Origin of the sequence: Desertimonas flava (genome assembly GCF_003426815.1) — a bacterium.
In the GTDB taxonomy this organism is placed as follows: Bacteria; Actinomycetota; Acidimicrobiia; order Acidimicrobiales; family Ilumatobacteraceae; genus Desertimonas; species Desertimonas flava.
The window spans coordinates 1-57,671 of sequence record NZ_QKYK01000026.1; the positions used below are offsets into that span (position 1 = coordinate 1).

Here is a 57,671-nt window from a genome sequence, read left to right on the forward strand (position 1 = left end):
CGCCGCCAAGCTCAACCGCCGACCCCGCAAACGCCACGGCTGGAAGACCCCTACCATGATCCTCGACAACCACGTGTTGCAGTGACCACTGGAATCCAGGCAGGCACCATCTGTTACGTCCGACCCGATCGGCTCGAGCGGCGAAACGTACGGTGGGACGATGGGCAGCGTGACTGACAGCACCGTGATCCGAGGCGGAACGGTGGTCGACGGCACGGGTGCGTCCGCCCGGCGCGCCGACGTGGCGTTCGGCCCCGACGGCCGCATCATCGAGATCGGCGAGAACCTGCGCGGCGATCGTGAGATCGACGCCGGCGGCGCCGTCGTGGCGCCGGGGTTCATCGACATCCACACGCACTACGACGCTCAGGTGTTCTGGGATCCGGCGCTCACGCCGTCGTGCTTCCACGGCGTCACCACCGTCGTCGCCGGCAACTGCGGGTTCTCGATCGCCCCGATCAAGCCCGCCGACCGCGAGCGCCTGGTGGCGACGATGGAGAAGGTCGAGGACATGGACCCGGCCACGCTCACCGAGGGCGTCACGTGGGACTTCGAGACGTTCCCGGAGTACCTCGATGCCGTCGCCCGCTGCCGACCGTTGCTCAACGTCGGTGCCTACGTCGGTCACACGCCGGTGCGCATGCACGTGATGGGCGACGAGGCGTCGGAGCGCGAGGCCACCGCCGAGGAAGTGGAGGCGATGGCTGCGATCGTCGGCGACGCCATGGCCGCCGGTGCCGCCGGCTTCGCCACCAGCTTCGGGCTGCTGCACCGCGACGGCGAGGGCCGGCCGATCCCCAGCCGTTTCTCCACTCGCGACGAGGTGGCCCGTCTCGCCGGCGAGGTGCGCCGGGCGGGTGCCGGCGTGGTCGCCGTCAACGGCGGCGAGGGCCTGTCGTTCCGGGAGCTGTACGAGTTGCAGCCGGAGATCGGCGTGCCGATCACGTTCACCGCCCTGCTCACCACCGACACGGGTGCCCACTGGAAGGGGCTCGAGATCCACCGGGCCGGACGCCAGCAGGGCATCGGCGTCTACCCCCAGGTGTCGTGCCGGCCGCTGACGTTCTCCATGTCGATGCTCGACCCCTTCACGCTCAACACCAACCCGGTGTTCGCCGAGCTCTTCGGGCGTTCGGTCGATGAGCGTCGCGCCGCCTACGCGGACCCGGCCTGGCGGCAGCGGGCGCTCGACTACTGGCGCGCCGGCGGACCCAACACGCTGCCACCGCGCTGGGCGGCGATGAACGTGATGGAGTCGGCTTCACACCCCGAGCTGTGCGGTCGCGGGTTGATCGACATCGCCGCCGATCGGGGCGTCGATCCGTTCGACGCCCTGCTCGACATCACGATCGACGAGCCCGGCCTGGCGCTACGCGTGCGGGCCGTCGTGGCCAACGACGAGGCCGAGGGCATCACGACCCTGCTCAACGAGGAGGGATGCGTGCTCGGCCTGTCCGACGCCGGTGCCCACGTCGGCCAGCTGTGCGACGCGCCGCTGCCCACCGACCTGCTCGGCAACTGGGTGCGCGGCCGGAACGTGATGTCGCTCGAGCAGGCCGTGCACAAGCTCACCGGTGAGCCGGCCGGGCTGTTCGGGTTCGCCGATCGTGGCGTGCTGCGCCCCGGCGCCTGGGCCGACATCACGATCTTCGATCCGGCCACCGTCACCCCCGGTCCGCTGCGCCGCGTGCGCGACTTCCCGGCCAACGGCGAGCGCCTCACCGCCGATCAGCCCGATGGCGTCCGCGGCGTGTACGTGGCCGGCCAGCCCGTCGTCGAGGACAACACGATCACCGAGTCGGCCCGCTCGACCCCGCGCGGCCAGCTCGTCCGCCCCACCCCCTGAACAATCTGGGGCCAGATCGTGCCATCCGCCCTTCCGGGGCGGGATCGTGACGATTTGCGTCACGATCCGGCCCCAGACGGGCTGAAGAAAATCTCTTCCGGTTCGGCGTTCCCGTGACGCTCCGGGAGGGTGTGAAGCTGCACCTCGTCGAACCGTTCACCCGCCGTCACCACGGCCTGCTGACGATGCAGGCCGTGCTCGAGTCCGGGCAGTCGAAGCGCACGTGGTACCGCGCCAACGACTCGGGTCTGCTCGTCCCGGTGTATCCCGGCGTCTCCCGGGTGGTTTCGTCTCCAACGTCGCGTCTTCAGGCGATCCACGCGGCCGTCTTGGCGATGGGTGATGGAGCCGTCGCGTCGCACCGCACGGGCCTCGAGCTCTGGGGCGTCCCCGACCTGCAGTTCGATGGTGTCGACGTGATGTTGACCCGGCGCCGTCACCCGGTCGTGCCGGACGGGATCGTGGTCCACCGGCCGCGCGACCTGATCGACATCGCGCCGGTCTGGCGGCACGGCATCCCGGCGAGCAAGCTGCTGCGCGGTCTGACCGACCTCGGGGCGGTCGCGCCGGATCGTGTGCACGCCGCGGTCGGACACGTCCTCACCGAGCGGTTGGCGTCGGGCGCCGCACTGTACTGGGCGACGCGGGCACACTCTCGACAGGGGCGGCACGGCGTCGTCGCCCTGCGCGATGCATTGCACGAGTGGCTCGTCGACGGCAAGGTGCTCGACAGCGACCTCGAGCGGGAGATGAACAAGGCCCGGCGCCGCCACAAGCTCCCGCCGATGACGTTCCACGCCATCTGCGCCGGCTACGAGGTCGACTGGCTCGTCGACGGCACGATGGTCGTCGTCGAGTGCGACAGCCTCGAGTACCACGACAAGCGCCGGGAGGACTTCGAGCGCGACCGCAAGAAGAAGGCCGACCTCGCCGCCGCCGGCTACCGCGTCGTGCCGATCACGTGGCGCCAGCTGACGCGTCAGTCGAAGTGGATGGCGGCCGTCGTGCGCAGCGCGATCACCGCCGACACCGCGACCGCCGTCTGATCCGGGGCGTGATCGTGACGATTCTCGTCACGATCACGCCCCAGATCGGCGGATGGCACGATCTGGCCCCAGATTCTCTACGACAGCGAGACGGGCATGGCGGCGTCGCGGCGGACGACCTCGAAGAAGTCATTGCCCTTGTCGTCCACCACGATGAACGCCGGGAAGTCGACGACGTCGATCTTCCACACGGCCTCCATGCCGAGCTCGGGGTACTCGAGCACCTCGACCTTGGTGATGTTGTCGAGCGCCAGGCGGGCGGCTGGGCCGCCGATCGAACCGAGGTAGAAGCCGCCGTGGGCGGCGCACGACGTGGTGACCGCCTTCGAACGGTTGCCCTTGGCGAGCATGATCATCGACCCGCCGGCGGCCTGGAACTGCTCGACGTAGCTGTCCATGCGGCCGGCCGTCGTCGGCCCGAACGAACCGGACGCGTAGCCCTCGGGCGTCTTGGCCGGGCCGGCGTAGTACACGCAGTGGTCCTTGAGGTACTGCGGCATCGGCTCGCCGGCGTCGAGGCGCTCTTTGATCTTGGCGTGGGCGATGTCGCGGGCCACGACCATCGGTCCCGTCAGCATCACCCGCGTCTTCACGGGGTACTGATGCAGCTCGGTGAGGATCTCGCTCATCGGGCGGGTCAGGTCGATGCGCACCACGGCCTCGCCCTCGAGGTGTGACTCGTCGACGTCGGGCAGGAACCGCGCCGGATCACGCTCGAGCTGCTCGAGGAACACGCCGTCGGCCGTGATCTTGCCGAGGGCCTGGCGGTCGGCGGAGCACGACACCGCCATCGCCACCGGGCACGACGCGCCGTGGCGGGGGAGGCGGATGATGCGCACGTCGTGGCAGAAGTACTTGCCGCCGAACTGGGCGCCGATGCCCGTGGACTGGGCCAGCTCGAGCACCTTCTGCTCGAGTTCGAGGTCGCGGAACCCGTGGCCGGACGGCGACCCGCTGGTGGGCAGTGAGTCGAGGTAGCGCGTCGACGCCAGTTTGGCCGTCTCCACGGCGAACTCGGCCGACGTGCCGCCGATGACGACGGCGAGGTGGTACGGCGGGCAGGCCGCGGTGCCGAGCGACTGCAGCTTGTCGAACAGCCACGGGAGCAGCGTCGCCTCGTTGAGCAACGCCTTGGTCTCCTGGAACAGGTACGACTTGTTCGCCGAGCCGCCGCCCTTGGCCATGAACAAGAACTTGTAGGCGTCACCATCGACGGCGGAGACCTTGATCTCGGCCGGCAGGTTGGTGCCGGTGTTCTTCTCCTCGTACATCGTGAGCGGCGCCATCTGGCTGTAGCGCAGGTTCGACGTGAGGTAGGTCTCCTGCACGCCGGCGGCGATGGCCGCCTCGTCGCCGCCACCCGTGACCACGTACTGGCCCTTCTTGCCCTTGACGATGGCGGTGCCGGTGTCCTGGCACATCGGCAGCACACCACCGGCCGCGACGGCTGCGTTCTTCAGCAGATCGAGGGCGACGAAGCGGTCGTTGTCGGATGCCTCGGGGTCGTCGAGGATCTTGCGCAGCTGCGCCAGGTGGTCGGTGCGCAGGAAGTGGGCGATGTCGTGCATCGCCTCGGCGGTGAGCCGGGTGATCGCCGCCGGGTCGACCTTGAGGAACGTGCCCAGCTCGGTCTCCACCTGCTCGACGCCTTCGGTGGTGACGAGGCGGTACTGGGTGGTGTCGGGGCCGAGGGGGAGCAGCTCGGTGAATTCGTTCACCGGCCCAACGTACCGGCGCGCCCCTGGTCGTGCGAAGATCACTGCGTGACGGACAACACCACCCAGCCTGACGGCAGGCCAGACATCATCGTCGGACTCTCGTTCGACGACGCCTTCCGTGCCCAGGAGTTCCTCACTGCGACCTACCGGCTGGTGTCGAAGCACAGCATCGACCTGATCGACGCCGTCACGATCATCAAGACGCCCGAGGGCCGCACGCACGTCGGCGAGACCACCGACCCGTCGCCCGGCGCACGGGCGCTCACCGGTGGGATGTGGGCCGGGCTGTTCGGCCTCATCCTCGCCGGACCCGTCGGCTGGCTGGCCGGGACGGCCGTGGGCGCCGGGGCCGGGGCGGTGCGCGGCAAGCTCGTCGACATCGGGATCCCCGACGACTGGGTGGCCTGGTTCCGCGACGCCGTGCAACCGGGGACGTCGACCGTCGTGCTGATGCTCGGTCGCATCGACGACCAGGCCGTGTTCAACGAGCTGGAGCGCTTCGCCGGAGCCCGGCTGGTGTACGCCAACGTGCCGCAGGACATGGTGCAGCGGATCCGTGATGCGATCGGCGATCCGTCCACCGGCCCGCTCACGCAGGAGGCCGAGGCGGCGACGGGGTCGGGGACGTCCGGCGAGAGGGGCGGCGAACTTCCTCCGCCGACGGGCGCCCCGTCTACGGTTGACCCGACCACACCAGCGACGGGGGAACAAGGATGAAGATCACAGTCGACTTCGACGTCTGCGCCTCCACGGGCGGCTGCATGCAGATCGCACCCGAGGTCTTCGAGGTCCGCAGTGACGGCTACCTCTACGTGCTCCAGGAGGAGCCGCCCGAAGAGCTGCGCCAGAAGGTCGAAGAGGCCGCGGACATGTGCCCCACGGCGGCGATCACCGTCGAGGGCTGACCGTCAGCGGCGGCCGGGGCGCTCGTTGGCCGGGTCGACCGGCCAGCGGTGCTTGGGATAGCGGCCGGCGAGGTCCTTGCGCACGTCGGCCCATGACCCGGCCCAGAAGCCGGGCAGGTCGGCGGTGACCTGGATCGGCCGATCGGCGGGTGACAACAGGGCCATCGTCACGGGGACCCGTCCGCCGGCGATCGTCGGGTGCTCGGTCATGCCGAACACGTCCTGCACGCGTACCGACAGCGTCGGGCGATCGGCGCCGTAGTCGATCCTCGCCGACCGGCCCGTCGGGAGCGGCCACGCCGCCGGAGCCAGCTCGTCGAGCTGGGCACCCTGGGGCCATGGCAGCAGGTTGCGCAGGAGCACGGCGATGTCGACCCGCTCGAGGTCGGCGCGCCCCGTGGCGCCGATGAGATAGGGGCGGAGCCACTCGTCGAGTGACGTCGTCAGAGCGGCGTCGCTGACGTCGGGCCAGCCGCCCCGTTCCCCGGCCACGGAGGCCGCGTCGCCGATCGTCGCGCGCAGGAACCCGAGCCGCGCCTGCAACTGGCGGGCCGTGTCGGTCCAGCGCAGCACGCCGAGCTTGGTCGCCCGGACGCGGGCGACGAGCGCCTCCACCGTCTCCTCCCCGGGCTCGGCGGCCCGGACCTCCTCGCCGAGGCGGAGGGCGTCGAGGCGGCGTTCCACCCGCTCCACCAGGTCGTCGCGATCCCGGTCCCACTCCAGACGGCGATGCTCGACGACGTCGTCGAGCACGCCGGCGATCTCCCACGCCTCCACCGCGGCGGCGAGACGGATGCGAGATCCCGAGCGCTTGCCGTCCACGTCGGCGGCGACGACGAACGGCGCCGACGCCAGCGGATCCGACTCTCCGACCCACGCCCCCGAACCGGACCGCAGCTGGAACTGCCCGCCGCGCCGGCGCCCGGCGAGGCGGTCGGGGAACCCGGCGAGCAGGAGCAGCCCGGTGCGATCGGGATCGACGGTGTCGAGGTCGAAGCGGATCCCGGCGCGACGGGCGAGGTCGGCCGCCCGGTCGCGCGCCCGATGGACGGCGCCCCGATCGGCCCGGTCGTCGCGCGTGCGGCCGGTGACGAGGCCCACCCGCAGGGCGAGGTCGGCCGGGAGCTCCTCGATCCTGCCGCGCATGACGTCCCGGTCGTCGAGGAGGGCGGCGACGACGCATGCCGCCGCCGTCGGCGCTCCCGCCACGACGCGGGCCAGGCGCGGGTGGAGGGGCAGGTTCACCATCGCCCGACCGATCTCGGTCAGGCGGCCGTCGCCGTCGATGGCGCCGAGCACGGTCAGCGTGTCGATCGCCTGGCGCCACGTGCGCGCCGGCGGCGGGTCGGCGAACGCCAGCTGCTCGGGCGGGGTTCCCCAGGCCGCCAGCTCCAGCGCCAACCCGGCGAGGTCGACGGCGAGCATCTCAGCCGTCTGATGGGCCGGCCGGCTGCCGTGCTCGATCTTCGACCAGAGGCGGTAGCACACTCCGGGCTCGACGCGCCCCGCGCGCCCGGTGCGCTGCTCGGCCGAGTCCCGGCTGATCGACACCGTGGTCAGGCGCGTCATCCCGGTGCCGCTGTCGAATCGCGGCGAGCGCGCCAGGCCGCTGTCGACGACGATCCGCACGCCGTCCACGGTGAGGGACGTCTCGGCGATGTCGGTGGCGAGCACGACGCGCCGCCGCCCGGGTGGCGACGGCGCGAGCGCCAGATCCTGGTCCTCGAGCGTGAGCGCCCCGGCGAGCGGGCGCACGTCGACGTTCGCCGGGACCGACCCGACGAGGCGGTCGCGCGTGCGGAGGATCTCGCCGATGCCGGGCAGGAAGACGAGGGCATCGCCCGGCTCGTCCCGCAGAGCGGCGAGGACCGTCGACACGACGGTGGCGTCGATGGGGGACCGGTCGTGACGGGCCCGCGGCACCCAGCGGATGTCGACCGGGAACATGCGCCCGGCACTCTCGACGATCGGCGCCGGGCCCGCCTCGCCGGTGGCGAGCAGGCGCGAGAACGATGCCGTGTCCGCCGTCGCCGACATCGCCACGATGCGCAGGTCGGGGCGCAGCGTCGACGCCACGTCCAGGGTGAGGGCGAGCCCGAGGTCGGTCGTCAGGTTGCGCTCGTGAACCTCGTCGAAGAGCACCGCAACCACCCCGGGCAGCTCGGGGTCGGACTGCAACCGTCGCGTGAGCACGCCTTCGGTGAGGACCTCGATGCGGGTGCCCGGACCGATGCGGCGTTCGTCTCGCGTCTGGTAGCCGACGACGCCGCCGACCGGCTCGCCGAGCAGATCGGCCATGCGCCGGGCCGCGGCGCGAGTCGCCAGCCGCCGGGGCTCGAGCACGAGGATGCGACCGTCCCCACGCCACGTGGCACCGAGCAGCGCCAGCGGCACGACGGTCGTCTTGCCCGCGCCCGGCGGGGCCGAGACGACGGCCCGGCCGTGATGGGCGAGGGCAGCGAGGACACCGTCGATCGCATCACGGATCGGCAGGTCGGGCAGCGGGGCGGGCAGTGCGACGATGCCCGGCAGTCTGGCGGGTCGGACCGCCGGTGCGTCGTCAGCCGTCGAGGGTGACGGTGGTCTGCGTGCCGACCTCGGCGAAGCCGAGCGTCTCGGCGAGACGGCGTGACGCCCGGTTGTCGGTGCGGGCCCGCCACTGCGGGACGAGCCCGGCGGCGAAGGCGTCGTTGGCCGCCAGGGCGGCGATGAGCCCACCGAAGCCCTGCCGACGGTGCTCGGGCGCCGTGAGCACGGCGAGATGGGCGATGAGGCCGGCCCATTCCTCGTAGCCGGCCCCGGCGACCGGCTGATCGTCCACCACCAGCACGAACCGCTCGGCCACGTCGGAGATCGACGCCTCGGCCGTGTCGTCGGCGGGGCACGCTCGCTCCAGGGTCACGGCGAGGTCGACGTCGTCGGCCACCTGCGCGGTCTCGGCGTCGGGGTGGTCGATCGCCCCGTCGAGGTAGGCGAGGGTGGCCTCACCCAGGATCCGGGCCGACGGCACGTGGGCGGAGAGTTGGAGCAGCGTGCGAGCCGACCTCAGCTGCGCGTCGTCGAGCCGCCGCGCCGCGTCGTGGACCCACGGTGGGCCGACGAGGACGCGGGCGTCGAACAGCTGCACGAACATCACCACGTCGGCCTCACCGCCGCCGGGGTGGACGGGCGAGTGATGGATGCGGCGACCCCGCGCCCGGTCGAAGGCGTCGTCGGCGAGGCCGAGCAGGCGGGCCCAGCCGAGCTGGATGATCGCCCGCGTGTTGGGATCCATCACCCGAGGGCCGCGACGTCCTCAGGCGTCAGGATCCATGATGCGGCCTTGGCGTTGGCGGCGACCTGGGCCGGCGTCGTGGCCCCGGCGATCACCGACGTGACCGACGGCTGGGCGAGCAGCCAGGCGATGGCGAGCTCGCCGACGGTGTGGCCTCGCGCGTCGGCGAAGGCGGTGTACGCCTCGACCCGATCGAACGCCTCCTCGGTGGCCAGGCGGGCGAAGCGCTCGCTGCCCGCCAGGCGGGTGCCATCGGGGAAGGCCTCGCCCCGCCGGTACTTGCCGGTCAACAGGCCCGATGCCAGCGGGAAGTAGGGGACGACGCCGAGACCGAGGCGCTCGGCCGTCGGCACGATCTCGTCCTCGACCTCGCGCTCGAGCATGCTCCAGTGGATCTGCGCACCGCGGAACGGCGTCCAGCGGTTGGCGTCCGCGGCCGTCGCCGCTTCCTCCAGCTGCGCGGCCGAGTCGTTGGAGTTGGCGAGGTGCAACACCTTGCCCGCCGTGACGAGCTCGTGGAGCGTGGCCAGCGCCTCGTCCACGGGGCCGGGATCGGGGTAGTGCTGGTAGTAGACGTCGATACGGTCGGTGCCGAGGCGGCGCAGGCTGCCCTCGACCGCCTCGTGGATGCGAGAGGCGATCACGCCCGGGCGATACGGCTCGTCGTCGGGCCGCGGCGTGTACTTGGTGGCGATCTGGGCCTCGTCGCGCCGGCCGACGAGGGCCGCGCCGAGATACTCCTCGGAGAGCCCGTTGCCGTACATCTCGGCCGTGTCGAAGTGGGTGACGCCGGCGTCGAGCGCGGCGTGGACCACGAGCGCCGTCTGCTCGGCGTCCATCCTCGTGCCGAAGTTGTTGCATCCGACGCCGATCACCGAGAGGGCCGGACCTTCGGTGCCGAGCGGTCGGGTCTGCACGATTCTCGACTCAGCCGAGGGCCGGCGTGCCGTGGAAGGCGCCGGGGTCGGTGGGGGCGGGGATGTCGGGCACCCGCCACGCCGTGACCTCCGAGATCGCCTCGGCGACACCGCGCCAGGCGACCGGGTCCCAGCCCTCCGCCGCGGCCGGCACCGTGCAGTCGACGCGGATGAACACGAAGGCGGGGAGGGTCTCGAGGCCGAGGGCCTTGACGGCGAGCCGGTCGGGGTCGCTGAACACGAGGAACTCGTCGGCAAGGGGGCCGACGAACGCCCTGGTGTCGTCCTCGTCGGCCGTCACCAGGAAGTTCACCCTGGCGTCCGAGCCCCGGAGGGCGTCGAGGATGCGCCGGGCCGTGGGCAGCACCCACGACGACTCGTTGGTGTACGGGTCGAGGACCACCGTCGCCAGGTGGAAGGTGGTGAGCCACTCCGACAAGGGGCGCGCCTCGGCGCCGAGTCGGGTCAGTACGAGATCAGGCCGGGGGTCCGTCGCCACGAGGCGAGACGGTAGCAAGCCGGCGGCCCCCGTCCCCAGTTACCTGTCGATGAATCCCGGGTACCGTTGCCCGGGTGCACCCGATGGAGCGGCTCCGATACGTCGCTCGGGCCGGGAGTGGCGACACGGCGCTCATCGTCGGCGAGACGGTCGAGGCGATCGCCCGCCTGCGACCCGGGCCGGCCGAGCTGGTCACGCTGTGCCGGCAACTCGTGCAGCGCAACCCCACGTGTGGGCCGCTCTGGTGGCTCGGTTCCCGCCTGCTCAGCGGCGATGTGGAGGATCTCTGGGACCTCGTCGACGAGGTCGACGAGGATCCGACGGCCGACCATCTCGTCGATGCCGTGCCCGACGGGTCGCGCGTGCTGACGATCGGCTGCCCCGACATCGCCAGCCGGGCCCTGGCCCGGCGTGGCGACATCGAGGTCCTCGCCGTGGATGCCGGGGCCGGGGCCGCGGCGTTCATGCGAGCGCTCGATCGGGCCGACGTCCCCGTGAGATCGGTCGACGTCACCGCCCTCCCCTCGGCCGCGGCCCGCGCCGACCTGGTGGTCGTCGAGGTCGCGGCCTGTTCGACGGCGGTGGGCCTGGCCGCCGTCGGCAACGCCCTGCTCTCCGTCGTTGCCGCGGCGACCGCTGCGCCACGGGTCGTGGTGACCGGGGTGGGGACACGGCTACCCGACGCCTACGTGGACACGATCGTCGCCCGCTCGATCGACCCCGACGCCCCGTGGTCGGCGGACGTGGAACGCATCGACCTCACGGCATTCGACGCCGACCGCGACCTGGTGGTCGGGCCCGCCGGAGCCGGCCCGGTCGGCGCCGAGACGCTGCGGCCCGATTGCCCGTTCGTGCCCGAGCTGATCCCCCCGTCGCCCGCCTGACCCGGCGTCAGGTCGCGCGATCAGCGATGGGCGGGGCGACGGTGGGTGCTGTGTTGGCGGGCGGCGGCGGCGACCGCTTCGGCGACCTCGGCCAGGCGGGATCCGCCGTCGGGACCGTCGTGGGCGAGCAGTCCGACGGTGACGCGGAGGTGGTCGCCGTCGGGCCGCACGAGGAACGGATGACCCGGGGCCACGCCGATCCCGCGCGCGGCGAGGGCCACCGTGGCGACGCGCTCGTCGTCGACGGGGATCCAGGCGTTGATGCCGTCCTGGCCGGTCATCGGCACGTCGTGGCCGGCGAGCACAGCGGCGACCGCCCGCCGGCGGTCGGCGTAGGCCGACCGTGCGGCCGCCATCGTGTCGGCCGTCGACGGATCCTGGAGCAGCTCGACGAGCACGGCCTGGAGGATGCGGCTCGACCAGCCCGGGCCGAGACGTCGCCGGTTGGCGACGGAGTTGACGACCTCACCGGAGCCGCCCACGGCAGCGAGGCGCAGGTCGGGGCCGTGGCTCTTCGAATAGCTGCGGATGTGGACGGTCTGGGCGGGGAGCCAGCTGCCGACGCTCACCAGCGGCGCCGACGAGATGTCGTTGGCGTGATCGTCCTCGACCACGAGCGCCGTGGTGCCGCCGACGATGCCGGCGATCGCCGCCGCCCGCGACGCCGACATGGCGATGCCGGCGGGGTTCTGCGCGCGGGGTTGCAGGATCACCGCCGCCGGCGGTGCCGCACCGGGGCGCCCGCTCTCGGCCGTGGCGAAGGCCGCCGCGAGCTGGTCGAGCACGATGCCCTCGTCGTCGACGTCGACACCGACGATCTCGCAGCCGAGCTGATCGAGCAGGTCGAGGATCGGCGGGAACGCGGGGTGCTCGACGACGACTCGGTCGCCGAGCCGCAGGGCCACCTGGGCAACCCGGTCGAGCGCATCGAGGGCCCCGTCGACCACGGTGATCGCCTCGGCGGCGAACGGCCACGTGGCGTCGAGGAGCTCTTCGAGCGCCGGGAGCACGGGCCGGTCGAGATAGCTGGAGGTGAGGGACTGCCGGCTGACCCGAGCGATGACCGGTCCAAGGTCGGGAAGGAGGTCGGGGTCGGGGGTACCGGTGGAGAGGTCGATGTCGAAGTGGTCGGCGCCGTCGGCAGCCGCCCCGGTGACCATGCGGTAGCGCCGGGGCGCTTCCGCGCCCCTCGGATGGCGGACGTACGTGCCGTTGCGGCCCCGGGTCTCGATCACCCCGACGTCGGCCAGGCTGCGCCAGGCCACCGACACGGTCGTGGGGGAGACCCCGAGGCGGCGGGAGAGCTCGCGCACGGTCGGCAGCCGCTCACCCACGGCGAGATCGCCGGCGGTGATCATCCGCCCGATCGTCGCCGCGATGCGCCGAGCCGTCCGTGTGCCGTCGTCGCCGGGGTGGATCGTGTCGCCGTTGCGGAGCGCGCCGGCGCCGGCCTTGGGGCCGGTGCCGTCGAGGTCACGGTGACGGTCGGCGTCGATGGCGGCGGCGATCAGGGCCGGCAGCCGGGACGGCGACTGGTGTGCCGGGGAGCCGGCGGACGGCGTGCTCGAGGACCTCACCGCCGGCCGAATGTAGCAGCGTGACGACATCGTGAACTGATTGTCCGGTAACAATCGGCCTATTGTCCCGGACCTCGCGGTCACATTACGATTCGGCCTCTCACACGCGACTGCCACACCAAGTTCCGTACGGGGGTCCACCAACCATGGCGAACATCGTGAGAGCTGCCTTGCTCCAGACCGATTGGTCTGGCGACAAGGGCTCGATGATCGACAAGCACGAGGCGGCGGCGCGAGATGCCGCGGCCCAGGGCGCACAGGTGATGTGCTTCCAGGAGGTCTTCTACAGCCCTTACTTCTGCCAGGTCCAGGACACGAAGTACTACGACTACACCGAGCCGATCCCGGACGGACCGACCACCCAGCGCTTCCGCTCGGTCGCCAAGGAGCTCGGCATGGTGATGGTCCTGCCGATGTACGAGTTCGTGCAGGAGGGCGTGTACTACAACACCGCCGCGGTCATCGATGCCGACGGCACCTACCTCGGCAAGTACCGCAAGCAACACATCCCTCAGGTGAAGGGCTTCTGGGAGAAGTTCTACTTCAAGCCGGGCAACGGCGGATACCCGGTGTTCGACACCGCCGTCGGCAAGGTCGGCGTGTACATCTGCTACGACCGTCACTTCCCCGAGGGCTGGCGGGCGCTCGGCCTCAACGGCGCCCACATCGTGTTCAATCCCTCAGCCACCAGCCGCGGGCTGTCGGAGTACATCTGGCGGGTCGAACAGCCGGCGGCGGCAGTGGCCAACATGTACTACGTCGGGGCGATCAACCGCGTCGGCATCGAGGCCGAGATCGGCGACGACGACTTCTACGGCCAGAGCTACTTCGTCGATCCCGAGGGCAAGTTCGTCGGCGACGTCGGCGACGCCTACAAGCCCGACCTCATCGTCCGCGACCTCGACATGGACAAGATCAAAGAGGTGCGAGACCGCTGGGCGTTCTACCGCGACCGCCGTCCCGACGCCTACGACGAGTTGGTGGAGGCGTGAGCGCAGCGAGCGGGGGCGCAGCTCCCGGGAAAGAGGCCTGATCGTCATGGCGAAGCTCCTGATCCAGGGCGGCACCGTGGTGTCGGCCACCGGCCGCACCGTGGCCGACGTGCTCATCGACGGCGAGACGATCGCCGCCGTCCTCGCCCCCGGCCAGGCCGAGACCCTCGGCCTCGGCGCCGGCAGTGACGTGCGTGTCGTCGACGCCTCCGGCAAGTACGTCGTCCCCGGTGGCGTCGACGTGCACACGCACATGCAGATGCCCTTCGGCGGCACAGAGGCATCCGACACGTTCGAGACCGGCACCACGGCGGCGGCCTGGGGTGGCATCACCACGATCGTCGACTTCGCCGTGCAGAACACCGGCGGCAGCGTCCAAGACGCCCTCGCCGACTGGCACACCAAGGCCGACGGCAACTGCGCCATCGACTACGCCTTCCACCAGATCATCGGCGGCGTCGACGAGGACTCGCTGAAGGCGATGCGCTACCTCGTCGACAACGAGGGGGTCACCAGCTTCAAGCTGTTCATGGCCTACCCCGGCGTCCTCTACTCCGACGACGGCCAGATCCTGCGGGCGATGCAGACGGCGAACGAGATCGGCGCGATGGTGATGATGCACGCCGAGAACGGCATCGCCATCGACGTTCTCGTCGCCCAGGCGATCGCCCGTGGCGAGACCGATCCGAAGTACCACGCCTTCACCCGCCCCGCCGACCTCGAGGGCGAGGCCACGCACCGGGCCATCCGCCTCGCCAGGGTGGCCGGCAACGTGCCGTTGTACATCGTGCACATGTCGGCGTCCGAGGCGCTCGAAGAGGTCGCCGCCGCGCAACACGCCGGCCAGAACGTGTTCGCCGAGACGTGCCCGCAGTACCTCTACCTGTCGATCGAGGATCAGCTCGCCCAGCCCGGCTTCGAAGGGGCCAAGTGGGTGTGCTCGACGCCGCTGCGCTCCAAGCACGAGCACCACAGCCGTGACCTGTGGAAGGGCCTGCGCATGAACGAGCTCGCCGTCGTGTCCACCGACCACTGCCCGTTCTGCTTCAAGGAGCAAAAGGAGATGGGCATCGGCAACTTCGCCAAGATCCCCAACGGGATCGGCTCGGTCGAGCACCGCATGGAACTGCTGTACCAGGGCGTCGTCAACGGTGAGATCTCGCTCGAGCGCTGGGTCGAGACGTGTTCCACCACACCGGCGCGCATGTTCGGCCTGTCGCAGAAGGGCCAGCTGGCACCCGGGTTCGACGCCGACGTGCTCGTCTGGGATCCCAACGGTCACACCTCCATCGGCTTCGAGAAGAAGCACCACATGAACATGGACCACTCCGCGTGGGAGGGGTTCGAGGTCGACGGCAAGGTCGACACCGTCATCAGTCGGGGCACGGTGGTCGTCGAGAACGACGCCTACGTCGGCACCAAGGGCCACGGCCGCTTCGTCAAGCGGGGCCTGTCGGAGTACCTCCGGTGACCATCCCGGCACTGATCAATTTCGGCTCGGGCATGTATCACCGGCTCGAGTTCGCGCTCGTGAAAGGAGCAGAACGATGAATCGCATCTCCCATTGGATCGACGGGAAGGTTGTGGGAGGCACGTCGGGGCGGACCGGCGTCGTCTTCAACCCGGCGACCGGAGAGCAGGCCGCCAGCGTCGACTTCGCCAGTGTTGCCGAGGTCGACGCTGCGGTCGCCTCCGCCAAGGCGGCGTTCCGGGCCTGGCGGGCGACCAGCCTGTCGAGGCGCGCCGAGGTCCTGTTCCGGATGCGTGAGCTGGTCGACGCCAACCGCAAGGAGATCGCCTCGCTGCTCACCGCCGAGCACGGCAAGGTGCTGTCCGACGCGATGGGCGAGGTGGCCCGCGGTCTCGAGAACATCGAGTTCGCCTGCGGCATCCCGCACCTCTTGAAGGGCGGCTACTCCGAGCAGGCGGGCACTGGTGTCGACGTGTACTCCATCCGCCAGCCCTTGGGCGTGGTGGCGGGCATCACGCCGTTCAACTTCCCGGCGATGGTGCCGATGTGGATGTTCGCCAACGCCCTCGCCTGCGGCAACACGTTCGTGTTGAAGCCGAGTGAGAAGGATCCCTCGGCGTCGTTGTTCATCGCCGAGCTGCTGGCATCGGCCGGGCTGCCCCCGGGCTGCTTCAACGTCGTGCAGGGCGACAAGGAGGCCGTCGATCGCCTGCTGACCCATCCCGACATCGAGGCCGTGTCGTTCGTCGGGTCGACGCCGATCGCCAAGTACATCTACGAGACGGGGACGGCGAACGGCAAGCGGGTGCAGGCCCTCGGTGGCGCGAAGAACCACATGCTCGTGCTGCCCGACGCCGACTTGGACATGGCGGCCGACGCGGCGATCTCAGCCGGGTACGGCGCGGCGGGGGAGCGGTGCATGGCGATCAGCGTCGTGCTCGCCGCCGAATCGATCGCCGACGAGCTGGTCGCCAAGATCGCCGAGCGGATTCCCCAGGTGAAGGTCGGGCCGGGCAACGAGCCGGGCATCGAGATGGGGCCGCTGATCACCGGCGAGCACCGAGACAAGGTGAAGGGGTACGTCGACACCGCCGGTGATCATGGCGCAACGGTCGTGGTCGACGGCCGCGAGAACGTGCGCAGCGAGGGCTTCTTCTTGAACCCGACGCTGCTCGACAACGTCGCGCCGGGAACGCCGGCCTACGACGACGAGATCTTCGGGCCGGTGCTGTCGGTCACCCGTGTGCACGGCTACGAGGACGGCTTGCAGCTCATCAACGACAACCCGTTCGGCAACGGCACGGCGATCTTCACCCGCGACGGCGGGGCGGTCCGCCAGTTCCAGTTCGACGTCAACGTCGGCATGGTCGGCGTCAACGTGCCGATCCCCGTGCCGGTCAGCTACTACAGCTTCGGCGGGTGGAAGGCCAGCCTGTTCGGCGACACCCACATGTACGGGCCCGAGGGCATCAACTTCTACACCCGCGGGAAGGTCGTCACCAGCCGCTGGCCCGACCCGTCGACGAGCACGATCGACCTCGGCTTCCCGGAGACGCGGTAAAGGGCGCTGCGATGGGGTTCAGCGAGCGAAGCGAGCGTCCCGACGTTCGAGCGGGTAGGCGCCCGGAGCGCCAGCGGAGGGTGCCGGCGCGCCGGCCTGCGTGGCCGGGGAACGCATGGATAATGGGGTTCAGCGAGCGAAGCGAGCGTCCCGACGTTCGAGCGGGTAGGCGCCCGGAGCGCCAGCGGAGGGCGCCGGCGCGCCGGCCTGCGTGGCCGGGGAACGCATGGATATAGGCGTCGTGCTGCAGACGACGCCGCCGTCGGCGCGCGTCGTCGATCTGGCCCGGCGGGCCGAGACGTACGGGTTCAGTCACGTCTGGACGTTCGACAGCCACATCCTGTGGCAGGAGCCGTACGTCATCTACAGCCAGATCCTCGCCGCCACGCGCAACGTCGTCGTCGGGCCGATGGTCACCAACCCGGCCACCCGTGACTGGACGGTCACGGCGAGCCACTACGCCACGCTCAACGAGATGTTCGGGAACCGCACCGTGTGCGGCATCGGCCGCGGCGACTCGGCGGTGCGGGTCACCAACGGCAGGCCGACCACCATCCAGACGCTGCGGGAGTCGATCCACGTGATCCGCGAGCTGGCCAACGGCCGGTCGGTCGAGTACCGCGGGTCCACCATCACGTTCCCGTGGGCGTCGAAGAGCCGGCTGCCGGTGTGGGTGGCCGGCTACGGCCCCAAGGCCCTGGCCCTCGCCGGGGAGGTGGGCGACGGGTTCATCCTCCAGCTCGCCGACCCCGACATCACCTCCTGGACGATCGCCGCCGTGCGCAAGGCCGCCGAGGGCGCCGGCCGGAACCCCGACGACGTGACGATCTGCGTCGCCGCCCCGGCCTACGTCACGGCGCCGGGCAGCGCGGCCGAGCTCGACCACGCTCGGAACCAGTGCCGCTGGTTCGGCGGCATGGTCGGCAATCACGTGGCCGACATCGTGGCCCGCTACGGCCGTGCTGGTGATGATGGGGCGGGAGGCGCCGAGATCCCCCGGGCCCTCACCGACTACATCGCCGGGCGTGAGGGCTACGACTACAACCAGCACGGGCAGGCCGGCAACACGCACGCCGACTTCGTGCCCGACGAGATCGTCGACCGCTTCTGCCTCCTCGGCCCCGTGGAGGAGCAGGTCCGCCGGCTCGGCGAGCTGCGCGATCTCGGCGTCGACCAGTTCGCCGTCTACCTCCAGCACGACGCCAAAGAGCCCACGCTGCAGGCCTACGGCGAACACGTCCTGCCGGCCATCGCCGAGACGGCACTCGCCAAGCAGTGACCGTCACCACGACCGCGGGAAACGTCGCAGCCCAGCGATCCGTGGGAGAATCGGCCCTTGCGTAGTTCGAGATCGGCGGTCCGCAGGGCGGTGCTCTTCGTCGTCGCCCTCGCGCTCGTCGCCGCCGCGTGGGAGCTCTACAAGGCCGTCGGCCCGGAGGGCGGCGGCAAGGTGCTCGGCTGGACGATCCTGCCCCGTACGTCGCGCAACGCCATGCCGCACACCTGGGACATGGTCGGCCGCCTCTTCGATCCCGAGAGCCGATCGTCGGAGCGGCCGATCTGGAGGGTCGTGCTCGCCGGCGCCTGGTTCTCGTTCCGTCTCGCCGTGCTCGGCTTCGCCGTCGGCTCGCTCGTCGGCGTGGGCCTGGCCACGATCATGGCCCGCTTCAGCGTCGTCCGTCGGGGCCTCGTGCCCTACCTCGTGGCGTCGCAGACCGTCCCCCTGATCGCCCTCGCACCCATCGTCGTCAGCTGGAGCGGCCGGGTCCATCCGTTCGGGTGGGATCTTCCGCGATGGGTGCCCGTGGCGTTGCTCGGCGCGTTCCTCGCCTTCTTCCCGGTGTCGGTCGGCACGCTCCGCGGGCTGACATCCACGTCGGCCACGTCGATCGAACTGATGCGTAGCTACGCCGCGTCGTGGACCCAGACGCTGATCCGGGTGCGGTTCCCGGCCGCCGTCCCGCAGATGGTGCCGGCGTTCCGGCTGGGCGCGTCGGCGGCGGTCGTCGGCGTGGTCGTCGCCGAGATCTCGGTGGGTCTCCGCGGCGGGATCGGCCGCCTGATCATCGAATACGGTCGACAGGCCACGTCCGATCCGGAGAAGGTGTACACCGCAGTGTTCGGTGCGGCGTTGCTCGGCCTGCTGATGGCCGGCCTCGTCGGCAGCACCGATTCGCTCCTGATGCGTAACCGGGCTCGTCCCCAGGAGGCCACGTGACTCTCGACCGGCTCGACTCCACCGCCCGTGCGGCCGGCCCGACCGCCGGCGGCGCGCTCGGCGGCCAGGCCGTGCGCGTGGTCGGGGCGAGCAAGACCTTCAACCCGGGGACCAGGAACTCGGTCGACGCTCTCGTCGACATCACGCTCGACGTCGCCCCCGGCGAGTTCGTGTCCCTCATCGGGCCGTCGGGCTGCGGCAAGTCGACGTTGCTCCGCCTGATCGCCAACCTCATCGAGCCCACCAGGGGCGAGGTCTGGGTCAACGACAAGCCGGCCCGGCAGGCCCGCATCGACCAGGACTACGGCATGGCGTTCCAGCAGGCAGGCCTGTTCGACTGGCGCACCGTGGTGCGCAACGTCGAGCTCCCGCTCGAGCTCAAGCGCTGGGACAAGCGCAAGCGCCGCGAGCGGGCGATGGAGATGCTCGAGCTCGTCAAGCTCGCCGAGTTCGCGTCGCACCGACCGTGGCAGCTCTCCGGCGGTATGCAGCAACGGGTGGCGATCGCCCGCTCCCTGGCCGCCGCCCCGGCGCTGCTGCTCATGGACGAGCCGTTCGGCGCGCTCGACGAGATGACCCGCGAGCACATGCAGGTCGAGCTGCTGCGCATCTGCGCCGAGACGGGCACCAGCGTCGTGTTCGTCACCCACTCGATCCCCGAGGCCGTGTTCCTCTCCGACCGGGTCGTGGTGATGTCGCCCCGCCCCGGTCAGATCACCGAGGTGGTCGACATCGGCCTCGGCCACGAGCGCACGCTCGACACGCGCGAGCAGCCGGAGTTCTACGCCAGGATCACCGACGTGCGAGAGGCCCTGCGCGGCGTCGGCGGAGCGACCGACGACGAGCTGGCCATCGAGAAGGCCCGGCGCGCGGCGGAGGAGCGTTGACCCCGGCCGCGGCCCGCATCTGGAGGGCAGCCTGGCCTCCGATCGCGTTCGGTGTCGGGCTGCTGCTCCTCTGGGAGCTCGTCGTGCGTGGGTTCGACCTCAAGCCGTACTTCCTGCCGGCGCCGAGCAAGATCCTGTCGGCAGTGACCGACAACTTCGACCTGATCCGCCGCGCCGCGTGGGTCTCGGGCGCCAACGCCCTCGTCGGGCTGGTGGTCGGCACCTTGCTCGGCATCGCCATGGCGTTCCTGTTGATGCGGTTCCGGCTCCTCAACGATCTCGTCAGCCCGCTGGCCGTCGCCCTCAACGCGATCCCGATCTTCGTGCTGGTGTCGGTGTTCAACAACCAGTTCTCGAGCACGTCGGAGATCCCCCGGCGGCTGATGGTCACGCTCGTCGTCTACTTCGTGATCCTCGTCAACGTCGCCAAGGGACTGCGCCAGGTGGACGCCACCCATCTCGAGCTGCTGCGCTCCTACGCCGCGTCGCCGCTGGCGATCCTCCGCAAGGCGCGCATCCCCAACGCCATCCCGTACCTGTTCACCGCGCTCAAGATCGCCGCCCCCGGCGCCGTCATCACCGCCTTCGTCGCCGAGTACTTCGGCGGCAACCAGAACGGGCTCGGCGCCCGCATCACGTCGAACCTGTCGAGTTCCAAGAACGCCGTCGCCTGGGCGTACGTGTTCGGCGCGGTCGCGCTCGGGCTGGTGTTCTACCTGATCTCCATCGCATTGGAGAGTCTCACATCACCACACCGGGGCGGGTCCCCACAGGGAGAGAGCACATGAAGCATCGAATGAAGCTGTTGGGCGCCGGCGTGGTCGCGCTGCCGCTCGTCGCGGGAGCCGCTACGGCCTTCGCCGCGACCGAACCTCCGACGACCGAGTCGGCGGCGACGGAATCGGCGGGCTCGGCCGCGCCGGCCGAGTGCGAGTCGGTCGATTCCGTCACGCTGCAGTTGCAGTGGTTCTTCCAGGGCCAGTTCGCCGGCTACATGGCTGCGCGCGACAACGGCATCTACGAGCAGTACTGCCTCGACGTCGAGATCCTCGAGGGCGGCGTCGACATCGTCCCGCAGCAGGTGTTGGCCGACGGCGGCGCCGACTTCGCCATCGCCTGGGTCCCCAAGGCGCTGGCGACCCGCGAGGCGGGTGCCGACATCGTCAACATCGCCCAGATCTTCCAGCGCTCGGGCACGCTTCAGGTGTCGTTCGCCGACGCCGGCATCACCACGCCCGAGGACTTCGAGGGCAAGAACATCGGCAACTGGGGATTCGGCAACGAGTACGAGATCTTCGCCGCCCTGGCCCAGGCCGGGCTCGACCCGGCGTCGGACGTCAACCTCGTGCAGCAGCAGTTCGACATGGTCGGCCTGCTCGATCGCTCGATCGACGCCGCCGAGGCGATGACGTACAACGAGTACGCCCAGGCGCTCGAGGCGGTCAACCCGGACACGGGCGAGCTCTACCAGCCAGAGGACTTCAACGTCATCTCCTACGAGGAGGTCGGCGTCGGCATGTTGCAGGACGCGATCTGGGCCGACGGTGCCCGCCTCGCCGATGACGAGGCCTACGTCGACATCGCCACCCGCTTCGTCGCCGCCTCGATCGAGGGATGGGCCTGGGCTCGCGACAACGTCGAGGACGCCGCGGCCCTCGTCGTCGACGGCGGCTCCCAGCTCGGCGCCAGCCACCAGCTGTGGCAGGTGAACGAGGTCAACAAGCTGATCTGGCCGGCGGAGAACGGCATCGGCTACATCGACGAGGCGGCGTGGACGCGCACCGTCGACCTCGCCCTCAACACGCCGAACCTGGAGGGCACCACGGTTCTCACGGCCGAGCCCACCGACGGCGCCTACACCAACGACATCGTCACCGCGGCCCACGAGCTGCTGGGCGACAGCGTCGACATCAACGGGGCCGACTTCGCCCCGATCGAGGTCACCCTCAACGAGGGCGGCGAGTAGGGCGGAACCGTAACGACGGGGCCGTTACGGTTGGTGCCTGGCACCAACCGTAACGGCCACTCGTCGCCGCGGCCGGCGGCTTCCTAGACTGGCGGTTCGTGAGCGATCCGTTGACCGTGAGCCAGGCCTGGTGGGACGAGGTCTGGCGCGACGGCGACCTCGACGCCGTCGATCGGCTCTTCACCGACCCGCTCACGCGCCACACCGGCTCGGGTAGCGAGACGGTCGGCCGCTCCGCGTACAAGGCGCGGCTCGCCGAGGCCCAGCGGGTCCTCTCACGCGCCAACACGACCATCGACGACCGCGTCGTCGACGGCGACACCGTCTGGACGCGCGCCACGAGCTCGGGCATCAACCGGGAGACCGGCGAGCGCTCGGTGATGACGTGGCTGCTCGTGCAGCGCGTCGACGGGGGACGTATCGCCGAGCAGTGGGTGAGCACCTTCCCGGGCGTCGACTGGACGGCCTGACCGCCCGGCCGCCGAGGAGCGCCGTCACGCGATCTCGACCCCCACCAGCTCGCGGCGATGGGCGGCGCGGCGAACGGTGAACCCCGCCGTGACGAGGAGGACCACGACGCCCATCATCATCAGGGTGAGCTCGAGCGTCAGGGCGTCGGCGAGCAGACCGAGCGGCAGGGCGGCGAGGCCGAACCCGCTGAACCCGAGCACGACCATGCTCTGCATCCGGCCGTGATACTCGATGTCGGAGAGCACCAGCATGAGCGACTGGGTGGTCGTCTGGAACACCAGGCCGGCGGCGCCGACCGCCAGGAGTGCGAGCAGGGCGAGGGGGTAGTTGACGGCGCCGCCGAGGCCGATCAGCGACGCGCCGAGGGCCACCCCGGCGACGGCGACGGTGGCCCACGGGCGATGGACCGTCCACTTCCCCCGTGGCGCGAGGACCCCTGCGATCACGGCCCCCAGTCCGGCGCAGCCCGACATCAGGCCGTAGCCGCCGGCGCCGACGTCGTAGCGATCGTCGGCGAGGGTGGGCAGGAACGTCATGTAGGGGAAGGCGATCACCACGACGCCGATCGTCGTCAGCGCCACGAGACCGAGCGCCCGACGCGAGCGCACGTACCGGACGGCATCGGCCATCTCCTCGATCGGGCTGCGCGTCGCCGTGACCCGCGGCTCGCCTCGAGGCAGGCGGAACAACACCAACGCCGAGATCGTGCTCGTCCCCGCCGAGAGCAGGAACACGCCGCCCGCGCCGAACCAGGACAACCCGACGAGCACCCCGGCCAGCGCCGGGGCGACCACCCGCATCGCCTCCTGGGCCGTCTGGCTGAGCATCACCGCCGGGCCGATCTGATCCACCTCGACCACCTCGGCGATGAACGCGATGCGCGCTGGCAGGTAGGCGGCGAAGGCGGCGGCCTGGATCGCGCTGGCGACGAGCAGCATCCAGTACTCGATGACGCCGGCGACCACGACCAAACCGGTGAGCAACGACGACGTGATCAGCATCGCCACCGAGATCAAGAGCACGGTGCGCTTGGCGAAGCGGTCGGCGGCGACACCGCCCCACGGCGTGGCGAGGAGCATCGAGACGCCGAACGCCAACATCACGCCGCCGAGGCCGGCGTTGCTGCCGGTCAGGTCCTTGGCCAGCCAACCGCGTGCGACCGACTGGCCCATCACGCCGAAGATCACCGCCGCCGCGCTGACGAACAGCCGCCGGTAGTCCTCCGACTCCATCACCGAGGCGGAGCTGATCGATCGCTCACGTCGTCTCGGCATCGGACCAAGAGTACGGCCGCGCGCCCCGGACCACCCTGCCGGACCGTCACCCCGGCGTCGGCCGCAGCCATCGGGGGATCCAGGGCAGCGTTCACACGGACGAAACCGTTCGCCCTCCAGAATCGGACCATGAGCGAGCCGGCGAGCCGTCCCCTGGCCGGGTACACGATCGGGATCACCGGACATCGGCGCTGGGAGGAGCAGGCCGAGATGTTGTCGCGCCGGGGCGCCCGCGTGGTCCACGGTCCGACGATGGCCACGACGCTGCTCGGCGATCTCGACGAGACGGTGGCGGTCACCAGGCGTGTCCTCGAGGCCCCGGTCGATGTGGTCGTGCTCACCACCGGCATCGGCACCCGCTCCTGGTTCGCCGCCGCCGAGAGCGTCGGGCTGGACGACGAGCTGCGCGCCGCGCTCAACGCCTCCCGCGTCGTCGTCCGGGGACCGAAGGCGCTGCACGCCGCCCGCGCCGAGGGGCTGAACGTGACCTGGTCGGCGCCGAGCGAGACGAATCGTGAGGTGGTCGCCAACCTCGACGCGGCGGGGGTGAGCGGCCAGCGGATCGCCGTGCAGCGAGATGGCGGAGAGCCGGTGGTCGCCGCCGCGTTGCGCGATGTCGGGGCCCACGAGGTGATCGACGTGCCCGTCTATCGATGGAGCATGCCCCCCGATCCGGCTCCCGCGCTGCGGCTCCTGGACCTCGCCGTGCAGGGCCAGCTCGACGCCGTCACGTTCACCTCCGCCCACGCGGTGCACAACGCGTTCGAGCTGGCCCCCTCGCCCGGCGCGCTCGCCGAGGCCTTCAACCGCCACACGGTCGCCGTCGCCGTCGGCCCGGTGACCGCCCAGGCCCTCCACGACGCCGGCGTCGAGACGGTGCTCGAGCCCGAGCGGGCGCGCCTCGGGTCGATGGTGCTCGCCGTGGCCAAGGCGTTGACCGCCAAGGCGAGGAGGCTCGACTTCGGCGGTGTGAGCGTGCGGTGGCAGGGCCACGTGATCGTCGATCCCGACGGCGAGCTGACCGAGCTGACGCCGGGGGAGAGGCGGTTGCTCGAGATCCTCGTCGCCCGCGCGCCGTCGGTGGTGGCCAAGGCGTCGCTCGCCGAACCGGGCGCCGACGACCATGCCGTCGAGGCGGCGGTCGCCCGCCTGCGCGCCAAGCTCGGTGCGCTCGGCGCCGGCATCCGCACCGTTCGCCGTCGCGGGTACTCGTCCGAGCTCCACGCCACTCCGGCCTGACCCGAAACCTCACGGCGGCTCCTGTCGCCCGATGAGGCAAACGTCGCGACGAAGAAACCCGTGTGACACACACGATCGGCACGATCGTCGGCACCCCCATCGACAGGAGCTGCCATGACGCTGCCGACGACCGTCGTGCCCGACCCGACGTCATCTCCACCGCTCGCCGTGCCCGCGAGACGGTCGCGCTGGATCGACGACTGGCGCCCGGAGGATGCCGCCTTCTGGGACGCCGGCGGTGCCCGGGTCGCCCGGCGCAACCTCGTCTGGTCGATCTTCTCCGAGCACATCGGCTTCTGCGTGTGGAGCATGTGGTCGGTCTTCGTGCTGTTCCTCGGTCCCGAGTACGGCTTCGACGCCTCCCAGAAGTTCCTGCTCACGACCGTCCCGACGGCCGTCGGCGCCGCGATGCGGTTGCCCTACACGTTCGCCGTGGCCAAGTTCGGCGGACGCAACTGGACGATCGTCAGCGCCGCCGCCCTCGCCATTCCGCTCGTCGTCACGGCGGCTGTGTTGGAGCCGGGCACGTCGTTCGGGTCGCTGCTCCTCGCGGCCACGCTCGCCGGGATCGGCGGCGGCAACTTCTCCAGCTCGATGGCCAACATCGACGCCTTCTACCCGCAACGCCTGAAGGGATGGGCGCTCGGGCTCAACGCCGGCGGCGGCAACATCGGCGTCGCCGCGGTGCAGCTGGTCGGCCTGCTCGTCCTCGCCACCGCCGGCAAGGAGCACCCCCGGATCCTGCTCGGCGTCTACCTGCCGCTCGTCGTCGTCGCCGTGGCCGGCGCCGCCCTGTTCATGGACAACCTGAGTGGTGCGGTCAACGAGAAGCGGGCGATGCGCGACGTCGCCCGACATCGGCACACGTGGCTGATCTCGCTGTTGTACCTCGGCACGTTCGGCTCGTTCATCGGGTTCGGCTTCGCCTTCGGACAGGTGCTGCAGGTGCAGTTCGCCGACACGTTCGACACGCCGACGAAGGCGGCGTCACTGACGTTCCTCGGTCCGCTGCTCGGCTCGCTGAGCCGCCCGGTGGGAGGGCGCCTGGCCGACCGTCTGGGAGGGTCGAGGGTCACGGCGTGGACGTTCGCCGCGATGGCCGTCGGCGCCGCCGTCGTGCTGACCGCCTCACGGATGGAGTCGCTCGGCCTGTTCCTCGTCGGCTTCGTGCTGCTGTTCATCCTGTCGGGAATCGGCAACGGCTCGACCTACAAGATGATCCCGGCCGTCTTCCGGGCCGAAGCGGACGCCGCGGTGGCCGCCGGGGCCGACGCCGACGATGCCGCCAGGCGTGCCCGCCGTCTGTCGAGGGCGCTGATCGGCATCGCCGGGTCGGTCGGTGCCCTGGGCGGTGTCGGCGTGAACCTCGCCCTGCGCCAGTCGTTCCTCGAGCGGGGCAACGGCGACGGGGCCTACCTGTCGTTCGGGGTGTTCTACCTCGTCTGCCTCGCCGTGACGATCGCCGTCTACCGACGGCGTGCACGTCTGGTGGGGGTGTGACGATGTCCTCGCGTCGATCGGCGGCCGTGCCGGGCCGCGTCGAATGGGCCGACGTGGTCGTCATCGGCAACGGCATGGTCGGGCATCGCTTCGTCGAGGCCTACACCGAGCGCAACCCGTCGGCGACCCGACGGGTGGTGGTGATCGGCGAGGAGCGACACCGCGCCTACGACCGGGTCCACCTCTCGTCGCTGTTCGACGGCGTCGATCCCGCCGAGCTGACGCTCGGCGACGACGAGCTCTACGAGCGCAACGACGTCGACGCCATCCTCGGCGACCGGGTCGTCGACCTCGACACCGACGGTCACATGGTGACGACGGAACAGGGCCGGCGGATCGGGTACGGCTCCTGTGTCGTCGCCACCGGGTCGTCCGCGTTCGTCCCGCCGATCCCAGGGACCGACGCCGCCGGTGTCTTCGTGTACCGCACGATCGACGACCTCCACGCCATCCGCGAGTGGTCGTCGGATGCGACGAACGGCGTCGTGATCGGCGGAGGGCTCCTGGGCCTCGAGGCGGCGAACGCCCTGCGGCTCCTCGGCCTCGACACGACCGTGGTCGAGTTCGCGCCGCACCTGATGGCGATGCAGCTCGACGCCGGGGCGGGCCGGGTGCTCGCCGGTCACATCGAGCGGCTGGGCCTCGCCGTCCGCACGGCGGCCGCGGCCCAGGCGCTGCGTGTGGACACCGGCGGCAGGGTGCTGGCCGTCGAGACGGTGCCGGCCGGAGGCCAACCCGGCGACGGGCCGGCCGAGCCGTCGGCGATCGCCGCGGACATCGTCGTCATCGCCGCCGGGGTGCGGCCCCGCGACGAGCTCGGCCGGCGCGCCGGCCTGGCCATCGGGGACCGTGGCGGCGTCGTCGTGAACGACCACTGCCAGACGTCGGCCGCCGATGTGTACGCGATCGGCGAGGTGGCGTGCCACCGCGGCCGCGTCTACGGGCTCGTGGGCCCCGGCAACGCGATGGCCGACGTCGTCGCCGACCGGTTGAGCGGGGGAGCGTCCACGTTCATCGGCGCCGACACATCCACCAAGCTCAAGCTGCTCGGTGTGGACGTGGCCAGCGCCGGCGATCCGCACGCCGACGGCGACGAGGTGGTGGTGGCCGACCTCGGTGCCGGGACGTGGCAGCGGGCCGTGGTCGGTCCCGACGGCCGGGTGCTCGGCGCCAGCCTCGTGGGCGACACGACGGCGTTCCCGATGCTCGTGCAGGCCGTGCGGGGCGTCACCCGACCGGCCGACGTGCTCCAACTGCTGCGGCCGATGGGCGCCCCGTCGGGCAACGGCGTCGTCGACCTCCCCGACGAGGCGACGGTGTGCTCGTGCCACAACGTGACGTGCGGGAGCGTGCGTGGCGCCGTCGTCGAGGGCTTCGAGAGCATCGCCGGCGTGAAGTCGTGCACGCGGGCGGGAACCGGCTGCGGGTCGTGCGTCGCCTCGCTCCAAGAACTCATCGACGACCAGCTCGTGCAGCTGGGGCGCACGGTCGTCAAGCGCCTGTGCCCGCACTTCGCGATGACGCGTCCCGAGCTCTTCGAGCTGGTCCGGGCCACCGGTCTCCGCAGCTTCGCCACGCTGGTCGAACGCCACGGGTCGGGACGCGGGTGCGAGGTCTGCAAGCCGGCGGTGGCGTCGATGTTCGCCTCGCTCGGCTCGGGCTACATCCTCGACGGCGAGCAGGCCAGCTTGCAGGACTCCAACGACCACTTCCTCGCCAACATCCAACGCGACGGCACGTACTCGGTCGTCCCACGAGTTCCCGGCGGCGAGATCACGCCGGCACAGCTCATCGCCATCGGCCAGGTGGCCGCCGACTTCGGTCTCTACACGAAGATCACCGGCGGTCAGCGCATCGACCTCTTCGGTGCCCGGGTCGACGAGCTCCCGGCGATCTGGGCCCGCCTCCGCGAGGCCGGGCTCGAGTCGGGCCACGCCTACGGCAAGGCGATGCGCACCGTGAAGTCGTGCGTGGGATCCACGTGGTGCCGGTACGGCGTCCAGGACTCCGTGCAGATGGCGATCGATCTCGAGCTGCGCTACCGGGGCCTTCGCGCTCCCCACAAGATCAAGCTGGCCGTGTCGGGATGCGCACGCGAGTGTGCCGAGGCCCAGAGCAAGGACGTCGGCGTCATCGCCACCGACAAGGGCTGGAACCTCTACGTCGGCGGCAACGGAGGCATGCGTCCGGCCCACGCCGAACTGCTCGCCGAGGATCTCGACGACGAGACGCTCGTGCGCAGCATCGATCGCTACCTCATGTGGTACGTCCGCACCGCTGACCGCCTGGAACGGACGGCGACGTGGCAACGCAAGCTGCCCGGCGGGATCGACTTCGTGCGCAGGGTGGTGCTGCACGACGAGCTCGGGATCGCCGCCGACCTCGAGGCCGAGATGGCGCGCCACGTCGAGTCCTACCAGTGCGAGTGGGCCGCGACGCTCGACGACCCCGAACGGCTCGCCCGGTTCGTCACGTTCGTCAACAGCCCCGAGCCCGATGCCGCCGTGACGCGCGTCGAGGTCCGCGGCCAGCTGGTCCCGGCGGCCGTGTCATGACGGTGCTCGACGATCGCGATGTGGCCAGCGGCGCCGACTGGGTGGGGGTGTGCGAGGTGAGCGCACTGATTCCCGACCGTGGCGTCGCCGCCCTCGTCGACGGACATCCCGTCGCCGTGTTCCTCCTCTCCGACGGTTCGGTGCACGCGATCGACAACGACGACCCCTGCTCGGGAGCCGGTGTGCTCTCCCGGGGCATCGTCGGTGACGTCGACGGCGTGGCGACGGTCGCCTCACCGCTCTACAAGCAACGGTTCGAGCTGTCGACGGGCCGGTGCCTGGACGCCGAGGCGGCCGTCACCGTTCACCGCGCACGCATCGTCGACGCCGTCGTCGAGGTCCGGGTGGGGGACCGGTGACCGCCACGCCCGTCGCCCTGTCGCCCAAGCCCTTTCGACCGTCGCGGTCGCGAGCCGTGCCCGAACGGCCCGAGCTGCTCGCCCTCGACGCCGGTGAGCAGTACCGCTTCGGGTTCTCGATGGATGCGTGCATCGGCTGTCACTCGTGCGAGGTGGCGTGCGGCGAGCAGAACGGCCTGCCTCCCGAGGTGACCTGGCGCCGCGTCGGGGAGATCGAAGGGCTGGATGACCATGCGACGACGCGCCGCTTCCAGATATCGATGTCGTGCAATCACTGCATCGAGCCGGCGTGCCTCGAGGGGTGTCCGACCAACGCCTACGTGAAGCTGCCCAACGGTGTCGTGGCCCACCACGCCGACGACTGCATCGGTTGCCAGTACTGCACGTGGAACTGCCCGTACTCGGTCCCGGTGTTCCAGCCCGACCGGCGGATCGTCACGAAGTGCGACATGTGCCAGCCCCGCTTGGCCGAGGGACTCGCACCGGCGTGTGTGGATGCCTGCCCGACGCACGCCATCACGATCGAGAAGGTGAACGTCGCAGCGTGGCGGGACGACCACACCGGCGCCAACGCCCCGCATCTGCCCGACGCCGGGATCACCCTGTCGACCACTCGGATCGAGCTGCCGCGCGGCGTCCCGGCCGAGACCCTGGCGGCCAGCGACTGGAACCTGCGGCCCGAACATGCGCACTGGCCACTCGTGTGGCTGACGTTGGTGAGCCAGCTCGCCGTCGGCCTGAGCATCGTCGCGGCCGGCGGCTCGGGCACGGGCCTGCGGGTCGCCGCCGCGGCGACCGCGCTCGCCGGGCTCGTCGGCGCCGTCGGGCACCTCGGCCGCCCGGTCGCGGCATGGAAGGCGTTGCGGAACCTGCGGCGGTCGTGGCTCAGCCGGGAGGTGGCGGCGTTGTCGGCGCACGCCGCGGTGGCGGCGCTCGCCGTGCTGGTGCCCGGTGCGGCGGTGCCGGCGGCGGTCGCCGGCCTGGTGGGTGTGTACTTCTCGGCCCGGCTCTACGTCGTGCCGGGTCGGCCGGCGTGGAACACGCCGCTGACCATCGTGCGGTTCAACGCCACCGCCGTCGCCCTCGGCTTCGCCGCCGCCGGACACGGGGCGATCGCCGCCGCCGGCCTCGCCGTCGCTCTCACCGCCACGTCGGCCAACTGGCGCCGCCTGCGCAGAGTGGCCGACCGGGCGTGGCGAGGCGCCGTCGTGCTCGAGACGAGCCATTTCCGGACCGCCACGGCGGCTCGGTGGATCGTCGCCATCGCGGCGCTCGCCACCGGCCTCCTCGGCTCGCCGGCACCGCTCGTGTTGGCGCTCGCCGGGTTCAGCGAGCTGGTCGGCCGCTGGCTGTTCTTCGTCACCGTCGTCCCCCTCAACATGCCCGGCTCGTTCTGGCGCGGCGCCGCTGGGAGCAACCGGTGACCGGCCCGAGCCCGATCGGCGGGGGACGCGGATGAAGAGCGTGGCGACGCTTCTCGGACTCGACCACGGCGGCGAGCGCTACGCCTACGTCGCGCAGGCGGGCGCTCGCGGCCCGGTGTCGGCGTCGCGCGCCGCCGACCGCTGGGTCGCCACGACGTGCGGCTACTGCTCGGTCGGCTGCGGGATGCTCGTCGGGGTGCGCGACGGCCGGGCCGTCGCCGTCGAGGGGGACGCCCGCCATCCCGTCAACCGCGGGCGCCTGTGCCCCAAGGGCCTCTCCGAGCACCACATGCTCGATGTCGACGGGCGCTTGACCACTCCGTTCGTCGATGGCCGTCCGGCGCGTTGGGACGCCGCGCTCGACCGCACCGTCGAAGGCTTCAAGCGGCTCATCGACGAGCACGGGCCGGGCTCGGTGGCCATGCTGTCGACCGGGCAGCTGGTGACCGAGGAGTTCTACACGCTCGGCAAGCTGGTGCGGCTGGGGATGGGGCTGCGCCACTACGACGGCAACACCACGCTGTGCATGGCCAGTGCCGTGGCCGGCTACAAGCAGAGCTTCGGCACGGACGGTCCGCCCGGGTGCTACGAGGACTTCGAGCTGGCCGATGTCGTCGTGCTCTGGGGTGCCAACATCGCCGACAACCACCCGTTGCTCGCGCCGCGAGTGCTCAACGGCGAGGGCCGGGTGATCGTCATCGACCCGCGGGTGACGAAGACGGCGATGATCGCCGACGTCCACCTGCCGGTGCGCCCGCGCGGCGACGTCGCCCTCCTCAACGGCATCATCCGGGTGCTGCTCGACGAAGGACTCGCCGACGCCGGCGCCCTGCAGCGCACCGCCGACGGCGTTCCGGCCCTGCTCGCCCAGCTCGATTCGTGGACGGTCGAGCGAGCAGCCGCCGAGAGCGGCATCGACGTCGACACCCTCGTATCGACGGCGAGGGAGATCGGCCGGGCCGAGCGCTGTGTGTTCGCCTGGACGATGGGCGTCAACCACTCGGTGCAGGGCACACAGACCGTCACCCTGCTCAACACGCTGGCGCTGCTCACCGGCAACGTCGGACGGCCGGGAGCCGCACCGTTCTCGATCACCGGGCAGAGCAACGCGATGGGCACGCGCGAGACCGGGTTCACAGCGTCGATGCCCGGCTATCGCGCCTACGACGACCCGCGGGCTCGCGACGAGCTGGCGGCGCTGTGGGGCGTCTCGCCGGACCGCCTGCCCCGCGAGCGAGGCCACGCCTACCCGGACATCATCGACGGCGTCGTCGCCGGCGAGATCAAAGGATTGTGGATCATCGCCACCAACCCGATCGTCTCCTATCCCGATCGCGAGGTGCTCGAGCGGGCGCTGCGCGGCCTCGAGCTGTTGGTGGTCCAGGACGGTTTCGACACTCCGACCACACGGCTCGCCGACGTGGTGCTGCCGGCGGGGATCTGGGGCGAGAAGGACGGCACGTTCACCAACAGCGAACGACGGGTCTCGCGGGTCCGCGCCGCCGTGTCGCCGCCGGGCGAGGCCTGCGCCGACTTCGGCATCTTCCTGGCGATGGCCGAGCGCTGGGGCTGTGCCGACGAGCTGTTCGCCGGCTGGACCGAACCGCGCGACGCGTTCGAGGAGTGGCGCCGCGTGTCGGCTGGGCGGCCGTGCGACTACAGCGGCATCACCTACGAGCGGATCGACGCCGCCGGCGGGGTGCAGTGGCCGTGCCCCGAGGGCGCCGACGTCCCCGTCGGCGGAACGGCCCGCCTCTACACGGACGGGCGCTACAACCGGCCCGGCGGGCGCGCCGCGGTCTTCGCCGTGGAGCCCGTGCCGATCAGCGACGCGCCGCGCGCCGACTTCCCGCTCCTGCTCAACACGGGCCGGACCGTCGAGCACTGGCACACCCGGACGAAGACGGGACGGATCCCGATCCTCGAGGGGCTCGCTCCGGAGGCCTGGGTGGAGATCCACCCCGACGACGCCGCCGATCTCGGCGTCGGTTCCGGCGACATCGTGCGGGTCGAATCGTCACGAGGTGCGATCGACCGGATCCGCGCCCGTGTGACCTCCATCGTGCGGCGGGGCGAGGTGTTCGTCCCGTTCCACTGGGACGAGGCGTGCGCCAACCGCCTCACGGTCGCCGAGTTCGACCCGATCAGTCGCGAACCGAACTACAAGCAGTGCGCCGTCAAGGTGACGGCGGTGACGCCCGCTCGGCGGCGCCGCCCGGGACGCACACGGGTGCGCCGGTGAGCGGCGATCGTCACGGCCCGTGGAACGTCGACGGTCAGGACCCCGTGGAATCCACGGGGCGGGGGACCGCGTACCGGACGACGATGCGCGGCTGCGACACGACCGGCGTCGCCACCGCGGCGCGGCGCCAACGCTCGGCGGGGTCCTGCCGGTAGAAGCCGGCGAGCACGTCGTACAGGTCCGGCTTCTCGGTCTGCAGCTCGATCGGCCTGGTGAAGAACGTCTCGGTCGCCACGGCGAAGAATTCGGCGGCGTTGGTCCCGGCGTAGTCGCGCAGGATGCGCCCACCCGTTCCCTCGCGCACCGCCTCGAAGTGGTTGGTGCACACCTTCACCCAGCGCGGCACCGCCTCGTCGTCGAGCCGCGGCGTGCCGTCGAGCGTTCCGTCGAGCATGTCGAGCTTGTGGGCGAACTCGTGCAGCACGACGTCTCGCCCCCAGCGAGGCTGGGCGGCCTCACGGCGGGCGGCGGCCCACGACACCATCAACGGCCCGTCGTCGTGGTGCGCTTCGCCGTCGATCACGCCGGGGTACCGCGTGACGATGCCGCGCCCTCCGCTCAGCGTCGGTGCCCGGTCCATCGCGCCGGCCCGTACCACGACCGCCCCGACCTCGTCGTACCACGACTCGCCGAGCTCGAGCACCAGCAACGAGGCGTGCGCCGACACGAGGGTGCGCACCTCGTCGGTGAGCTCGAAGTCGCGGGCGGCCTCCCAGCGCCGTTCCCTGAGCAGCCAGTCGGCGAGCTCCCCGAGTCGGTCCCGCTCGCCGGGGTCGAGGAGGCGCCAATGCACCGACCGGGCGTCGAGGATCGAGCGCCACGCGTCGGGAAGCCCGGCGCGTTCGGCTCGCTTGCGTCGCCCGAACATCACCAGCAGTCAATCAGCGCCGGCCGGCGAACGCGGTAACAGATGGTGCCAGGCACCATCTGTTACCAGCGCCGGTCAGTTGAAGTCAGCTGGTGACGAACTCGTCGGCGACGGCGAGGGCTTCGTCGATGATGGCCAGGCCGGCGCGCATGTCGTCGTCGCTGATCGTGAGCGGCGGCACCACGTGCGTGCGGTTGAAGTGCGTGAACGGCCACAGCCCGCGCTGCTTGCAGGCCGCGGCGAACTTCGCCATCGGGGCGTTCGCCTCGCCGGAGGCATTGAACGGGACGAGGGGCTCACGGGTCTCGCGGTTGCGCACGAGCTCGATGGCCCAGAACACGCCGAGGCCGCGCACGTCGCCGACCGAGGGGTGCTTGGCCGCGAGCTCGGCGAGCGCCGGGCCGACGATGTCGTCGCCGAGGTGGCGGGCGTGCTCGATGATGCCCTCCTCCTTGAAGATGTTGATGCTGGCGACGGCAGAGGCGCAGGCGAGGGGATGGCCCGAGTAGGTGAGCCCGCCCTGGTAGGCGCGGGTGGCGAAGGACTCGGCGATCGCCTCGCTGATCACGACACCCCCGAGGGGGATGTACCCGGAGTTGACCCCCTTGGCGAAGCAGATCAGGTCGGGCGTGATGCCCCAGCGGTCGACGGCGAACCACTCGCCGCAGCGCCCGAAGCCGGACATCACCTCGTCGGCGACCATCACGATGCCGTGCTCGTCGCACAAGGCGCGGACGCCGGCGAGGTAGCCGTCGGGCGGCACGAGGATGCCGTTCGTGCCGACGACCGTCTCGAGCACGATCGCGGCGATCGTGCTCGGTCCCTCCATGGCGATGACGTCGGCGAGGTGGGCGAGCGCGCGCTCGGACTCCTCGGCCTCGGTCGAGGAGTGGAACGCCGAGCGATACGGGTAGGGGCCCCAGAACTTGACGACCCCGGGAATGCCTGGCTCGCTGCCCCATCGCCGCGGATCGCCGGTGAGGGTGATCGACCCGGCTGTCGAGCCGTGATAGCTGCGGTACATCGTGAGGATCTTGTGACGGCCGGTGTGGCCACGGGCCAGACGGATGGCGTTCTCGGTGGCCTCGGCGCCCCCGTTGGTGAAGAACACCTTGTCGAGATCGCCCGGTGCCAACTCGGCGATCAGCCGCGCCGCCTCGCTGCGGGCGTCGTTGGCGTGGATCGGCGCGACCGTGCACAGCTTGTCGGCCTGCTCCTTGATCGCCGCGACCAGCTTCGGGTGCTGATGGCCGATGTTGACGTTGACGAGCTGGCTCGAGAAGTCGAGATAGGTGGTGCCGGACTCGTCCCAGAACCGCGCGCCCGAGGCGCCGGCGATGACGACGGGGTCGAGGGCGGCCTGCGCCGACCACGAATGGAAGACGTGGGCCCGGTCGTCGCGATAGGCGGCCGATCGCTCGGGGGTGGCCGGCGCGGTGGCGGGTGAGCTGTCCGTGGCTGTCACGACGACGATGGTATTCGACATTGCCGCGGGTGAACAGAAGACTCTTTGTTACCGGACAAAGAGCCCTCTACGGTGACCCGAATGGGAGATCACGTCACGCTGACGAGCGACGGAGGACAGACCGACGGATCGGTTCCGGGGTACTTCAGCGGCGGGGGAGGACCCGGCGTCGTCGTCATCCACGAGTGGTGGGGGCTCACGCCGCACATCCTCGACGTGGTCGAGCGGTTCGCCGCAGCCGGCTTCACCGCGATCGCCCCCGACCTGTATCACGGGCGCACCGCCACCGACGAGCACGAAGCGGCGTCCCTCGCCGGCGCTCTCGACAGCACGCGTGTCCTTGACGACCTCGGCCTCGCCGTCGACCACCTCGTCGAGGTCACCGGCACCCGCCGCGTGGGAGTCGTCGGATACTGCCTCGGCGGGGGATTGGCCCTCGCCCTGGGCGCGGCGCGGCCCGACGCCGTGGTCGCCGTGGCCCCGTACTACGGGCTGCCGCCCGAGGGCATGGCGGTCGACCTGTCCCAGATCGAGGCCACGGTGGTCGGCGAGTTCGCCGAACTCGACCCGTGGTATCCGCCGGCGGCGGCCAGCGCCCTCCAGGAGTCTCTGCGCGCCGCTGGTCGCGACGCGACGATCAACGTGCACCGTGGTGCCGGCCACGCCTTCTTCAACGACGCCCGCCACGACACGTACGCGGTCGAGCCGGCGCTCGAGGCGTGGGAGCGGACCCTGGCGTTGTTCCGCGACCAGCTCGGTGACGGTTGACCGACACGCGAATATGACGCCGTCCGCGCTCCGGCGACCACTAGGTTCGCCGCGTATGCGTACCGCCTTCACCCTCCGCACGTCGCTCGCCGCCGCCGCCCTCGTCGCCGGTGGGCTCCTCGCCACGGCGGGCGCCGCCTCCGCTGCGCCTCCTACCGAGCCCCCCACCCAGCCCATCGAGATCGATCTCCAGCAGATCATGGAGACGCTCACGCCCGAGCAGATCGCCTGCATCGCTCAGGCCGGCGCCGATCTCGCCGCCGATCCCAATTCGGCAGTCCAGGTGCTCACCGACTGTGGCGTCTCGCTGGACCAGCTGGCGACACTCGTGCCCGGCGGCGAGTCGCTCGACCCGGCCGTGTCGAGCGAGGTCGGCTCGGATGACGGCACGGTCGACCCGGCAGCCGTCGCCGCGGTCCTGGCCGCCGCCGGCCTCGACGCCACCGACCTCACCTGCATCGGTGCCGGTCTCGACGCCGCCGTCACCGGCGACGACGCCGAGGCGCTGACCATCCTGCAGGGCTGTGGCATCAGTCTCGCCGAGGTCCTTCAGGGTCTCGTGGCCGCCGGTGCGTCCGCGCCCGTTCCCGCGGTCGACACGCCCGCCACGCCCGCCTCGACGGTGGCCGGTGTCCCGGCCGACGACGCCATCAACAACATGGTGACGGACATGCTCGCGAGCATGGGTATCGAGCTGTCGCCCGATCAGATCGCGTGCTTCACCAACGCGGTCACGACCGGCGGGATCAACTCCTCTGACACTGGCGCAGTGATGACCCTCTTGTCGGAATGCGGCATCAGCCTCACCGACATGATGCCGTCCGGCTGAGGCAGGCCAAGCGTGCAAAAACCGCGCAGAACAGTCATCGAACGATAATGTCTCGCCCATGAAGAAGCTGATTGCCCTGTGCGCCGTTGGTGCGCTCGCCTTTGCCGCCTGTGGCGACGATGACGACGACACCCCGGCTACCGAACCCGCTGCTGAGGCCACCGAAGCCGCCGCCGACGAGACCGAGGCTGCCGCCGAGGAGACCGACGCCGCTGCCGACGAGACCGAGGCTGCCGCCGACGAGACCGAGGCTGCGGACGAGGACGCCGAGACCACCGAAGCCACGAGCTGAGTTTCTCACCCCCTTGTGGGGTGGGTGCCGGCTCACGCCGGCGAACAGGCGTCCCGACAAGGGACGCACTGAGACTCCGGACCAGACCGCCGTTGCCCTGGCAATCGCCCGGGCAAGGGCGGTCTGCCAGTTTTCTTTCCGGGGACTCGAGGACGGTCAGCTCTCCGTGGAGCGGGGCTCCGGAATCGGGCCTTCCACGGGAGGATCGACGGCCCAGTCCCGCCGATTCACGAGGACGAACAGCCACAGCATCGCCGGTACCGCCGTCACCGCGGCGGCGGCGAACGTGACGACGAGCCCGACCTGGGTCGCCCGGGCACCCGCCGCATCCTCCAGCGTCAACGTGTCGGCCAGCAGGTCGGGATACTGGGCAACACCCCAGCCGATCACGATCGCCGCCACGGCGACGACCGTGGAGATCCTGGCGACCGCCCAGCGCCCGGCGCGCAGCAGCCAAAGACTCGTCGCACCCGCTGCCGCCGACACGATGAGCGCCGCCGCGCCGCGGCCCTGGAGGCGATCGGCCAGCGTGTCCGAGTCGATCCGGATCGGCACGATGGCGGCCACCGCCACGAACCCCGTGATCGCGCCGACGACGAGATTGCGGCGCCCCACCCAGGCGGCGAGGTGGTCGTCGCCGGCCCGCTGGGCGTCGGCGGCGAGGAACGACCCGGCGAGGAACGTGCACGTGAGCACGGCCAGGACACCGCCCACCCACGACGTCGGACCGGTCCAGCTGGTGACCAGGCTGCCGCTGCCGTCGGCAGGGACGCGGCCGCTGGCGATGCCTCCGGCGATCATGCCGAGGAAGAACGGCGTGATCAACGACGACGTGGCGAACACCACGCCGTAGAGCCGCGCCCGCTCCCAAGACCCCGCGAACTTGCGGAAGGCGAAGCCCGCCCCGCGCAGGACGATGCCGAGGCCGACGAACAGCCATGGCACGTACAACGTCGTGACGATGGCGCCGAAGCCCTCGGGGAACCCGGTCCAGAGGAAGACGAGCACGTAGATCAGCCACACGTGGTTAGCCTCCCAGACCGGCCCGATGCTGCGGTCGATCTGGTGTCGCAGCGCCGGCGCCTCGCGTCGATCGAGGGCGAGCAGGTCCCAGATCCCGCTGCCGAAGTCGGCGCCCCCGAACAGCGCGTAGCACAGCACACCGAGGAACAGCATCGCAGCGACGACGTCAACGAGGCTCATGGTGCACCCGCTCGGGGATCTCGTAGGGCGTCGGGAGGTCGACGTCGCCCGTGTCCCGCCATCGGCGGGCCATGCCACGCAGAACGCTGACCGCGCCGACGGCCATCGCCGTGTACACGACGACGATCACCACGAGGCTGATCCAGATGTTCCCGCTCTGCGTGACGGCGTCCTCCACCCGCATCACGCCGAACACGATCCACGGTTGGCGGCCGACCTCGGTCGTCGTCCACCCGGACTCCAGGGCGACCACCGAGAGGATGCCCGCAGCGAGGGCGGCGCGCAGGAACCAGCGGCCGGCGAACACGTCGGCGCCAGGGTCGCGCCGGGAGCGCCGCCAGCGCCAGCCGAACCACAGGGCGATCAGCGCCATCACCACACCGGCGCCGATCATGATCTGGAAGGCGAGATGGACGACATTGGCCGGCGGGCGGTCTTCGACGGGGAACTCGCTCAGACCGGGAACGGCGCGGTCGATGTTGGCCCGCGAGATCAGCGAGCCGAGCCACGGGATGGGGATGCCGAACCTCACGTCACCGTCGACCAAGACGCCGCCGAGCCACAACGGGGCTCGCGTCTCGGGATCGGCGGCGAGCTCCATCGCGGCGAGCTTCGACGGCTGGTCGCTCGCCAGGCGCATGCCGCCGATGTGACCAATGAACGGCTGGATCACCGCACCGACGGCGGCGAACGTGAACGGGACGGTGAATCCGAGGCGATGGTGGCGATCGCGGCGGCCGCGCATCATGCCGACGGCGTACACCGCGGCGGTGACGAACCCGGCGACCATGTAGGCGGCGACGAACATGTGGGTGAACTGCTGCCAGACGGCCCCGTTGAAGATCGCGCCGAGCGGATCGACGTCGGTGACGTTCAGGCTGCCGTCGGGCAGCGGCGGGCCGAGCTCGAACCCGGCGGGAGCATTCATCCAGGCGTTGACGGCGAGCACGCAGAACGTGCCGAACACTCCGGAGATGATCATCGGGATCAGCGTCCGCAGGTGGATCTTCGGCGGCAGGCGGTTCCAGCCGTAGAGGTAGATGCCCATGAAGATCGCCTCGACGAAGAAGGCGATCCCCTCGAGCGCGAACGGCAGGCCGAGGACGTCGCCGAACGTCGACATCAGCTCGGGCCACAGCAGGCCCATCTCGAAGCTGAGGATCGTGCCGGACACGGCGCCCACGGCGAACAGCACGGCCGCCGCCTTGGCCCACTTGTGGGCGAGGTCGAGGGCCGCCTGGTCGTTGTCACGGATGCCGCGCCGGTGGACGACGTAGATCATGGCCGGGAAGGCGACGCCGAAGCACGACAGGATGATGTGGAACCCGAGCGACAGCGCCATCTGGTAGCGCGCCGCCATCAGGTTCTCGAGAGCCAGCAAGGCCGTACCTCCTCCGGTCGTCCACTCCAGTCAAGCAGTCGGCCGGGGGTGCCGTCCGGTTCCGTGATCCCCGTCACCCGCCGCCGGGCCGGGCGACGAGGTTCAGGAGACGAGGCGGCGGGCGATGACCTTGAGACAGAGCGTCTCGTCGGCGCCCTCGAAGATCGACAGCACCCGGGCGTCGACGAAGAGACGGCTCACCGTGAACTCCTCGGCGTAGCCCATGCCGCCGTGGATCTGCATCGCCTCGCGGGTGACCCACTCGGCCGCCTTGCAGACGTACGCCTTCACCATGCTCGCCTCCGTGGCCCCTTCCCCCTTGGCCATCAGCGTGGCGACGTGGTACGCCGACTGCCGGGCCGCCTGGATGAGCACGGCCATGCGGCCGAGCTTGGCCTGCGTCAGTTGGTACTCGACGATGTTGGAGCCGAAGACCTTGCGGTTGCTGGCGTAGTCGAGCGCTTCGGCGTAGGCGGCCTGCATCACGCCGATCGCCCGGGCGGCGGTCTGCAGCCGGCCGTTCTCGAAACCCTCCATCTGGTAGTAGAAGCCGCGACCCAGGCCGTCTTCCCCGCCGATGAGGTGATCGGCCGGGACCCACCAGTTCTCGAGGGCGACCTCGTAGCTGTGCATCCCGCGGTAGCCGATCGTGTCGATCGGGCGACCTTCCATCTTGCCGTGCTGGCCGTTGATGGTGATCCCGTCCTGGGTGAACTGGAAGCCGTGGCCGTCACCTTGGGGCTTGGGGACGATGAACAGGCTGAGGCCCCGATGGCTCTTGGAGCGGTCGGGATCGGTCCGGGCGAGCAGCATCAGCACGTTGGCCCGGGCGGCGAACGTGCACCACGTCTTCACACCGTTGATGACGTAGCCCGCGGAGCCGTCGGGCCCGGGGGCGGGGGTGGCTGTGACCTTGAGCCCGGCGACGTCGCTGCCGTAGTCGGGCTCGGTGACGGCGACGGCGGCCATCACCTCGGCGGTGGCCAGCTTGGGCAGCCATTCGAGCTTCTGTTCCTCCGTGCCGCCCTTCACGAGCGCCCTGGTGAGGATCTCCGGCCGTGTGATGAGCGAGCCGCCGATTCCGAGGCTCGCCCGGCTGAGCTCCTCGGTGGCGATCACCATCGCCACGTACTCGCTGTCGCCACCCTCGCTGAAGCCGCCGTACTCGGCGGGGACCGACAGGCCGAACGCGCCGATCTCGGCGAGACCGGCGATCACCTCCTCGGGCACGTCGCCGTTGGTGCGGTGGACGTGCTCGGCGTGGGGGGCCACGACGTTGGCGGCGAACGAGCGGAACGTGTCCTGGACGAGCTCCATGTCGGCATCGAGGTGGCGCGGTCCCTCGGTGGAGGCCAGCGACGCGAGGAACGCCGGGTCGCGGTAGGCGGCCAGCGCCGGGCGGGCGGGGTCGAACACGTCGGCAGCGACGTCCCAGAGGCTCTCGCGACCGGCGACCCGAGTGATGAGGTCGTGCACCATGTCGGCGGCAAAGGCGCACGTGATCGCCGCCTCGGCGTCGCCCTTGGCGCCGTAGTCGAGCAACACCCTCGCCGTCGCCGCAGCCGATGCGGCGTGGGCGATGTCGTAGGCGACCACCTGGTTGGCGTCGGGACCGCCCTCGGCCTGCAGTTTGGCGAGGGCGGCCTTCACCACGGAGTCGGCGAGGTCGACGAGACCGGCAGCAGCGGTGAGGTCGGGCGTGCTCATGGCTCGCGACCTTACCGACCGGTAATTCTGCGGCTCGTACGCGCCGCGACGTGCCATCCGTCGCATCCTCGGAGGCTCGCGCCGGTGCTGATGGCGTGGCTGGTGCCGTCCGATCGTGTAGCAAGGGGTCGTGAGCGCGCGGTCGGAGCACAATCGGCGGATTGCGCCGCCGGAGTGGGTCTCCGGTGATCTGCCTCCCATCGTGCGCGACCCGTCGGAGCCGGTCGAGCGCAAGAAGAAGTTCAAGCCGCTGCGGTTCGGCATCAAGACGGTCGGGTTCCTGCTGGCTGCCAACTTCTTCGTGCTGCCGATCCTCCCGCGGTTCCGTGACGCCGCCGAGAATCTCACCAAGGTCGAGCCGCTGCTGCTCGTGCTCGGCCTGGCGCTGCAGGTCGGGGCCTGGTCGGCGTACTCGCTGCTCACCCGCGCCGCCTTGGGAGAGGCCGGCAAGACGATCTCGCACATGCGGATGTTCCGCATCCAGATGAGCTCGAAGGCCCTCACGCTCATCGTCCCGGGCGGCAACGCCGCCGGAGGGGCGCTCGGCTACCGGTTGCTCACGCTGTCGGGCATCCGTGGTGCCGACGCCGGGTTCGCCATGGCCACCGCCGGCGTCGGCTCAGCCCTGGTGCTCAACATCATCTTCTGGGGTGCCGTGCTGGTCTCGATCCCCAGCCGCGGCGTCAACGGTCTGTACGCCACAGCGGCCCTCGTCGGTGTGGTGACGATGTTCGTCGTCGCGATGCTGGTGCTCGGCCTGATGCACGGCCAGGGCCGGGCCGAGCGCATCGTGCGCCGGATTGCCGCCAAGTTCCGGCTCAGCGGCGACAAGGCCGTGAGCGTGCTGCGCCAGATCGGCAGCCGCGTCGAGGAGTTGATCGACGATCGCCGGCTGTTGAAGCGGGTCGCCGGTTGGGCGGCGCTGGCGTGGTTGCTCGATGCGACGTCGCTGTGGATGTTCCTGCGCGCGTACCACGACCAGGCGATGGATCCCGATGGGCTGCTCGTGGCGTTCGGGCTGGCCAACGTCGTCGCCTCGGTGCCGCTCACCCCGGGAGGCCTGGGCTACGTCGACGGCGTCTACGTCGGCTCCCTCGTCGGCTTCGGGATGCCCAGGACGCCGGCCGGTCTCGGCGTCGCGTCGTACCGCCTCGCCCAGTGGGCGTTCCCGATCATCGTCGGCGCGTTCTTCTACCTCACGCTCCGAGTGGGGCCGTGGAGCATCGCCCGGCGGGAGCGACTGAAGGCGATGCGCGAACTCGTTCGCGATGCGGAGAGCACCCACGAGTCGAGCATGGACTTCCTCATGCGCGCCTGGCCCAAGCGGCCGGTGCGGAGAATGCCCGACGTCCAGATCCCGGTCGAGGATGCCGAGGAAGCGGCCCGCGCCGAAGCGATCGAGGCGCTGGAATCCGAGCAGGATCCCGCCGACACCTGACGCGCGTCAGGCGCAGTCGCGACAGGTGGTGGTGTCGGGGAGCGCTTCGAGGCGTTCGTCACCGATCGGCTGGCCGCACTCGGAGCAGCGCCCGTAGTCGCCGGCGGCTTCCTGGGCGAGGGATCGCTCGGCTGCGGCGAGGGCACCACGGGCCTCCTCGAGGATGCGCCGCGTGGTGTCGCGGTCTTCCTGGATGACGTCGCGGTTGCCGAGCAGCTGCTCGTACTCGACTTCGAGCTCGGCCACGCGGGCGCGCGCCTGGTCACGCTCCGCCTCGAGGCGTGCGTGCAGATCGGCGTCAGCGGCGGTGGGGACAGGCTGTGAAGTGGTCATCGGAGACTCCGGTGTGGTCAGTGGATCATCCGGCCGGGGCTGACCAGTCGGGTGATCCGTCAACGCTACCGAGCGGTCCCGGCGGCGGGGGCGATGGTTTCACGTCCGGCGCCGCCGGTGAGCGCGGGCAGTCCGTTGGCGTGGGCCAGGGCGGCCGCCTCGCCGCGGGTGGTGACGTCGAGCTTGCGCAGGATGTTGGCGACGTGGAACTTCACCGTGTGTGCGGTGATGGTGAGCGCCTCGGCGATCTGGGCGTTGCGCTCACCGCGGGCCACCAGCGTCAGCACCTCGAGTTCGCGGGGGTTGAGCACCGAGAGCGGTGAATCGGCCTCGGCGGTGGTGATGGCGAGAGGAACGCGGACGGTGACCGTCGACCCCCAGCCGGGGACGGCATCGACGTCGAGCCGCGCCGAGAGGGCGTCGAGCCGCTCGCCGATCGGCGACGTGCGCAGCGCGTCGGCGTCGAGGCTCCCCGGTCCGTCGTCACGAACGGAGATGACGAGGAATCCGCCTTCGGGCCGCCACGCGAGCCGCAGCCTGGACACGTCGGCCTGGTCGCCGGCTGCCATCACGAGCGAGCGGGAGACGGCGCGCGCAGCGTGGGCGATCCCGGCCGGGATGCTCGGGCCGGTTCCGGGGCCGGCCAGCTCGAGCCGCGCGGCGGCGAAGCGCACCTGGGGCGCGAGCTGGTCGCGCAGCCGCTCGAACGCCGCGTCGAGCGGCTCCTCGCTCATGTCGCGGTTGCGATGGCCGCGCTCGCGCAGCTCGATCAGTGCCGTCGTCGCCAGCTCAACGGCCGCCGCACGGGCCGAGCCGTCGGGGACGTCGCGTGCACGGAGCGCGGTGAGGATGCCGCTCAACGTCGCTTCGTGGGTCTCGCCGAGCTCGGCGATCGCCCTGGCCCGCTCCTGCGCGGCGGCGAGGGTGGAGGCCAGGAACCCTGGTGCGGCGCTGACCGATCGGTCGATCCAGGTCAGCGCGGCGACGTCGCAGAGGCCGGCGATGGCGTCGACGTCGATGTGCTCGGTGCCCATGCCGGCGGGGCCGTCGAGGGCGACTACGAACACCGACCCGGTGGCATTCGGTGGTACCGACCGCACGGCGAGCACTCGATGCTCCGCGCCCGCGAGCAGCATCGGGCCGACCCATCGCTCTCCCGGCGTGAGGGCATCGTGGAGCCCGCCGAGCTCGGCGCTGGTCACGCGGTCCGCCGGCTCGACGGAACTGACCTTGAGCGGGGAGTGCGAGCAGTCGCCGGTGAGCACGGCGACGAGTGGCCGGCGCCCCGACGGCGCGACATCGGCCATCAGATCGGCCAGACGGTCCATCACGTGCTCGATGGGCGCGGCGAACAGGTCCAAGGCGGCGTGGAGGGCCCAGCCGGCATCGACCCTGGTGGCGGTCGTCACGGGCTCAGGCTAGCCGCGACGATGCCGGCCGCGGCTCGCCGTTCGGCGAGGAGGACTGCCCGAACGGCGAGGTCGCGCCGCGTCTCGTCCTGCGCATCGTGGACGGCAGCCCGCGAGGAGCGGACGGACACGAATGGAGCAGTAGTCATGCGAGCAGTGAGATTCGACCGGTACGGCGGTGTGGACGTCTTGGAGGTCCGCGACGTCGACGATCCCGTCGCCGCCGAGGGGCGTGTCGTCGTGGAGGTGAGAGCGGCCGGTGTCAATCCCGGTGAGATGGCGATCCGCGAGGGCTTCCTGCACGACCGCTGGCCGGCGACGTTCCCGTCGGGACAGGGGAGTGACCTCGCCGGCGTGGTGGTCGCCGTCGGCGACGGCGAGACGTCGTGGAAGGTCGGCGACGAGGTGTTGGGCTTCAGCCACGAGCGCTCGTCGCATGCCGAACTGGTCGCCGTGCCGTGGCAGCAGCTGGTGGCCAAGCCGGCGGGAACGCCCTGGGAGGTCGCCGGGTCGCTCTACGTCGCCGGCGTCACGGGAGCGATCGCCTCCCTGGTGGTCGCCCCGCAGGCGGGCGAGGTCGTCGTCGTGTCGGCGGCCGCCGGCGGTGTGGGCGGCGTCGCCGCCCAGATGTCGGTGCGCGCCGGCGCCACGGTGATCGGCCTGGCGAGCGAGCGTCACCACGACTGGCTCCGCAGCCGTGGCGTGGTGCCCGTCGCGTACGGCGACGGCCAGGAGCAGCGCATCCGTCGGGCCGCCGGAGAGCGACCGATCGCCGCGTTCATCGACACGTTCGGTCGCGGCACGGGTGCGGCGACCTCGGACGGGTACATGGCGCTGGCCGTCGCCCTCGGCGTGCCGGCGTCACGCATCGAGACCGTGATCGACTTCGCCGGAGCGGCCGAGATCGGCGCCAACGCGGTCGGCGGCGACCACCCCGATCCGCGCCCGATCCTGACCGAGCTGGCCGGCCTCGTCGCCACCGGCGATCTCGACGTGCCGATCGCCGCGACGTACCCGCTCGAGCAGGTGCGCGACGCCTACCGCGACGTCGAGCGCCGGCATACCCGCGGCAAGATCGTCCTCCTGCCGTGAGCCGCCGCCGGTAGCGTCGGCGGGCGATGCTCGATCCTGGCGCCGTGTTGGCGTGGGGCGTGCCCCGGCTGCGCGATCTGCCGTGGCGGGCGACCCGGGACCCCTGGCACATCCTCGTGGCCGAGGTGATGCTCCAGCAGACGCAAGCCGAGCGCGTCGCGCCGAAGTGGGAGGCATTCCGGGCCGACTTCCCGACGCCGTCGGTCACGGCAGCCGCCGCGCTCGGCGACGTGCTGCGCCTGTGGCAGGGCCTCGGGTATCCGCGTCGGGCCAGAAACCTCCGCGACGCCGCCGTGGCGATGGTCGACCGGCATCGCGGCGAGGTGCCGGACCGTCTCGACGATCTGCTCGCCCTTCCGGGCATCGGCCCGTACACGGCGCGGGCGGTGCTGGTGTTCGCCTACGAGCGCGACGAAGCAGTCGTCGACACCAACATCGCCCGCGTCCTCGCACGCGTGGCCGGGGAGCGGCTCACGGCGAAGCGCGCCCAGGCGCTCGCCGATTCGCTCGTCCCGCGTGGTGACGGATGGGCGTGGAACCAGGTGCTGATGGACCTCGGCGCCCAGCTCTGCCGGCCCGACCCGAAGTGTGAGCGATGTCCCGCGACATCGCGATGCGCGTGGTACCGATCCGGACGCTTGGCACCTGACCCGGCGGTCGGCTCGGCCGGGGTCAGCACCCGCCAGGGCCGGTTCGAGGGCAGCGCCCGCCAGGCCCGTGGCAAGGTGCTCCACGCCTTGGCCGGGGGAGCGGCACCGGCCGCGGCGTTTCCCGCCGACATCGTGGCGACGCTCCTCGCCGACCGGCTCGTCGTCGCCGACGGCCCGCTGCTCCGCCTCCCGTGAGCGGGCGAGCGCTCAACGTGTGGCGGCGGAGGTGCGGAGGCGCCAGCCGACGAGGGCGAGGTCGATGGCGGTGCGGCGCTCGCGATGGTCGAGATCGAACCCGCCGAGGAGGGAGCTGATCCGCTCGAGGCGCCCGTACAGCGTCTGGCGACGAACACCGAGGCTGGCGGCGGCCGCCGACTTCGACAGGCTGCAGGAGAGATAGGTGTCGAGGGTGCGCACGAGCTCCGAGCCGGTCCGGGCGTCGAACTCGATCAGGGCACCGATCTGGTCCTGCACGAATCGTTCGAGCGCGGTGTCGTCGACGAGCCCGGCGATCAGCTGGTAGAGGGCGAAGTCGTCGGCGAGCACCGTCTCGGTCGAGGGGGTGAGGCGACGAGCGAGCACGGCGGTCTCGCGTGCCGTGGCGACAGAGCGGTCGAGTCCGGCGATGTCGTCGACGAGCGCTCCGGCGCTCACGACGAAGCGCCCGGTGGCGGTCAGGTCGAGCTCGGTACGGACGACAGCGGCGAAGTCGGCGAGCCGGCGCCGGACGTCGCGCGGATGGACCGCGGTGGCGACGACGACCACGTCGTCGAACGGTGCCACCAAGGCCGGGCCGAACGCCCGCCGGGCCCCCGCCCGCGCTGCGGCGATGGTGGTGAGCGCGCCCCGGCTGCCCCCGGCGACGAGGAGGCACAGGGCGATCGCCCGCTGACCGGCCCCGACCACCAGCCCCACCCCGGCGGCGCGACGGTTGAGCTCGTCGATCGACGAGTACTCACCCCGCACGATGTCGGTGAGGAGGTCGCCGCCGGCCTGGTCGAGGCTTGGCAGCCGGGGGTGGGCCCGCTGCATCTCCAGCGCCAGCAGTCCGACCACGCTCTCGACGACCGCGAGCACGGGCTGGGCCACCGGCCCGGCGATGCTCAGCGATCCCCATTCTGTTCCGGCGGCCGAGACGGCCACGGTCGTCGACGGCACGTCCGACATGCCCGTCGGCAGCTCGGCCCCGGGAGTGCTGGCGATCACGTCCCCGCCGACCGACGTGAGGGCCACCGGTGCGCCGGCGACCTCGGCGATGCGGGCGACCATCGCCGGCAGGCCGTCGCCGGCGATCATGCCGCTGACGATCCGCTCGGCGAGATCGGCGCCGTCACGCAGGCGCCCGACCTCGCCGCCGATGAGCAGAGGGTGCGCCGCCTCGGTGATCTCGATGAACGGAACGACCCCGTGCAACACGACGAGGGCGAGGCCTTCGTCCCGCGCCGCCGCCACGAGCGTGTCGGGCGCGACGGTGAACGTGCGCCCGAGCTCGAGGAACAGGGCGGCCACACCCACCCCGGCGAGCGACGCGACGTACCGCCGCACGGCCGTGGCGGACAACCCGACGAGGCCGAGGCCGGTGGTGAGCAGCACCTCCCCGCCCTTCAGCAACGGCGAGATCTCGTAGATCTCCGACGTGTGCACCCAGCGCACCGGACGGTCGAGATCGCCGGAGCCGCCGACCACCAGCTCGGGGCGGGCCCGGCGGACCACGGGGAGGTCGAGCAGCCCCGCCACGGTCATCGTTGCGTCCGCCACGCGGCGGCAGGCTAGTCGCCGGTGGGGGACGAAGTGTCCAGTGGAAACGCCGCCGAAACGACACATCGTCCCTGGACCACACCACCGTCGGTGGGTACCGTCTGACGCAGTCAGCCATCGACACCGGCGCAGCCGGCCACCAACAGCCAGCCACCAACAGACATTCATCGACAGACAGCCATCGACAGCAGCCCACCAACCACGCAGCGAGGTTCCACCGTGCGCATCCCCACTCTCCTCGGAGCGGCCGGCCTGGCGGCCGCGACCGTGGCCGCCGGCATCGTGAGCGGCACCGGTGCCGCCTCCTCCGACGCCGAGCCCTTGCTCGTCTACGGCGTCTACGCCACCGCTCTCGAGGAGCCCTGGGACGGGGCGATCCACACGGCGATCGAGGCGGTCGCCGAGACCGGCGCCATCGAGTACCGCTACGTCGACGGACTCGGCACGGCCGACGTGATGGAGCGCGGCCTGCGCGACATCATCGAGTCGGAGGACCCCGACCTCATCGTGGGTGACGCCTTCGCCGCCGAGGAGGCGGTGCGGGCGGTCGCGGCCGACTATCCCGACACGGCGTTCGCCTTCGGCTCCGGCCAGGCCGAGGTGGCTCCCAACTTCAGCGTGTTCGACAACTGGCTGCAGGATCCGGCGTACCTCGCCGGCATGCTCGCCGGGGGCCTCACCGAGTCGAACACGATCGGCGTCGTCGCCGCCATGCCCATCCCCGAGGTCAACCGCATCGTCAACGCCTTCGTCGATGGTGTCGGCACCGTCAACCCCGACGCCACGGTCAAGGTCTCGTTCATCAACTCGTTCTTCGATCCGGCGAGCGCGGGACAGGCCGCCGAGGCCCAGATCGCCCAGGGCGCCGATGTGCTCTTCGCCGAGCGGGCCGGCGTGATCGAGATCGCCGAGGAGAACGACCTGCCGGTGATCGGCATGATGGTCGACCAGCGTGAGCTGGCGCCGGGTCACGTCGTCACGTCGCTGGTATGGAACATGCAGCCGACGATCGAGGCGCTCGTCGAGCAGGTGAGCTCCGGCACCTACGAGGCGCAGAACCTCGCCGAGTACTCGTTCATGGTCAACGGCGGCAGCTCGATCGCCGAGATCAACACCGACATCGTCGTCGAGGTGCCCGAGGATCTGCTCGCGGCCGTCGAGGCGCAGCAGGAGGCGATCCTCGCCGGTGAGTTCACGACGCCGGTCGACGAGTCCGAGCCGGCCGGTTCGATCAATGCCGGCGAGGCCGCGGCGGCATCGGCCGAAGGCGCCTCCGACAGCGCAGCTCCGGCGACCACCAGCTGAGCATCGCCCGGTCGTCCACGGTGGCTCCCACCGTCGAGCTGCGGCGCATCACCAAACGCTTCGGCACGGTCGTCGCCAACGACGGGCTCGATTTCTCGGTCGAGCCCGGCGAGGTGCACGCCCTCCTCGGCGAGAACGGCGCGGGCAAGTCGACGCTCACCCGCATCCTCTACGGGCTCAGCCAGCCCGACGACGGTGAGTTGCTCGTCGACGGGACGTCCGTGCGGTTCTCCTCGCCCAAGGACGCGATGGCCGCCGGCATCGGGATGGTGACGCAGGAGTTCTCGCTCGTCGCTCCGATGACGGTGACCGAGAACGTCATGCTGTCGACGCTCGGCTTCGGTCGGTTCGACCGGGTCGCCGCCCGCTCCCGCGTGGTCGAAGTGGCCACGCGGGTGGGCATCGCGGTGGATCCCGATGCTCGGGTCGGCGACCTGTCCGTCGGCGAACGCCAGCGTGTCGAGATCCTCAAGGCGCTCAACCGGGAGTGCCGCGTCCTCGTGCTCGACGAACCGACGGCGGTGCTGGTCCCGCAGGATGCCGATGCCCTGTTCGACACGATCCGGGCGCTGACCGCCGACGGCCTCGGCGTGGTGTTCATCTCCCACAAGCTGCACGAGGTGACGGCGATCGCCGACCGCGTCACCGTGATCCGCCGCGGCCGCAACGTCGCCACCCGGCCCGCCGCCGGGCTCGAGCCGCGGGCGATCGCCGCCCTGATGGTCGGCGCAGAGGTCGGCGACGCCATCGACGACGAGGTCGAGCTGGCCGCCGTCCTCGGCGCGCCCCTCCCGCACCGTGACGACGCCGGCGCCGACCACCCCACGGGTGCCGCGGGGCCCGAGCCGGTGCTCGATCTCGTCGACGTCGGGCTCGACAGCGACGGCGTCACCCGGCTCGACGGCGTCGCGCTGCGCGTCCACGGCGGCGAGATCGTCGGCGTCGCCGGGGTGAGCGGCAACGGCCAGACCGAGCTCGTCCAGGTGCTGTCGGGGACGGCGCCGGCTACCCGGGGACGAGTGATCGTCGCCGGTCGTGACGTCACGGCGGCCGACCCGCTGGCTCGGCTGGCGGCCGGGCTCGGCCGCATCACCGAGGATCGCAAGGGCAGCGTCGTGCCCGACCTGACCGTCGAGCAGAACCTCGTGCTCGAGGACCTCGATTCCTTCAGGCGCGGCCGCTGGTTCGTCGACCGGCGTCGCGTGCGCGAACACACCCGCGCGCTCATCGAGCAGTTCGACATCCGCGCCGACGCCACGGCGCCGGTCCGGACGCTTTCGGGCGGGAACATGCAGAAGGTGCTGCTGGCGCGGGCGCTCGCCCGTCAGCCCAAGGTGCTGGTGGCGTCGCAGCCGACGCGCGGGCTCGACGTCGGCGCGTGCGAGTACGTCCACGGCCAGTTGCGCTCGGTGCGCGACCGGGGCGGTGGTGTGCTGCTGATCTCCGAGGACCTCGACGAGCTGCTCGCCCTCGCCGACCGGATCGTCGTCATGGTCGGCGGCCGCATCGTCGGCGAGACCAGCGGCGCGGACGCCACCCCCGAATCGGTGGGCCTGATGATGACCGGGGCCGGGGTGCCGGCATGAGCGGCGGGCCGGGTCGGGGCGCGGTCCGGGGGATGGCGCGTGGCACGGCCCGCGGGGCCGGGCCGATCGCCGTGGTCGCCGCGATCGTCGCCACGTTCGCGATCACGGCGGGACCGATCCGGGCGTCCGGCGCCAATCCGCTGTCGGCCTACAACCGGTACCTGATCGAACCCCTGCGATCGTCGTACTCGATCCAGGAGGTGCTGCTCACCTCGACCCCCCTGCTCTTCACGGGGCTCGCCGTGGCCGTGGCGTTCCGGGCCGGCTACTTCAACATCGGCGCCGAGGGACAGTTCCTCGCGGGGGCGATGGGCGCAACGGTGCCGGGCCTGTACCTCGACGGGTTGCCGGCTGGGGTCGCCCTGCCGGTCGGGGTGGTCGCCGGCGCGATCGGGGGCACGTTGTGGGCCACGCTGCCGGCGTGGCTGCGCCGCGTCGCCGGCATCGACGAGGTGGTCACCACGCTGCTGCTCAACCCGGTGTCGCTGCTGCTGATGCAGGGTCTGCTGAACGGTCCGTGGCGGCACCCCGAGAGCGGCTTTCCGGACTCCGACACGTTCGGACCGGGCTATCGCATGCCGCTGATCGTCGGCACCGACCGCGTGCATGCCGGGTTCCTGCTGGCCGTGCTGGCGATCGCCGTGTTCGGCGTGGTGATGGCGTGGTCCCCGCTCGGTTTGCGCGTGCGGGCGGCCGGCGAGGCGCCCGACGCTGCTCGGTTCTCGGGCATCGCCGTGGAGCGGATCCGCTGGCGTGGCGCCCTGCTCTCGGGAGCGATCGCCGGCGTGGCCGGCGCCGTGCAGGTGATGGGCGTGCAGCATCAGCTGACGGCGTCGATCGCCGTCGGCTACGGGTACACGGGCGTCGTCGTGGCGACGCTCGGCGCCTTGCACGCAGCCGGCGTCTCCGTCGTCGGCCTCGTGCTCGGCCTGATCGCCGTCGGCGCGCAGAGCGCGTCGCGGGTGCTGCAGCTGCCGTTCCAGATGGGCCAGTTGGTGACCGCCGTGCTGCTTCTCACCACGGTGAGCGCCGTGACGATCGCCCGCAGGAGAACCCGCGCATCAACCTCCGGAGTTCAGCGAGCGAAGCGAGCGTCCCGAAGTCCTCGCGGCCAAGGGCGACGGAGCGCCAGCGGAGTCGCCCGTTGGCGCGGCCTGCGTGGCCGGGGAACGCAGAGATGAGCGGCTTTTCGTTTGTTGCCGCGTTGACGGCGATGCTGACGATCGCCACGCCGTTGATGTTCGGAGCCCTCGGGGCGATCTGCAACGAGCGGGCGGGCGTGCTCAACCTGGGGATCGAAGGGACGATGTACGCCGGGGCGTTCGTGGGCTTCATGGCGGCCGAGCACACCGGCTCGTTGTGGGTCGGGGTTGTGTGCGCGCTCGCCGCCGGTGCGGTCGCCGGGGCCTTGATGGGAGTGCTGACGGTGACGATCGGGGTCAACCAGCACGTCGCCGGCATCGGCGTGACGTTGGCCCTCGTCGCCGCGTGCGACTACGCCAGCCGTCTGCTCTACAGCACCGGATCGATGGCCCGCTCGCCGAAGTTCAGCCGTTGGTTCGGCGGCGCCGACATCATCGGGCAGTACCCGCCGACGTTCGTCGCCGTGGTCGTGCTCGCGCCGTCGTTGTGGTTCGTGCTGCGCTCCACCGGAGCCGGCCTGCGTCTGCGGGCGGTGGGGGAGAACCCCGAGGCCGCCGACGTCGCCGGCATCTCCGTCGCCCGCACCCGCTACGCGGCGCTCGTCGTCGGCGGCATGTCGATGGCGATGGGTGGTGCCTTCCTGACGCTCGCCGTGCTCGGCAGCTTCACGATCGACATCGTCAGCGGTCGCGGCTGGGTCTGCATCGCCCTGGTCATCTTCGGCCGGTGGGGCGTGTGGGCGACGATGGGCGGCGCCCTGCTGTTCGGACTCGCCGACGCCCTCCAACTGCAGTTGGCGATCACCTCGGCGTTCGGCGGCGTGCCGAACGAGTTGATGATCGCCGTCCCCTATCTCGTCGTCATCATCGCCCTCGTCGTGTGGGGCCGGGGCATTCGCTACCCCGGCGCCTACATGCGTGCCTACCACCGCGCCTGAGTTCGCCGGAGTCTGGAGTTCCCCGTGCCCGCTGATCCGATCACCGACCTCGACCGCCGGCATCTCGATGCCGCCATCGCCGAAGCCCGGGCCGGCCTCGCCGAAGGAGGAATTCCGATCGGCGCCGCCCTCGTGGTGGACGGCGAGGTGATCGCCGTCGGCCGCAACCGGCGCGTGCAGCAGGGCAGCGCGATCAAGCACGGCGAGACCGACTGCCTGGAGAACGCCGGGCGTCAGCCGGCGTCGGTGTACGCCTCGGCGACGATGGTGACCACGCTGTCGCCCTGCGACATGTGCACCGGGGCGATCCTGCTCTACGGCATCGGCCGGGTGGTCATCGGCGAGAACCGCACCTTCTACGGCGGCGAGGACTACCTGCGCCAGCGCGGTGTCGAGGTGGTCGTCGTCGACTCCGACGAGTGCGTGGCGATGATGACCGACTTCATCGCCGCCAACCCCTCGCTCTGGAACGAGGACATCGGCGTCGTCGACTGAGCGTTACGGTTGGTGCCTGGCACCAACCGTAACGGCGGTCCACGGTCCGGTGTCAGGGCAGCTCGGCGAGCGCCGTCAGAGTGATGCCGCCGCGTGGCCGTTGCGTGATCCGCACGGTGACGCGGTTCGGCGCGGCCGTCAGCATGATCTCGCCGGCGATCTCGGCGGCCAGCGCTTCGGCGAACACCTGCTGATCCCGGAACCGCCAGAGGTAGAGCTTGAGACTCTTCGACTCGACGCACCACTCGGCGGGCACGTAGCTGATCTCGACGCTCGACAGGTCGGGCTGGCCGGTCACCGGGCAGACCGACGCGACCTCGTCGGTGGAGAATCGGACCTCGGTGACGTGGGCCGGCGCCGGGAACACCTCGACGTGGTCGACGGCGTGGCGGACCGTGCTCCCGAGGATCGTCAGGGACGGCGGCTCGCCCGTGGAAGATGGCTCGGGCAAGTCGGACTCGGACACGCTCGTGAGCGTACCGATGCGCCGGGCCGCGGCCGGCGGGGCTCGCCAGCGCCTACCGTCGATGAGCATGACGCCGGCCTTCTCGCAGCGCGTGACATCGGAAGAGTGGCGCTCCGGGGCCGAGCGCTGGATCGGCGATCGTCTCGCCGAGCGGGCGATCGCGCCCACGGGGCCGATCGAGCAGCGCCGGGTGCGTCCGTGGTCGACACAGCTCACCGTGCCGACCACGGCGGGGACCGTGTGGTTCAAGGCAAACTGCGCGGCGATGGCGCACGAGCCCGCCGTCCACGCCGCCCTGGCCGGAATCGACGACGACATCGCCGCGCCGCTGGCCATCGAGGCCGACGAGGGCTGGCTGCTCACGCTCGACGCCGGTTCGACGTTGGCAGGCGACGAGTCGCCGTCCAGTGACGACTGGCGCACGGTGATGCACCTGGCGGCCCGGCTGCAACGTGCGGTCATCGTTCACCGGCACGTGCTGATCGCGGCCGGACTGCCCGACCACTCGCCGTCGACGGCCGGCCGGCGCTTCGACGAGTTGGTCGACGCCTTCTCGTCGCTGCCGGACGAGCATCCGTCCCGACTCGACGCCGACCGCCGGCGCCAGCTCGTCGCCGCCCGGACCCGCCTGATCGAGGCGGCCGACGAGCTCGGAGCCTCGCCGCTGCCGGCGACGTTCCAGCACGGCGACCTGCATCCCGGCAACGTCTTCGCCGGTGACACCGGCCTCCGTCTCTTCGACTTCGGCGACGCGCAGTGGGCGCATGCGCTCGAGGTGCTCGTCGTGCCGATGGGGATCGTCGGCCGGAGCGACGACGTCGACTGGGACGTGGTGTGGGAGGCCTACACGGACGGTTGGAACGGCGTCGCGTCGCCGAGTGAGATGGAGCCGCTCCTCGCCGCAGCCGAGCTGACCCACGCGGTGAACCGCTCGGCGACGTGGTGGGCGGCGGTCGCCGAAGCGACGGCCGCGGAGCTGGCCGACTGGGGCGATGCTCCGCTGGGCCACCTGCTTCGCGTCCTGGACGCAGCCTGAGAAGCGTTCGGACCCGGAGATCTCCGGTCCCGACCCGTCCGGAATCGTGCCGCCCGCTCGCCGAGCGGGTTCGGGGTGGCAACGGCGGGCGCCCTACGCTTCGCGGCGTGCGTCCCCCGAAAGACTTCTTCCGCCCGCTCGCGCTCGGCGCGCCCGAGCCGGTGCGGGACATCCCGTTCCGACCGTCGCGAATGATCCACTTCATGCCGCCCTCGAATCCGAAGATGGTTGCCAAGGTGCCGCAGATCGCCCCGACGGTCGACGTGTTGTTGGCCAACCTCGAAGACGGCGTCCCGGCGAGCGACAAGGAGGCCGCCCGGGCCGGGCTCGTGGAGATCGGCAAGGCGTGGGACTCCGGGACCGACACACAGCTCTGGACGCGGGTGAACTCGCTCGACTCGCCGTGGGTGCTCGACGATCTCACCGCCGCAGTGACCGAGATCGGTGACCGGCTCGACGTCATCATGATCCCCAAGGTCGAAGGGGCCGAGGACATCCACTACGTCGACCGCCTCCTCGCCCAGCTCGAGGCGCGTGCCGGGCTCACCAGGCCGATCCTCGTGCACGCCATCCTCGAGACGGCACGCGGCGTGGCCAACGTCGAGCAGATCTGCGCCGCGTCGCCCCGGATGCAGGGCCTCAGCCTCGGCCCAGCCGACCTCGCCGCCAACCGGCGGATGAAGACGACACGCGTCGGTGGCGGCCACCCGGGCTACCTGGTGCGGCAGGACCCCGATCCCGACGATGCCGCGGCACCCCGCACCACGTACCAGCAGGACCTGTGGCACTACACGATTGGCCGCATGGTCGATGCGTGCGTCACCTACGGCGTGCTGCCGTATTACGGCCCCTTCGGCGACATCGCCGACGTGGTCGCCTGCGAGGACCAGTTCCGCAACGCCTACCTGCTCGGCTGCGTCGGGGCGTGGAGCCTGCATCCCGCGCAGATCGACATCGCCAAGCGCGTGTTCAGCCCCGACCCCGCCGACGTCGCCCACGCCAAGCGGGTGATCGAGGCGATGGGCGACGGCACGGGCGCCGTGCTGCTCGACGGCAAGATGGAAGACGACGCGTCGGTGAAGCAGTGCAAGGTCGTCATCGAGCTCGCCCGGCAACTCTCCGCCCGCGATCCGCACCTCGCCGAGCTGTACGGGGCGCTGTGATGAGCTGCTGGAGTTCTTCAGCGAGCGCACTGCGTGGCCGGGGAACGCAATGAACGAGCTCATCCCCCGCCGATCGGTGCTGTACATGCCCGCGGCCAACGAGCGAGCGCTCGAGAAGGCCAAGACGCTTCCCGCCGACGCGATCATCTTCGATCTCGAGGACGCCGTCGCCCCGGACGCCAAGCCACAGGCACGCGAGCAGGCGGCGGCTGCGGTCGCCTCGGGCGAGTACGGCCGGCGGGAGCTGACGATCCGGTGCAACGGCCTCGACACCCAGTGGGGCGCCGACGACATCGCCGTCGCCGCGGCGGCAAAGCCCTCGGCGGTGGTGATCCCCAAGGTGTCGACGGTGGCCTACCTCGACGACATCGCCGCCCGCCTCGACGCCGCCGGTGCCGACACGACGACGATCTGGGCGATGGTCGAGACGCCGACGGCTATTCTCGATGCGCGCGCCATCGCCGCCCATCCCAGGGTCACCGTCCTCGTGATGGGCACCAACGACCTCGCCCGCGAGCTGCGCGCCCCGCTCGGCGTGGCGGACCGGTCGAATCTCGTGCCACACCTCGCCGCCGCCGTGCTCGCCGCCCGGGAGGCCGGCAAGGTGATCCTCGACGGCGTCTTCAACGACGTCAAGGACCTCGACGGCTTCGCCGCCGAGTGTCGCCAGGGCGTGGAGCTCGGCTTCGACGGCAAGACGCTGATCCATCCCGGCCAGGTCGAGCCGGCCAACGCCGCATGGTCGCCGACCGAGGCCGACATCGAGCAGGCGCGCAAGGTGATCGATGCGTTCGCCGCCGCCGAGGCCGAGGGCCGCGGAGTGGTCACGGTGGACGGCCGGATGGTCGAGAACCTCCACGTCGACAACGCCCGGCGCACGCTCGCTGTGGCGGCGGCGATCGCCGCCCAATCGTGACGGCGGCGGCGATCGCCGCCCAGGCCTAGCGCGATGAGCCAGACCCGCAGTATCCGCGGGTCAGGCTCATCGCAGCGTCGGTCACTGTCGATCAGCTGCAGAAATCGGCGATGAGGGCGTTGACGATGTCGGGCTGTTCGAGGTGGAGGAAGTGGCCGGCGCCGTCGACGACCGTCGTCACGATGTGATCCGGGTAGAACCCGTCGGCGCCGTCGAGCAACTCGGCGCCGATGCATCCGTCGTCTCTCCCGTGGAGGTAGAGCGTCGGCTGAGCGGGGACGGCCGTCGTGGCGATCTGGGCCACCTCGTAGCGGTCGTCGCGGGCGCCATCGCCGAGCGTGGCGCGGTAGTAGCCGATGGCGGCGAGGAGGTGCGCCGGATCGGCGAGGCTGTCGCGGACGTTGGCGACGTCGACCGACGCGTCGTAGCCGGGTGACCATTGCGCCCAGAGCCGCTCGATGAAGGCGAAGTCGTTCGACGGGACGACGAGGTCGGCCAGCGGGTGGAGCAGGAAGAACATGTACCAACTGCGTTGCAGCTGGTCGAGGTTGCCGAGGAAGGCGCCGGCGACCACCGGCCCCGGCGGCACGGCCAAGCCGACCACCC

General features: G+C 71.1%; 52 protein-coding genes (1 of these 52 running past the window's edge). 34 read left to right on the forward strand and 18 right to left on the reverse strand.

Going from position 1 to position 57,671, the window contains the following annotated elements; all coding sequences use genetic code 11:
- The first annotated feature begins 169 nt into the window (after positions 1–169).
- Entirely contained in the window at positions 170–1,846 is a 1,677-nt protein-coding gene (locus DN771_RS22205) for an N-acyl-D-amino-acid deacylase family protein (protein ID WP_162942273.1), read from the forward strand.
- Positions 1,847–1,959: 113 nt separating this feature from the next.
- Entirely contained in the window at positions 1,960–2,892 is a 933-nt protein-coding gene (locus DN771_RS22210; protein ID WP_116999761.1) for a PDDEXK family nuclease, read from the forward strand.
- A gap of 77 nt (positions 2,893–2,969) precedes the next feature.
- On the opposite strand, the gene DN771_RS22215 is transcribed toward DN771_RS22210, so the two are convergent.
- Positions 2,970–4,610, reverse strand: coding sequence for a fumarate hydratase (locus tag DN771_RS22215; RefSeq protein ID WP_116999762.1), 1,641 nt, complete (start codon positions 4,608–4,610; stop codon positions 2,970–2,972).
- A 45-nt stretch (positions 4,611–4,655) separates the two neighbouring features.
- Here DN771_RS22215 and DN771_RS22220 point away from each other — a divergent pair, with 45 nt between their 5' ends.
- Together DN771_RS22220 and DN771_RS22225 are read left to right on the forward strand one after the other, a co-directional pair.
- A complete protein-coding gene (locus tag DN771_RS22220) occupies positions 4,656–5,327 on the forward strand; it encodes a DUF1269 domain-containing protein (protein ID WP_116999763.1) in 672 nt (223 codons plus the stop codon).
- On the forward strand, positions 5,324–5,515 hold the full coding sequence (locus DN771_RS22225; RefSeq protein ID WP_116999764.1) for a ferredoxin: 192 nt from the start codon (positions 5,324–5,326) through the stop codon (positions 5,513–5,515). Before DN771_RS22220 ends, DN771_RS22225 begins: the two co-directional genes overlap by 4 nt.
- A 3-nt stretch (positions 5,516–5,518) precedes the next feature.
- Here DN771_RS22225 and hrpB read toward each other — a convergent pair whose 3' ends face one another.
- Genes hrpB through DN771_RS22245 form a run of 4 tightly spaced genes read right to left on the reverse strand, consistent with a single transcriptional unit; the run spans position 5,519 to position 10,205 of the window.
- The gene (gene hrpB, locus DN771_RS22230; protein ID WP_227462449.1) at positions 5,519–8,047 is read right to left on the reverse strand and encodes an ATP-dependent helicase HrpB; all 2,529 of its coding nucleotides are present in this window, start codon (positions 8,045–8,047) and stop codon (positions 5,519–5,521) included.
- A 28-nt stretch (positions 8,048–8,075) separates the two neighbouring features.
- On the reverse strand, positions 8,076–8,789 hold the full coding sequence (locus tag DN771_RS22235; protein WP_116999765.1) for a GNAT family N-acetyltransferase: 714 nt from the start codon (positions 8,787–8,789) through the stop codon (positions 8,076–8,078).
- Positions 8,789–9,706 carry an aldo/keto reductase gene (locus tag DN771_RS22240; protein WP_116999766.1) on the reverse strand — a complete coding sequence of 306 codons (918 nt, stop codon included), beginning with the start codon at positions 9,704–9,706 and terminating at the stop codon, positions 8,789–8,791. The genes DN771_RS22235 and DN771_RS22240 overlap by 1 nt, the downstream gene beginning before the upstream one ends.
- A gap of 10 nt (positions 9,707–9,716) precedes the next feature.
- Positions 9,717–10,205 (reverse strand): hypothetical protein, encoded by a 489-nt coding sequence (locus tag DN771_RS22245; RefSeq protein WP_116999767.1) that lies wholly within the window; start codon positions 10,203–10,205, stop codon positions 9,717–9,719.
- A 74-nt stretch (positions 10,206–10,279) separates the two neighbouring features.
- Here DN771_RS22245 and DN771_RS22250 point away from each other — a divergent pair, with 74 nt between their 5' ends.
- On the forward strand, positions 10,280–11,089 hold the full coding sequence (locus DN771_RS22250; RefSeq protein ID WP_162942274.1) for a class I SAM-dependent methyltransferase: 810 nt from the start codon (positions 10,280–10,282) through the stop codon (positions 11,087–11,089).
- Between the two features lie 20 nt (positions 11,090–11,109).
- Here DN771_RS22250 and DN771_RS22255 read toward each other — a convergent pair whose 3' ends face one another.
- Positions 11,110–12,666, reverse strand: coding sequence for an aminotransferase-like domain-containing protein (locus DN771_RS22255; RefSeq protein WP_227462443.1), 1,557 nt, complete (start codon positions 12,664–12,666; stop codon positions 11,110–11,112).
- Positions 12,667–12,812: 146 nt separating this feature from the next.
- Here DN771_RS22255 and DN771_RS22260 point away from each other — a divergent pair, with 146 nt between their 5' ends.
- From DN771_RS22260 to DN771_RS22300, 9 genes are all read left to right on the forward strand, one after another.
- Positions 12,813–13,658: a nitrilase-related carbon-nitrogen hydrolase gene (locus tag DN771_RS22260; protein ID WP_116999770.1), complete on the forward strand. Its 846-nt coding sequence runs from the start codon at positions 12,813–12,815 to the stop codon at positions 13,656–13,658.
- Between the two features lie 46 nt (positions 13,659–13,704).
- Positions 13,705–15,129: a dihydropyrimidinase gene (gene hydA / locus DN771_RS22265; protein WP_116999771.1), complete on the forward strand. Its 1,425-nt coding sequence runs from the start codon at positions 13,705–13,707 to the stop codon at positions 15,127–15,129.
- 76 nt (positions 15,130–15,205) lie between these two features.
- Complete coding sequence (locus DN771_RS22270) at positions 15,206–16,690, forward strand: CoA-acylating methylmalonate-semialdehyde dehydrogenase (RefSeq protein WP_116999772.1); 1,485 nt, start codon at positions 15,206–15,208, stop codon at positions 16,688–16,690.
- A gap of 226 nt (positions 16,691–16,916) precedes the next feature.
- Positions 16,917–17,969: a TIGR03842 family LLM class F420-dependent oxidoreductase gene (locus DN771_RS22275; RefSeq protein ID WP_116999773.1), complete on the forward strand. Its 1,053-nt coding sequence runs from the start codon at positions 16,917–16,919 to the stop codon at positions 17,967–17,969.
- A gap of 57 nt (positions 17,970–18,026) precedes the next feature.
- A complete protein-coding gene (locus DN771_RS22280) occupies positions 18,027–18,908 on the forward strand; it encodes an ABC transporter permease (protein WP_116999774.1) in 882 nt (293 codons plus the stop codon).
- 71 nt (positions 18,909–18,979) lie between these two features.
- On the forward strand, positions 18,980–19,795 hold the full coding sequence (locus tag DN771_RS22285; RefSeq protein WP_116999828.1) for an ABC transporter ATP-binding protein: 816 nt from the start codon (positions 18,980–18,982) through the stop codon (positions 19,793–19,795).
- Positions 19,792–20,583, forward strand: coding sequence for an ABC transporter permease (locus DN771_RS22290; RefSeq protein WP_116999775.1), 792 nt, complete (start codon positions 19,792–19,794; stop codon positions 20,581–20,583). The genes DN771_RS22285 and DN771_RS22290 overlap by 4 nt, the downstream gene beginning before the upstream one ends.
- On the forward strand, positions 20,580–21,761 hold the full coding sequence (locus DN771_RS22295) for an ABC transporter substrate-binding protein (protein WP_116999776.1): 1,182 nt from the start codon (positions 20,580–20,582) through the stop codon (positions 21,759–21,761). Before DN771_RS22290 ends, DN771_RS22295 begins: the two co-directional genes overlap by 4 nt.
- Positions 21,762–21,859: 98 nt before the next feature.
- Complete coding sequence (locus DN771_RS22300) at positions 21,860–22,231, forward strand: ester cyclase (RefSeq protein WP_116999777.1); 372 nt, start codon at positions 21,860–21,862, stop codon at positions 22,229–22,231.
- Between the two features lie 24 nt (positions 22,232–22,255).
- Here the strand turns inward: DN771_RS22300 and DN771_RS29760 are convergent, their stop codons facing one another.
- Positions 22,256–23,506: an MFS transporter gene (locus DN771_RS29760; RefSeq protein WP_162942275.1), complete on the reverse strand. Its 1,251-nt coding sequence runs from the start codon at positions 23,504–23,506 to the stop codon at positions 22,256–22,258.
- Between the two features lie 129 nt (positions 23,507–23,635).
- On the opposite strand from DN771_RS29760, the gene DN771_RS29765 reads away from it, so the two are divergent.
- From DN771_RS29765 to DN771_RS22330, 6 genes are all read left to right on the forward strand, one after another.
- Entirely contained in the window at positions 23,636–24,745 is a 1,110-nt protein-coding gene (locus DN771_RS29765; protein ID WP_162942276.1) for a uroporphyrinogen-III synthase, read from the forward strand.
- A 114-nt stretch (positions 24,746–24,859) separates the two neighbouring features.
- Positions 24,860–26,245: a nitrate/nitrite transporter gene (locus DN771_RS22310; RefSeq protein ID WP_116999779.1), complete on the forward strand. Its 1,386-nt coding sequence runs from the start codon at positions 24,860–24,862 to the stop codon at positions 26,243–26,245.
- 2 nt (positions 26,246–26,247) lie between these two features.
- Entirely contained in the window at positions 26,248–28,800 is a 2,553-nt protein-coding gene (gene nirB, locus DN771_RS22315) for a nitrite reductase large subunit NirB (protein ID WP_116999829.1), read from the forward strand.
- Positions 28,797–29,159: a nitrite reductase small subunit NirD gene (nirD, locus tag DN771_RS22320; protein WP_116999780.1), complete on the forward strand. Its 363-nt coding sequence runs from the start codon at positions 28,797–28,799 to the stop codon at positions 29,157–29,159. The genes nirB and nirD overlap by 4 nt, the downstream gene beginning before the upstream one ends.
- Positions 29,156–30,583 (forward strand): DmsC/YnfH family molybdoenzyme membrane anchor subunit, encoded by a 1,428-nt coding sequence (locus DN771_RS22325; protein ID WP_116999781.1) that lies wholly within the window; start codon positions 29,156–29,158, stop codon positions 30,581–30,583. Before nirD ends, DN771_RS22325 begins: the two co-directional genes overlap by 4 nt.
- A gap of 31 nt (positions 30,584–30,614) precedes the next feature.
- Entirely contained in the window at positions 30,615–32,825 is a 2,211-nt protein-coding gene (locus DN771_RS22330; protein ID WP_116999782.1) for a molybdopterin oxidoreductase family protein, read from the forward strand.
- Between the two features lie 34 nt (positions 32,826–32,859).
- Here the strand turns inward: DN771_RS22330 and DN771_RS22335 are convergent, their stop codons facing one another.
- Positions 32,860–33,693: a M90 family metallopeptidase gene (locus DN771_RS22335; protein WP_162942277.1), complete on the reverse strand. Its 834-nt coding sequence runs from the start codon at positions 33,691–33,693 to the stop codon at positions 32,860–32,862.
- A gap of 85 nt (positions 33,694–33,778) precedes the next feature.
- Positions 33,779–35,158, reverse strand: a complete 1,380-nt coding sequence (locus tag DN771_RS22340; RefSeq protein ID WP_227462445.1) for an aspartate aminotransferase family protein — start codon at positions 35,156–35,158, stop codon at positions 33,779–33,781.
- 81 nt (positions 35,159–35,239) lie between these two features.
- Between DN771_RS22340 and DN771_RS22345 the strand changes: the two genes are divergently transcribed.
- Genes DN771_RS22345 through DN771_RS22355 form a run of 3 tightly spaced genes read left to right on the forward strand, consistent with a single transcriptional unit; the run spans position 35,240 to position 37,047 of the window.
- Positions 35,240–35,926 (forward strand): dienelactone hydrolase family protein, encoded by a 687-nt coding sequence (locus DN771_RS22345; RefSeq protein ID WP_116999785.1) that lies wholly within the window; start codon positions 35,240–35,242, stop codon positions 35,924–35,926.
- A gap of 55 nt (positions 35,927–35,981) precedes the next feature.
- Positions 35,982–36,755, forward strand: coding sequence for a hypothetical protein (locus DN771_RS22350; protein WP_116999786.1), 774 nt, complete (start codon positions 35,982–35,984; stop codon positions 36,753–36,755).
- Positions 36,756–36,813: 58 nt separating this feature from the next.
- Positions 36,814–37,047, forward strand: coding sequence for a hypothetical protein (locus DN771_RS22355; protein ID WP_116999787.1), 234 nt, complete (start codon positions 36,814–36,816; stop codon positions 37,045–37,047).
- Positions 37,048–37,203: 156 nt separating this feature from the next.
- On the opposite strand, the gene DN771_RS22360 is transcribed toward DN771_RS22355, so the two are convergent.
- The 3 genes from DN771_RS22360 to DN771_RS22370 form a co-directional block, all read right to left on the reverse strand.
- Positions 37,204–38,250 carry a cytochrome d ubiquinol oxidase subunit II gene (locus DN771_RS22360; RefSeq protein WP_116999788.1) on the reverse strand — a complete coding sequence of 349 codons (1,047 nt, stop codon included), beginning with the start codon at positions 38,248–38,250 and terminating at the stop codon, positions 37,204–37,206.
- On the reverse strand, positions 38,237–39,631 hold the full coding sequence (locus DN771_RS22365) for a cytochrome ubiquinol oxidase subunit I (protein WP_227462446.1): 1,395 nt from the start codon (positions 39,629–39,631) through the stop codon (positions 38,237–38,239). Before DN771_RS22365 ends, DN771_RS22360 begins: the two co-directional genes overlap by 14 nt.
- Before the next feature lie 102 nt (positions 39,632–39,733).
- Complete coding sequence (locus DN771_RS22370; RefSeq protein ID WP_227462447.1) at positions 39,734–41,338, reverse strand: acyl-CoA dehydrogenase family protein; 1,605 nt, start codon at positions 41,336–41,338, stop codon at positions 39,734–39,736.
- Positions 41,339–41,468: 130 nt separating this feature from the next.
- Between DN771_RS22370 and DN771_RS22375 the strand changes: the two genes are divergently transcribed.
- Positions 41,469–42,776, forward strand: a complete 1,308-nt coding sequence (locus tag DN771_RS22375; RefSeq protein WP_116999790.1) for a lysylphosphatidylglycerol synthase transmembrane domain-containing protein — start codon at positions 41,469–41,471, stop codon at positions 42,774–42,776.
- A gap of 6 nt (positions 42,777–42,782) precedes the next feature.
- Here the strand turns inward: DN771_RS22375 and DN771_RS22380 are convergent, their stop codons facing one another.
- From DN771_RS22380 to DN771_RS29770, 3 genes are all read right to left on the reverse strand, one after another.
- On the reverse strand, positions 42,783–43,109 hold the full coding sequence (locus DN771_RS22380) for a TraR/DksA family transcriptional regulator (protein ID WP_116999791.1): 327 nt from the start codon (positions 43,107–43,109) through the stop codon (positions 42,783–42,785).
- Positions 43,110–43,174: 65 nt separating this feature from the next.
- Positions 43,175–44,518 (reverse strand): helix-turn-helix transcriptional regulator, encoded by a 1,344-nt coding sequence (locus DN771_RS30735; RefSeq protein WP_116999792.1) that lies wholly within the window; start codon positions 44,516–44,518, stop codon positions 43,175–43,177.
- Positions 44,515–44,667 (reverse strand): hypothetical protein, encoded by a 153-nt coding sequence (locus tag DN771_RS29770; RefSeq protein ID WP_162942278.1) that lies wholly within the window; start codon positions 44,665–44,667, stop codon positions 44,515–44,517. The genes DN771_RS30735 and DN771_RS29770 overlap by 4 nt, the downstream gene beginning before the upstream one ends.
- On the opposite strand from DN771_RS29770, the gene DN771_RS22390 reads away from it, so the two are divergent.
- Positions 44,666–45,610 (forward strand): NADP-dependent oxidoreductase, encoded by a 945-nt coding sequence (locus DN771_RS22390; RefSeq protein WP_116999793.1) that lies wholly within the window; start codon positions 44,666–44,668, stop codon positions 45,608–45,610. The genes DN771_RS29770 and DN771_RS22390 overlap by 2 nt on opposite strands.
- 26 nt (positions 45,611–45,636) lie before the next feature.
- Positions 45,637–46,455 (forward strand): HhH-GPD family protein, encoded by an 819-nt coding sequence (locus DN771_RS22395; RefSeq protein WP_116999794.1) that lies wholly within the window; start codon positions 45,637–45,639, stop codon positions 46,453–46,455.
- Between the two features lie 12 nt (positions 46,456–46,467).
- On the opposite strand, the gene DN771_RS22400 is transcribed toward DN771_RS22395, so the two are convergent.
- Positions 46,468–48,018 carry a PucR family transcriptional regulator gene (locus DN771_RS22400; protein ID WP_162942279.1) on the reverse strand — a complete coding sequence of 517 codons (1,551 nt, stop codon included), beginning with the start codon at positions 48,016–48,018 and terminating at the stop codon, positions 46,468–46,470.
- A gap of 219 nt (positions 48,019–48,237) precedes the next feature.
- Here DN771_RS22400 and DN771_RS22405 point away from each other — a divergent pair, with 219 nt between their 5' ends.
- Genes DN771_RS22405 through DN771_RS22425 form a run of 5 tightly spaced genes read left to right on the forward strand, consistent with a single transcriptional unit; the run spans position 48,238 to position 53,484 of the window.
- The gene (locus tag DN771_RS22405) at positions 48,238–49,323 is read left to right on the forward strand and encodes a BMP family protein (protein ID WP_205528724.1); all 1,086 of its coding nucleotides are present in this window, start codon (positions 48,238–48,240) and stop codon (positions 49,321–49,323) included.
- A 20-nt stretch (positions 49,324–49,343) separates the two neighbouring features.
- Positions 49,344–50,909 carry an ABC transporter ATP-binding protein gene (locus tag DN771_RS22410; protein ID WP_205528725.1) on the forward strand — a complete coding sequence of 522 codons (1,566 nt, stop codon included), beginning with the start codon at positions 49,344–49,346 and terminating at the stop codon, positions 50,907–50,909.
- Positions 50,906–52,090, forward strand: coding sequence for an ABC transporter permease (locus DN771_RS22415; RefSeq protein ID WP_205528726.1), 1,185 nt, complete (start codon positions 50,906–50,908; stop codon positions 52,088–52,090). The genes DN771_RS22410 and DN771_RS22415 overlap by 4 nt, the downstream gene beginning before the upstream one ends.
- Entirely contained in the window at positions 52,087–52,989 is a 903-nt protein-coding gene (locus DN771_RS22420; protein ID WP_116999799.1) for an ABC transporter permease, read from the forward strand. The genes DN771_RS22415 and DN771_RS22420 overlap by 4 nt, the downstream gene beginning before the upstream one ends.
- Before the next feature lie 24 nt (positions 52,990–53,013).
- Positions 53,014–53,484 carry a nucleoside deaminase gene (locus DN771_RS22425; protein WP_205528727.1) on the forward strand — a complete coding sequence of 157 codons (471 nt, stop codon included), beginning with the start codon at positions 53,014–53,016 and terminating at the stop codon, positions 53,482–53,484.
- 52 nt (positions 53,485–53,536) lie between these two features.
- Here the strand turns inward: DN771_RS22425 and queF are convergent, their stop codons facing one another.
- Positions 53,537–53,950, reverse strand: coding sequence for a preQ(1) synthase (queF, locus tag DN771_RS22430; protein ID WP_227462448.1), 414 nt, complete (start codon positions 53,948–53,950; stop codon positions 53,537–53,539).
- A 67-nt stretch (positions 53,951–54,017) separates the two neighbouring features.
- Here queF and DN771_RS22435 point away from each other — a divergent pair, with 67 nt between their 5' ends.
- The 3 genes from DN771_RS22435 to DN771_RS22445 all read left to right on the forward strand — a co-directional run bounded on the left by DN771_RS22435 (position 54,018) and on the right by DN771_RS22445 (position 57,065).
- Positions 54,018–54,986 (forward strand): phosphotransferase family protein, encoded by a 969-nt coding sequence (locus tag DN771_RS22435; RefSeq protein ID WP_116999801.1) that lies wholly within the window; start codon positions 54,018–54,020, stop codon positions 54,984–54,986.
- 107 nt (positions 54,987–55,093) lie between these two features.
- A complete protein-coding gene (locus DN771_RS22440) occupies positions 55,094–56,149 on the forward strand; it encodes an HpcH/HpaI aldolase/citrate lyase family protein (RefSeq protein ID WP_116999802.1) in 1,056 nt (351 codons plus the stop codon).
- A 49-nt stretch (positions 56,150–56,198) separates the two neighbouring features.
- A complete protein-coding gene (locus DN771_RS22445; protein WP_116999803.1) occupies positions 56,199–57,065 on the forward strand; it encodes an HpcH/HpaI aldolase/citrate lyase family protein in 867 nt (288 codons plus the stop codon).
- 91 nt (positions 57,066–57,156) lie between these two features.
- Here DN771_RS22445 and DN771_RS22450 read toward each other — a convergent pair whose 3' ends face one another.
- Positions 57,157–57,671 carry the 3' portion of an alpha/beta fold hydrolase gene (locus tag DN771_RS22450; protein ID WP_116999804.1) on the reverse strand. It continues 361 nt past the right edge of the window, so the window shows 515 of its 876 coding nt (coding positions 362–876); its start codon lies beyond the right edge, outside the window — the gene reads right to left on this strand; it ends in the stop codon at positions 57,157–57,159.

Excerpts from the sequence above, each read along its gene's own strand:
- DN771_RS22225 (WP_116999764.1), top strand. The coding sequence starts at position 5,324 with ATGAAGATCACAGTCGACTTCGACGTCTGCGCCTCCACGGGCGGCTGC.
- DN771_RS22235 (WP_116999765.1), bottom strand. The coding sequence starts at position 8,789 with ATGGATCCCAACACGCGGGCGATCATCCAGCTCGGCTGGGCCCGCCTG.
- DN771_RS22260 (WP_116999770.1), top strand. The coding sequence starts at position 12,813 with ATGGCGAACATCGTGAGAGCTGCCTTGCTCCAGACCGATTGGTCTGGC.
- hydA (WP_116999771.1), top strand. The coding sequence starts at position 13,705 with ATGGCGAAGCTCCTGATCCAGGGCGGCACCGTGGTGTCGGCCACCGGC.
- DN771_RS22270 (WP_116999772.1), top strand. The coding sequence starts at position 15,206 with ATGAATCGCATCTCCCATTGGATCGACGGGAAGGTTGTGGGAGGCACG.
- DN771_RS22275 (WP_116999773.1), top strand. The coding sequence starts at position 16,917 with ATGGATATAGGCGTCGTGCTGCAGACGACGCCGCCGTCGGCGCGCGTC.
- DN771_RS22295 (WP_116999776.1), top strand. The coding sequence starts at position 20,580 with ATGAAGCATCGAATGAAGCTGTTGGGCGCCGGCGTGGTCGCGCTGCCG.
- DN771_RS29760 (WP_162942275.1), bottom strand. The coding sequence starts at position 23,506 with ATGCCGAGACGACGTGAGCGATCGATCAGCTCCGCCTCGGTGATGGAG.
- DN771_RS29765 (WP_162942276.1), top strand. The coding sequence starts at position 23,636 with ATGAGCGAGCCGGCGAGCCGTCCCCTGGCCGGGTACACGATCGGGATC.
- DN771_RS22310 (WP_116999779.1), top strand. The coding sequence starts at position 24,860 with ATGACGCTGCCGACGACCGTCGTGCCCGACCCGACGTCATCTCCACCG.
- nirB (WP_116999829.1), top strand. The coding sequence starts at position 26,248 with ATGTCCTCGCGTCGATCGGCGGCCGTGCCGGGCCGCGTCGAATGGGCC.
- nirD (WP_116999780.1), top strand. The coding sequence starts at position 28,797 with ATGACGGTGCTCGACGATCGCGATGTGGCCAGCGGCGCCGACTGGGTG.
- DN771_RS22330 (WP_116999782.1), top strand. The coding sequence starts at position 30,615 with ATGAAGAGCGTGGCGACGCTTCTCGGACTCGACCACGGCGGCGAGCGC.
- DN771_RS22335 (WP_162942277.1), bottom strand. The coding sequence starts at position 33,693 with ATGTTCGGGCGACGCAAGCGAGCCGAACGCGCCGGGCTTCCCGACGCG.
- DN771_RS22345 (WP_116999785.1), top strand. The coding sequence starts at position 35,240 with ATGGGAGATCACGTCACGCTGACGAGCGACGGAGGACAGACCGACGGA.
- DN771_RS22350 (WP_116999786.1), top strand. The coding sequence starts at position 35,982 with ATGCGTACCGCCTTCACCCTCCGCACGTCGCTCGCCGCCGCCGCCCTC.
- DN771_RS22355 (WP_116999787.1), top strand. The coding sequence starts at position 36,814 with ATGAAGAAGCTGATTGCCCTGTGCGCCGTTGGTGCGCTCGCCTTTGCC.
- DN771_RS22360 (WP_116999788.1), bottom strand. The coding sequence starts at position 38,250 with ATGAGCCTCGTTGACGTCGTCGCTGCGATGCTGTTCCTCGGTGTGCTG.
- DN771_RS22370 (WP_227462447.1), bottom strand. The coding sequence starts at position 41,338 with ATGAGCACGCCCGACCTCACCGCTGCTGCCGGTCTCGTCGACCTCGCC.
- DN771_RS22380 (WP_116999791.1), bottom strand. The coding sequence starts at position 43,109 with ATGACCACTTCACAGCCTGTCCCCACCGCCGCTGACGCCGATCTGCAC.
- DN771_RS22390 (WP_116999793.1), top strand. The coding sequence starts at position 44,666 with ATGCGAGCAGTGAGATTCGACCGGTACGGCGGTGTGGACGTCTTGGAG.
- DN771_RS29770 (WP_162942278.1), bottom strand. The coding sequence starts at position 44,667 with ATGACTACTGCTCCATTCGTGTCCGTCCGCTCCTCGCGGGCTGCCGTC.
- DN771_RS22395 (WP_116999794.1), top strand. The coding sequence starts at position 45,637 with ATGCTCGATCCTGGCGCCGTGTTGGCGTGGGGCGTGCCCCGGCTGCGC.
- DN771_RS22415 (WP_205528726.1), top strand. The coding sequence starts at position 50,906 with ATGAGCGGCGGGCCGGGTCGGGGCGCGGTCCGGGGGATGGCGCGTGGC.
- DN771_RS22420 (WP_116999799.1), top strand. The coding sequence starts at position 52,087 with ATGAGCGGCTTTTCGTTTGTTGCCGCGTTGACGGCGATGCTGACGATC.
- DN771_RS22435 (WP_116999801.1), top strand. The coding sequence starts at position 54,018 with ATGACGCCGGCCTTCTCGCAGCGCGTGACATCGGAAGAGTGGCGCTCC.
- DN771_RS22445 (WP_116999803.1), top strand. The coding sequence starts at position 56,199 with ATGAACGAGCTCATCCCCCGCCGATCGGTGCTGTACATGCCCGCGGCC.